This is a genomic window from Micromonospora costi, from assembly GCF_003626655.1.
In the GTDB taxonomy this organism is placed as follows: domain Bacteria; phylum Actinomycetota; class Actinomycetes; order Mycobacteriales; family Micromonosporaceae; genus Micromonospora; species Micromonospora costi.
The window spans coordinates 223,428-280,383 of sequence record NZ_RBAN01000006.1 but is presented as its reverse complement, the minus strand read 5'-3'; the positions used below and the strand labels follow the sequence as shown (position 1 = coordinate 280,383).

Sequence of the window (56,956 nt, the reverse complement as noted above, 5' to 3'; positions counted from 1 at the left end):
CCAGGAGGCGATGGAGTTCCTGCGGCGGGAGGGCCGGCACGCCCAGGCGATGCGGCCGGACGTCATCCTGCTCGACCTCAACATGCCCCGGATGGACGGACGGCAGGTGCTCGGCGAGGTCAAGCAGGACGAGGACCTGCGCACCATTCCGGTCGTCGTCCTCACCACCTCGAACGCGGACACCGACATCCTGGGCAGCTACACCCTCCAGGCGAACGCGTACGTGACCAAGCCGATCGACCTGGACGACTTCAACGACGTCGTGCACCGGATCGACGAGTTCTTCGGTCGGGTGGTCGTGCTGCCGAAGCGCTCCTGAGCGTTTGCTGGCCGGCCGCCCTGGCGGGACCGGCCCGGCGCCGGTCCCGCCCGGCCGCCCGGATGCTGAGCAATTTTTCCGAACGTCCACGGCGCCGCGCCGCACCGTCGAGGATCCAGGTGGGGAAGACTTTCCAGCTGCCTGGGGGGCGACAGTATGAGGTTCTCCGTCGTTGACATCGGCTACGACCAGCGGCAGGTGGACTCCTGCCTCGACGAGCTGGGTATCCGGTTGGTCCGACTCGCGGCGTGGGCGGAGAGCGCCGCGGGCACGGACCGGGAGTGGGACCGGATCCGGCAGGAGACGACGGGGCTCTGCGCGCTGTTCCGCCGGTTCGACCCGGACGACGCCGCGGTGGTGGGCCGCAGTGCCGGGGAGGTCGAGCGGGAGGCGGCCGAGATCCTGGCCCAGGCGAGGATCGCGCTGGACGCGGCCCGGGAGGAGGCCCGGCTGGTGCGCGAGCGGGCGTACGCCGAGGCCGTGCAGGCCCGCCGGGAGCTGGAGGCGGCGCTGGACGCGCGCCGGCGGCGGGAGGCGCGGGCCGACGAGATCCTCGACGGGGTACGCGTCGAGCCGGTGCCGGTGGACACGCCCACGGCGGCCGCCGGGGCGACCGGTGTGCCCGCGACCCGGGTGGCCGCGGCGACGCCGGGTGGCCCGGCCGCGGAGCCGCCGGGCGACCGTGACGGGGCCCGGTTGGCCTGATGCCCGTCGCCCGGTCTCAGGTGAGCGCGTCGACGACGGTGGTGGCCCGGTCCTCGTGCTGGGCGTACGCGTCCGGGAACGCGGACATCTGCACGGACTGGGCGGCCACCGTGAGGCTCATGTCCTGCCAGCCGGGCACCTTGAGCAGCGCGAGGTAGAACGCGCGGGCCGCGTACGCCGGTCGCATCAGGTCGGCGACCGTGCCCCAGCCGCTGCTGGGACGTTGCTGGAAGAGCCCGACGGAGTCGTGGTCCCAGCCGATGGCCTGGTGCGGGTACTCCTGCGACTCGGGCAGCACGCCGCTGGCGTAGTTGTAGAGGTTGCTCTCCTGCATGGCGGTGGCGACCGCGATCACCAGGCCCCGCTCCGGCACGCCCAGCTCACGCCCGACGTCGACGATGACCTTGGCGTTGTCCATCTGCGCCTGGGTGAGCCCGGCCACCGGGCGCGGCTTGCGCGGCTTCGGCGGCTTCTTGGGCGCGGGGGTCTTCTTCTTCGTGGCGCTCGGGCTGGGCGTCGGGGTGGGGCTGGGGCTCACGGGGGTGGGTGTGGCGACGGTGCGCTCCAGCGACCGGGAGGCCCGCTCGTCGGCCAGCGCGGCCCGGTCCGCGACCGCCTCGGCCAGCGGCTCGCTCCGGTCGGGACCGTCGTCACGGGTGCCGGCGTACGCGGCGAAGCCGAGGCAGCAGCTGACGCCGGTGGCGAGGGCGACGCGCACGGGTGTCGAGGCCAGGAGCTTGCGGGCGCCCCGCCGGGGCGGCTCCGGCTTGCGGTGCCGGCCGATCGTCCGTCCGGTGGATCCGAGGTCACCGGAACGGCTCGCGACCTCGGGCGGGGTCTGGTTCTGTTCGGAGGGGTCGTCGCGGTGCACCCGCCGAGGCTAGAAACTCGATCCGCTCCTGCCACCAGCCTGCTTGGTGGCATGCGTCACAATTTGCCACGATCCGGGGGGTCATTGCTCGCGCCGCACCACGAATGCCAAGGAGGACGTATACCGGGAATTACGGCTATGACCGTAATGCTGGCGTGAGCAGGGCAGATGGGTGATCTTGGTCGAGTGGTACGCCGCTTCGCCGTGCCTCGGTCGGACGGCCGACGGGGCGATCGGCCGTACGGTCCGTCCGCCGGTCGGCCGGACCGGCCGCCGCGCCGTCCGCGTGGCCGGGTGCTCACCGGGGCGGCCGTGCTGCTCACCGCCGTGCTCGCGGGCCACCGCGCGGTACCGAACGTGCGTGGGCTCGGCAGCCTCCTCGACAGCGCCACCCCGCTGCTGGGTCTCGGCGTCCCGCTGCTCGCGCTCGGCGCCCTGCTCCGCCGCTCACGGCTCGCGCTCGTCGCCGCGCTGCTGCCCGCCACCGTGTGGGCGGCGCTCTACGCGGGCGCCTGGGTGCGGCCCGCGCCGGCACAGGGCACCCCGACGCTCCGGGTGGCCAGTCAGAACCTGCGCGCCGGCAACCCCGATCCCGCGGCGACGGTCCGCGATCTCGCGGCGACCGGGCCCGACCTCATCGCCCTCCAGGAGGTCGCGGCGGTCGACCGGGTGGACGCGACGCTGGTCGGCGACCACCCGCACCGGGCGAGCGTCTCCACGGTCGCGCTCTACAGCCGCTACCCGATCCGGGATCCGGCGGGGGTGGACACCGGCCTCGGCTGGACCCGCGCGTTGCGGGCGGTGGTCGCCACACCGGCCGGCGACGTGACCGTGTACGTGGTGCACCTCGGCTCGGCGCGCGCTGGCGACACCGCCACCCGGGACGAGACCGTCGCGGCGCTGGCCGCCCGGATACGCGCGGACCCGTCCCCGCGCCTGGTCGTGCTCGGCGACCTGAACACGGCCAGCACCGACCGGGTGTTCACGCCGCTGACCCGGCTGCTCGGCGACGCCCAGGCCGACGCCGGCCGCGGATTCGGGTTCACCTGGCCGGCCGCGGCTCCGGTGACCCGCCCGGACCACGTGCTCTACCGCGGCGTCACGGCGACCGCTGCCGGGGTGCTGCGTACGCCGGACAGCGACCACCGGGCGGTGACGGCCACCTTCCGCTGGTAGCGCGCCGGTTCAGTGCCGGCCGTTCTCCGCGGGTGTGACGGTCAGCCGGTGCCGGCTGTTGTCACCGCTGGAGAAGGGCCAGAGCCGGTCGGCGTACTCGACGAGGTCGGCGAGCTGCTGCCGGCTGAGCCCCGCCGAGGCGATCGACGCGTGGACGTCGGCCCGGTACCGCCCGTCGTCGTCGCGTCCGAGCCGCGCCTCCGCCCGTACCTGCACGGTGTGCGCCTCGTCGGTGACGCGACCCGCCGCCTCCACCGCCGCGTGGTGCAGGCACGACGCGAACGCCGCGGCCAGCAGCTGCTCGGGTCGCAGCCCGGTGCAGTGCGCCGCCAGCGGGGACGCCAGCGCGGTGGACAGGCCGCCGTCGTCGGTGCGTACGTGGCCCCCCTCGGCGGTGGCGCTGGCCTCGTGGAGCCAGGAACTCGGATCCGCCATCACGTTCCTCCCGTCGCTCACCCGCCCGGCTACCCGGCCGTCGAACGGTGAAACCGGCCGTGAACAGGGCAGGGGTCGCGGGTCACCGCTCCCCGGCCGGCCCGGACCGGTCGAGCACAGCGGCCTCGGTGACCTCGGCGGCGGCCCGTTCGCTCCACACCGGCACGCTGGCGCGTCGCGGGCGGGGGGCGGTGGGCAGCCGCATCGGCACGTACACCCGGGCGTCGACCGCCTCGGCCAGCACCAGCGCCGCGACCAGGCTGCTCGGCCGGTCGGCCGGGTCGTCGCAGAGGCACCTACCGCACAGTTCGGCCACCTCCGCCGGCAGCCCGTCGATCTCCGGCAGCGGGCGCGGCGGCTGCCGGCGGCGGGCGCCGAGCAGCTGCGTGGCCGTACCGGCCTGGTACGGCAGCTGCCCGGTGAGGCAGTAGTACAACAGCACCCCGAGGGCGTACATGTCGGCCGCCGGTGTGGCCGGTTCCCGCTCCAACTGCTCGGGCGCCAGGTACGCGGGCGTGCCCACCAGCAGACCGTCGGGCGCCGGATCGGGAGCGCCGGATGCCGTCGCGATGCCGAAGTCGAGCACCTTCACCCCGGCCGGGGTGAGGATGACGTTCGCCGGCTTGATGTCGCGGTGCACGATGCCGTGGGCGTGAGCGGCGGCCAGGGCGGCGCACACCTCGGCGCACACCCGCACCGCGATCCGCCAGTCGAGCGGGCCCGCCCGCAGGTGGGCGGCGAGCGTCTCGCCCTCGGCCAGCTCCATGACGATGTACGGCGTCCGCTCGCCGGGCAGGGCCGCGCAGGTGCCGAAGTCGTGCACGCTGGCCACGTTCGGGTGCACCAGCCGGGCCGCCGAGCGCGCCTCGGTGCGGATCCGCTCCACCGAGGTGCCCTGGCCGTCCTGTCCCGGCGACATCAGCTTCACCGCGACCGGCCGGTCGAGCACCGTGTCGTGGGCCCGCCACACCTCGGACATCCCGCCGACGCCGATGCGCTGTTCGAGCTCGTACCGCCCGTCCAGCGTGCGCATCGGCCCGTGCTCCTCGTCCTCGGTCCTCCCGCCCGTGAGCGGCTGCGGTCGCGGTACCCGACCTCCCAGCAGGGCAAACCACCGTGATCATCTGACCGCCCGGCCCGTTTGCCGCGAGCCCGCGCGAGCCGCCTGCGACCGCGCGACGGGTGCGGTAGCTTCCGAGCCGGGGTCGGCGTCACCACGGGCGCCGACACGGACACGGGGGCGGCGATGAGCGAGGTGAGCGTACGGTTCGTCGGCGGACCCGCCCACGACCTGGTCCGGGCGCTGCCCGCCGACGTGGACGGCGCGCCGCCCGCCCGCTGGATCATGCGGCACCCCGGCGGCGAGGGAGCGACCGGGTCCGGCCCCGACCACCTGTACGAACGCGTCGGGCCCGACGGCACAGGCACCTGGACCATGCGCTACGTGCGCACCGATCCCCTCGGCGTCACCGAGTAGCGGCCGCCCCGCACAGCTGGCACACAGGTTCCGCAGGGGCACGGCACAGAAAAGCCGCCCACGATGGGGGCATGGTCATGGACGGGCAGGCCGCGCAGGGCCGCATCGAGCTGCGCCGACCGGACGGTGAGCCGGTCCGGGTGCTGGTGGTCGACGACGAGCCGACGCTGACCGACCTGCTCGCGATGGCGCTGCGCTACGAGGGCTGGCAGGTGCGCAGCGCGGGCAACGGGATGGCCGCGCTCAGCACGGCCCGGCAGTTCCAGCCCGACGCGGTGGTGCTGGACGTGATGCTGCCCGACCTCGACGGCTTCCAGGTGCTGCGCCGGCTGCGCGAGCACGCGCCCACCGTGCCGGTGCTGTTCCTCACCGCGAGGGACGCGGTGGAGGAGCGGATCGCCGGTCTCACGGTCGGCGGGGACGACTACGTGACGAAGCCGTTCAGCCTGGAGGAGGTGATCGCCCGCCTGCGGGCGCTGCTGCGCCGCTCCGGTCTCGCGGTCGCGGCCCGGGAGGAGGCGGTGCTCACCGTCGGCGACCTCACCCTCGACGAGGACAGCCACGAGGTGCGCCGGGGCGGGCAGGTGGTGACGCTGACCGCGACCGAGTTCGAGCTGCTGCGGTTCCTGATGCGCAACCCGCGCCGGGTGCTCAGCAAGGCGCAGATCCTCGACCGGGTCTGGAACTACGACTTCGGCGGGCAGGCGAACGTCGTCGAGCTGTACATCTCGTACCTGCGCAAGAAGATCGACGCCGGGCGCGAGCCCATGATCCACACGCTGCGCGGCGCGGGGTATGTCCTCAAGCCGGCCGAGTGATCCGGTCCGGCGGCTGCGCGCCCGGCTCGCCGGCTGGTCGCTGCGTCGCCGGCTCGTGGTCTCGGTGGTGGCGCTGCTCGCCCTGGTGAGCATCGGCATCGGCGCCCTCACCACGGTGGCGCTGCGGCACTTCCTCGTGGTGCAGGTGGACAACCAGCTCACCATGAACGACCGCCGCCCGGGCGAGGTGCCGCCGTGGTTCCGCGAGGGCAGCCAGCCGCCGTGGCCCGGCGGGCAGTCCGCCGCCGCGCCCCGCGTTCCGGAACCCCCGCGCGGGTTCCGGCCGGGCTCGATCGCCGTGCACGTGGCCGGCGGCGTCACCACGGCCGGCATCCGCACGGAGAGCGGCGCCGTGGACACGGTGCCCGCCGCGGACGTACGCCCGCTCGCGGAGCTGGCCACCGACGGACGCCCGCGCACCGTCGACGTCGACGACCGGGGCGCCTACCGGGCGGTGGCCCGGCGTTGGTCCGGCGGGGACGTGATGGTCGTCGCCATCCCGCTCGCGCAGGTGCAGGAGACGACGATGTGGATGATCGTCGCCCAGGCCGGCGTGGTCACCGCCGGGCTGCTCATCGCCGGCGGTCTCGGCACCCTCATCGTCCGCGCCGCCCTGCGCCCGCTGAACCGGGTCGCCGCCACCGCGACCCGCGTCACCGAGCTGCCGCTGGACCGCGGCGAGGTCGCCCTGTCCGTACGCGTGCCCGAGGCGGACACCGACCCGCGTACCGAGGTGGGGCGGGTGGGCGGCGCGCTCAACCGGATGCTGGGCCACGTCGCGGCGGCCCTCGCCGCGCGCCAGGCCAGCGAGACCCGGGTCCGCCAGTTCGTGGCCGACGCGAGCCACGAGCTGCGCACCCCGTTGGCCGCCATCCGGGGGTACGCCGAGGTGGCCCGCCGCGGCCACGACCGGGTGCCCCCCGACGTGGCCCACGCGCTGCGCCGGGTCGAGTCGGAGAGCACGCGGATGACCAGCCTCGTCGACGACCTGCTGCTGCTCGCCCGGCTCGACTCGGGTCGACCCCTCGTCGCCGAGCCGGTGGACCTCACCGCCCTCGTCGTGGACGCGGTGAGCGACGCGCACGTGGCCGGGCCGGAGCACCGGTGGCAGCTCGACCTTCCCGACGAGCCGCTCACCGTCACCGGCGACGCCGCCCGGCTGCACCAGGTCGTCGCGAACCTGCTGGCCAACGCCCGGGTGCACACACCCGCCGGCACCACGGTCACCACCACGCTGCGCGCCGAACCGGGCGCCGCGGTGCTCAGCGTCGCCGACGACGGCCCGGGCGTACCCCCCGAGCTGCAACCCGAGGTCTTCGAGCGCTTCGCCCGGGGCGACAGCTCACGGTCGCGGGCGCACGGCAGCACAGGCCTGGGCCTGTCCATCGTGGCGGCCGTCGTGGACGCCCACCACGGCACGGTGACCGTGGCGAGCCGCCCCGGTGCGACGGTGTTCACCGTCCGGCTGCCGCATCCCACAGCGCACGCATAGCCGGCGCACGGCGACCCGCCAGCCCGCTCACGAAGGCTGGCCGGCATGGACCGAACCGAGACCCTGCCGACCGCGCCCGCCACGGCGCCCCCGGCCCCGCAGACCGTCCGCCCCGACGGCGGGCCGCCGCGGCGGCCCGCCCGGGCCTGGCACCGACCCGCCCTGGCCGCGCTGCTGCTCGCCACCGGCCTGCTCTACCTGTGGAGCCTGGGCGCGTCGGGCTGGGCCAACTCGTTCTACGCCGCGGCGGCGCAGGCCGGCTCGGTGAGCGGGAAGGCGTTCTTCTACGGCTCGTCGGACGCGGCGAACTCGATCACCGTCGACAAGACCCCGGCCGCGCTGTGGCTCATGGCCCTGTCGGTGCGGCTCTTCGGCCTGAACAGCTGGGCGCTGCTCGTGCCGCAGGCGCTCTGCGGCGTCGCCTCGGTCGGGCTGCTGTACGCCGCCGTCCGGCGCTGGTACGGCCCGCTCGCCGGCCTGCTCGCCGGCGCGGTGCTCGCCGTCACCCCGGTGGCCACCCTCATGTTCCGCTTCAACAATCCCGACGCGCTGCTGGTGCTGCTCCTGGTCGCCGCCGCGTACGCCACGGTCCGGGCGGTGGAGACGGCCGCCACGCGCTGGCTCGTGCTCGCCGGCGCCCTGGTCGGGCTCGGCTTCCTCACGAAGATGCTCCAGGCGTTCCTCGTGGTGCCGGTCCTCGCAGGCGTCTACCTGCTGGCCGCTCCGGCCCGCCTCGGACGGCGGATCCGCGACCTGCTGCTGGCCGGGCTGGCTGTCGTGGTGGCCGCGGGCTGGTGGGTCGCGGTCGTCGAGCTGGTGCCGGCCAGTGCCCGCCCGTACGTCGGCGGCTCCCAGACCAACAGCATCCTGGAGCTGACCCTCGGCTACAACGGCCTCGGCCGCATCACGGGCGACGAGGTGGGCAGCGTCGGCTGGGGCGGCGGCCGCATGGGCGGCGGCGGGCCGTTCAGCGGGCAGACCGGCTGGCTGCGGATGTTCGGCGGGGAGGTCGGCGGTCAGGTCTCCTGGTTGCTGCCCGCCGCGCTGATCCTGCTGGTCGCGGGGCTCGTCCTGGCCGGTCGCGCGGCCCGCACCGACCGGACCCGCGCCGGCCTGGTGCTCTGGGGCGGCTGGCTGCTGGTGACCGGGCTGATCTTCAGCTTCATGTCCGGCATCTTCCACGCGTACTACACGGTGGCGCTCGCCCCGGCCGTCGGCGCGCTCGTCGGCATCGGGACCACGCTGCTTTGGCGGCACCGGGCCGCGGGCGCGCCCGCCCGGCCCGCGGCGCCGGCCGGCGGTCCGGTCCCGGGCGGGCCGCGCCGGTCGCCGTGGCGCTCGCTGGCCGCCACGGGGACGCTGGCCGCGGTCCTCGCGGTGACCGCCTGGTGGTCCTGGGTCCTGCTCGGCCGCAGCCCCGACTGGCACCCGTGGCTGCGGGCCACGGTGCTGGTGGCCGGGGTCGCCGCCGCGGCCCTGACCATCCTCGTCGACCGGCTGCCGGGCCGGGCGGCGCCGCTGGTGTTGACCGTGGGCGCGGCCGCGGCGCTCGCCGGGCCGGTGGCGTACTCCCTCCAGACCGCGGCCACGCCGCACACCGGCTCCATCCCGAGCGCCGGTCCGTTCGTGCAGGCCGGGTTCGGCGGGGGCGGAGGCTTCCCCGGCGGTCGGGCGCCGTCCGGCCTGGAGGGCCCCGGCGGCCGGGCGTTCCCGGGTGGGCAGGCGCTTCCCGGCGGGCAGGGCGGCGTCCCGGGCGGGCCCGGCCAGTTCCCCGGCGGTGGGCGCACCGGCGGCCAGAACCCCTTCGGTGACGGCCGGTCGATCCGCGGCGGGGGCATGGGCGGCCTGCTCGACTCCCGCGAGCCCAGCGCGGCGCTGCGGGCGCTGCTGGAGCGCGACAGCGACCGGTACACCTGGGTGGCCGCCACGGTCGGCTCCAACAACGCCTCCGGCTACCAGCTCGCAACCGGGGACCCGGTGATGCCCGTGGGCGGCTTCAACGGCAGCGACCCGTCCCCGACACTTGCGCAGTTCCAGCGGTACGTGGCCGAGGGGCGCATCCACTGGTTCATCGGCGGGGGCGGGTTCCGGGCCAACGGCGGCAGCTCCGCCTCGTCGGAGATCGCGTCGTGGGTGGCCGCCACGTTCGACGCGCAGACCGTCGACGGGGTGACCGTCTACGACCTGACGACCGGCGGGGAGGGGTGACCGTGACCGGCTCCGGCGAGACGCGGGCGGGCCTGCGGGCCCGACCCACCCTCCCCACCGCGGTGCTCGACGTCGTGGTGCCCGTCCACAACGAGGAGGTCGACCTCGGTCCGTGCGTACGACGGTTGCACGCCCACCTCAGCGAGCACTTCCCGTACCCGTTCCGGATCACGGTCGCGGACAACGCGAGCACGGACGCCACTCTCGCGGTGGCCGAGGCGCTCGCCGCCGACCTGCCCGGCGTCGGGGTGCTCCACCTGGACGCCAAGGGGCGCGGCCGGGCGCTGCGGGCCGCCTGGTCCGCCTCGGACGCGCCGGTGCTGGCCTACATGGACGTGGACCTGTCGACCGACCTGGCCGCGCTGCTGCCGCTGGTCGCACCGCTCATCTCCGGCCACTCCGACCTGGCCATCGGCACCCGGCTGGCGCGTACCTCGCGGGTGGTCCGGGGTGCGAAGCGGGAGGTGATCTCCCGGGCTTACAACCTGTTGCTGCGGGGCACGCTCGCCGTACGGTTCTCCGACGCCCAGTGCGGGTTCAAGGCGATCCGCGCCGACGTGGCACGCAGCCTGCTGCCCCTGGTCCAGGACACCGGCTGGTTCTTCGACACCGAGCTGCTGGTGCTCGCCCAGCGGTCCGGGCTGCGGATCCACGAGGTGCCGGTGGACTGGGTGGACGACCCGGACAGCCGCGTCGACATCGTCGCCACCGCGTACGCCGACCTGCGCGGCATCGGCCGGCTGGGCCGGGCGTTGCTGACCGGCGCGCTGCCGCTGGCGCAGCTGCGCGAGCAGCTCGGCCGAGCGCCGCTGACTCCGCCGCCGGCGCGGGTGCCGGTCGGGCTGCCCCGGCAGCTGGCCCGGTTCGCCGCCGTCGGCGTGGTCAGCACGCTGGCGTACCTGTTGCTCTTCGTGGCCACGCGGGGAGCGCTGGGCGCGCAGCCGGCGAACCTGCTGGCGCTGCTGGTGACGGCGGTGGCGAACACGGCGGTGAACCGGCGGGTGACGTTCGGCATCACGGGTCGCCGGCACGCCGGCCGGCACCACGCGCAGGGCCTGCTCGCCTTCGCGCTCGGGCTGGGGCTCACCAGCGGGTCGCTCGCCGTGCTGCACGCGGTCACCGGGTCGCCGGGCCGGCCGCTGGAGGTCGCGGTGCTGGTCGCCGCGAACCTCGCGGCCACGGTGCTGCGGTTCGTCCTGCTGCGCCTCGGCATGCACCACCGGGGCTGACCCGGTCACCGCGGCGGTGATCGACACAGGTTGCGTGGATGTCGCGGTGTCCGGGTCGGGTGGACACCGCGACACCAAGGATGTCGAGTCGATCATTCGACGGGGCGGGCGCCCGCCCGGTGTCGGACCACCGTGGCAGGCTGGGCCGCATGTACCGGGAACGGCCCGCGGGTGTCGCCGGCGCCACGTTGTGGACGAGCAGCGCGCCCGGTGCGGCGCGCACCACCCGGGTGCTGCCCGACGGGTGCATGGACCTGCTGTGGTCCAGCCGGGCGGGGCTGCTCGTGGCGGGCCCGGACCGCACGGCCCAGGTGAGCGTCAGCAGGCCGGGGGAGCGGTGGGTGGGGCTGCGCCTGCCTCCGGGAGTCGGCCCCGCGGTGTTCGGCGTGCCGGCCGACGAGCTGCGCGACAGCCGGGTGCCGCTGACCGCGCTCTGGGGTGACCGTGCCGTCGCCGACCTGGCCGAGCGGGCGGCGGCCGACCCGGCGTCCGTGCTGCCGGCGCTCGCGGCGGGCCGCCTGCGCGCGGCCGGAGGCCCGGACCGGGTCGCCGCGCGGGTCGCCGCCACGGCGGCCGCCGGCGTCGGCGTGGCCGCGATCGCCGCCGACGTCGGTCTCGACCCGCGCGCCCTGCACCGCCGGTGCCGGCGCCTGTTCGGGTACGGGCCGAAGACCCTCGCCCGGATCCTGCGGATGCGCCGTGCCCTGGCCCTCGCCCGGGCCGGCACGCCGCTGGCCGAGGTGGCCGCCACCTGCGGCTACGCCGACCAGGCGCACCTGACCCGCGACGTGCGGGCCCTGGCGGGCGCCCCGCCGACGGCCGTGCTGTCGGCCTGAGCGGCGCTCACGCTTCGGCGAGCGGGGCGTACAGGTCCACGCCGTTGCCCTCGGGGTCGTGCAGCACCGCGTACCGCTGCCCCCAGAAGGCGTCCCAGGGCTTCAGCTCGCCATGGAAACCGGCCTCGGTCATCTCGGCGTACCGGCGGTCGACCTCGGCCGGGTCGGCGCAGCGGAAGGCGAGGTTGATGCGGGAGCTGCCGGTGGGCGGCGTCCAGTCCGGACTGAAGGACCGGACGAGGTCGACGTGGTCCCAGGCGATCCGCACGCCCTCGGTCAGCGCCGCCTCGACGTGCTGCTCGGACTCCGCGCCGGGCGGGATGGCCAGACCGAGCCGGCGGTAGAAGTCGAGGGTCCGGGCCATGTCGGTGACGAGCACGCTGATGAAGTCGAATCGAAGAGTCATGGCGCCCACCGTAGGAGCGGCGGCGGTCGGGTGTCTTGAACGAAACGGACGGGGGTCGAGTGCCCGGTGTGCCCTTCACTGGCGCGGTGATCGGCGTACGGTGGCAGACAAGTCCGGCCTTCCGGGTCAAAAGCCTCAGCGCTGTGCCGTCCGGGACGCCGGTGTCGTGACGGCGAGGGGAAGGAGCGGTCGGTGATCCATCTGGCCTACCTGGACGCGGGTTCCGGCAGTCTCATCGTGCAGGCGGTGGTCGGCGGCGTGGCGGGTGTCGCGGTGGCCGCCAAGCTCTACTGGAGACGGCTGGTCTCCCGCTTCCGCCGGCAGCCCACCGACCAGCGGTGACCCGGCCCGCGATGGCGATCTCCCCCACGGACCTTCGACCCGAGCCCGGCTCCTTCCGGGATCCGGCCAACCGGGTCTTCCACCTCGGCCACGACGTGCTGCGCGGCCTCGACGCCGGCGCGGCCGCGCACTGGCGCGCGCTGGCCGGCACCGAGTTCTTCACGACCCTGCTCGCCGACGGCAAGGTCTGCGGCACCGAGGCGGTGGACCCCGTCGAGGTGCCCGACGGCGTGCCCTGGGCCGCCGTGCTGCGACACGAACGCATCCCCTTCGTCTCCCACCCGTACGAGTGGTCGTTCACCATGCTGCGCGACGCCGCGCTGCTGCACCTGGAGATCCTCCGGGCGGCGCTGCCCGCCGGGTTCACCATCAAGGACGGCTCCGCGTACAACCTCCAGTGGCGCGGCACCGAGCCGGTCTTCATCGACGTCGGCTCGTTCGAACCGGTCCGCGACGGCGAGCCGTGGGCCGGCTACCGGCAGTTCTGCCAGACCCTGCTCTACCCGCTGCTGCTCACCGCCCACCTCGGGGTCGACTTCCAGCCCTGGTTGCGCGCCCGCGTGGACGGCATCGAGGCCGACCAGCTCCGGCCCCTCTTCCGGGGGGTGCGGCGGCTCCTCCCGGGCGTGCCGACCCACCTGCACCTGCACGGGGCCATGCAGAGCCGGCACGCCGAGGCGACCACCACCGACGTCCGCGCCCAGCTGCGCGCCGCCGGCTACTCGCGCGAACTGGCGCTGGCCACCGTACGCGGCATCGAGAAGCTCGTCCGCCGCCTCGACCGGACCCCGGCCGCCAGCCACTGGGCCGACTACCAGCGCACCTGCGGCTACTCCGCCCAGGACCGGGCCGGCAAGGAACAGTTCGTCACCGCGGCCCTCACCGACGGGTCCCGCCCGGCGCTCGTGCTCGACCTCGGCGCCAACGATGGCCGGTACGCCCGCCTGGCCGCCCGGCACGCCGACCGGGTGGTGGCCGTCGAGCAGGACCCCGCCGTGGTCGACACGCTCTACCGGGCACTGCGCGCCGAGGGCGAACGGCGGATTCTGCCGCTCGTGATGGACCTGGCCGACCCGTCGCCCGGCGGCGGCTGGCGGGGCGTCGAGCGGGCCTCCTTCGCCGACCGGGCCGCCGCCGACGTGGTGCTCGCCCTGGCGCTGGTGCACCACCTCGCGATCGGGCGCAACGTGCCCCTGGCCGAGGTGGTGACGTGGCTCGCCGACCTGTGCGCCCCCGGGGCGCGGATCGTCGTCGAGTTCGTCCACCCGGAGGATCCGATGGCCCGGCGGCTGCTGGCGAACAAGCCCGAGGGGCTCTTCCCCGACTACCGGCGGGAGGAGTTCGAGCGGGTGCTGGCGGCGCGCTGCCGGATCGCGCGGCGCGAGGACCTTCCCTCCGGCACCCGCACGCTCTACACGGCGGTCGTGGGTGGCTGAGCCCACGACCGTCCCGCAGGCCGCCCCGGAGCCAACGCCGGCGCCCGACCCCGCGCCGGCGGCGTCCCGGCGGGCCCGGTGGACGGCCGCGATCCGGACCGAGCTGGGACGGCTGCTGGAGATCGTGGCGCTCGTCGGGCTGGTGGTCACGCAACCGCTGCTCGACGTGCTGGGCCGCAGTCCCGACTTCTTCCTCTTCCACCGGGCCACGCGGGACCAGATCCTGCTGCTCGTCGCGCTCATCGCGCTGGTGCCGACCGTGCCGCCGGCGCTGCTGGGCGCGCTCAGCCGCCTCGCCGGCCGGGCCGCCCGGTCGGTGACGCACACCCTGCTCGTCGGGCTCCTGATCGCCGCGCTCGCCGTCCAGGTGGGCCGGCACGTCAGCCCGCTCCGGGGCGTACCGCTGCTGGTGGTCGCGGCGGTGGCCGGCGTCGCGGTCGCGGCCGCCCACCGGCGGTGGCGGGCGCCCGGCCGCGTGCTGCGGGTCGCCGCGGCCGGCCCGCTCGTCTTCGTGGGGCTGTTCCTCGTGGTCTCGCCCACCTCGGTGCTGGTCCTGCCCCGTGCGGCCGGCGGCGCCGCCGGCACCGCGGCGACCGCGGTCCACCCGCCGGTGGTGATGCTGATCCTCGACGAACTGCCGCTGGTCTCCCTGCTGGGCCCGGACGGACGCATCGACGCGAACCGGTTTCCCAACTTCGCCGAGCTGGCGAACGGGTCGACGTGGTACCGCGACGCCACGGGCGTCAGCGGGTGGACGCCCTACGCGCTGCCCGCCATGCTCACCGGCCGGTACCCGGCGCGCGGCGTCGCCCCGCACTACGCGGAGTACCCGGACAACCTGTTCACCGCGTTCGGCGGCCTCTACGACATCCGGGCGGAGGAGAGCATCACCCGCCTCTGCCCGCCCAGCCGCTGCGAGCAGCCGGTCGCCCCCGAGCAGGGACTCGGCGTGCTGGTACGGGAGACCCGCAAGCTGCTCGGCCAGGTCACGGGGCCGCGGGAGAGCCACGTCGACCCCGAGGACTCCTACCGCGAGCAGACCCGGGAGGAGGCGGGGCTGGATTCCGCCGAGCCCGTCCCGGACGACCCGACGTTCCGGTGGGACAGCCTCGACGACAACCAGCCCGCCCGGTTCACCACGTTCCTCGCCGGGCTCAAGCCGGCGCCCCGGCCCACGCTGCACTTCCTGCACCTGCTGATGCCGCACTCGCCGTGGGCGTTCCTGCCCTCCGGCGCCCGTTACGACGCGCCGGAGGATCTGCCGAACGACGGCGCCGGCTGGGTGGAGCTGGCCCGGCAGCGGCACCTCGCGCAGCTCGGCTACACCGACCGGCTCATCGGGGAGACGCTGCGGACGCTGCGCGCCACCGGCCTCTACGACCAGGCGACCGTGGTGGTCACCGCCGACCACGGGGTGAGCTTCAGCAAGGGCTTCCAGGGGCGCGGCATGGACGCCATCAAGGCCGCGCCGGGCGAGGTCGCCTGGGTGCCGATGTTCATCAAGGAGGCCGGCCAGCGTACCGGCCGCATCGACGACCGCAACTGGGAGCACGTCGACCTGCTGCCCACCGTGGCGGACGAGGCCGGCGTCCGGCTGCCCTGGCGGGTGGACGGGCGGTCCGCCCGGCAGGCGCCGCGGCCGGCCGGGCAGAAACACTTCTACGACCGCCCTGGCGAGCCCGTCGTCATCCCGGACGGCGTGCCGACGCCGCCACCCCTGCCGGCCGTGCATCCGCTGGTCGGCACCGAGGTCGGGCAGCGGCCGGCGGGTGGGTCCGCCCGCGTGGCCGATCTGGCCGCGTTCCGCGCCACCGACCCCGACACCGGCACCCTGCCGGCCATGGTGTGGGGGGACGTGCCGGACGCCGTGCCCGACGGCACGCTGCTCGCGGTCGCCGTCAACGGTCGGGTCGGCGCCGTGGTGCCCGTCACGCCGCGTGATGCGGGCGGCCGTCGGTTCGCCGCGCTCATCGCCGACGACCGTCTCTTCCACGCCGGCCCGAACCAACTCGACGTTTACCAGGTCGCCGCCGACGGCGGGTTGCGGCACCTCGTCCTGTCCTGATCCGCCCGGGTGTCCCGCCGGTTTCCCAGCCGGCCAGTGGGGAATCGGGTGACGCATACCTCACCGGGAAACCATGCCGAGCGGTGTCCCAGGAACCGCGATTACGGTAAAAGCGAAGGCAATTCAACGAAGATCTGCCGGCGAAGCGAGGAACCACATGACGGAAGTCAAGCTCGATCACCCCGGTGGGCAGCTGTCGATGCCGGTGCACTCCGCGGTCGAAGGCCCCGCCGGAATCGGGGTGAGCAAGCTGCTGAAGGAAACCGGGATGACGACGTACGACCCCGGTTTCGTCAACACCGCGGCCTGCTCGTCCGCGATCACCTACATCGACGGTGACGCGGGGATCCTGCGTTACCGCGGCTACCCGATCGAGCAGCTGGCCGAGAAGTCCTCCTTCCTGGAGGTCTCCTACCTGCTCATCTACGGGGAGCTGCCGACCGAGCAGCAGCTCGCCGAATTCACCGAGTGGATCCGCCGGCACTCCCTCCTGCACGAGGAGATGCGGCGGTTCTTCGACGGCTTCCCCCGGGACGCCCACCCGATGGCCGTGCTCTCCTCCGCGGTGAGCGCCATCTCCACCTTCTACCAGGACAGCCTGGACCCGTTCGACTCCGAGCACGTGGAGATCTCGACGGTCCGGCTCATGGCGAAGGTCCCCACCATCGCCTCGTACGCCTACAAGAAGTCGATCGGGCAGCCGCTGCTGTACCCGGACAACTCGCTGGGCTACGTGGAGAACTTCCTGCGGCTGACGTTCGGGGTGCCGGCCGAGCCGTACGAGGTCGACCCGGTGGTCGCCAAGGTGCTGGACATGCTGTTCATCCTGCACGCCGACCACGAGCAGAACTGCTCGACCTCGACCGTCCGGCTCGTGGGTTCGAGCAACGCCAACCTCTTCGCGTCGGTGTCCGCCGGCGTGAACGCGCTCTTCGGTCCGCTGCACGGCGGCGCCAACCAGGCCGTGCTGGAGATGCTGCAGCACATCCACGCCGACGGCGGCGACGTCCGCACCTTCGTCCAGAAGGTGAAGAACCGCGAGGACGGCGTGAAGCTGATGGGCTTCGGCCACCGGGTCTACAAGAACTACGACCCGCGCGCCGCCATCGTGAAGAAGGCCGCCCAGGACGTGCTCGGCCGGATGGCCAAGCCGGACCCGCTGCTGGACATCGCGATGGAGCTGGAGGAGATCGCCCTCGCCGACGACTTCTTCGTCTCCCGCCGGCTCTACCCGAACGTGGACTTCTACACCGGCCTGATCTACAAGGCCATGGGCTTCCCGACCAAGATGTTCACGGTGCTCTTCGCCCTGGGCCGCCTTCCCGGCTGGATCGCCCAGTGGCGCGAGATGATCAACGACCCGGAAACCAAGATCGGCCGTCCGCGGCAGGTCTACACCGGCTCGCCGGAGCGCTCGTACGTGCCGCTCACCGACCGCTGAACCCCGCACGACCGAAAAGGCCGCCGCCCCCGCAGGGGCCGGCGGCCTTTCCGCATCTCCCGCCCCGCCCCCGCCCCCGGTCTGAGCCGGTGATCAAGAGGTCTGCGTCAGGAGCCGCGCTGTTCCTGACGCGAACCTCTTGATCAACAAGCCGGAGGGGGCCGGGGTCAGCGGAGGCCGGCTGTCGCCAGCAGGTTGCCCTCCGGGATCGGGGGGAGGGAGCGGCCCTGGGTCATCCGCTGGGTCGCGCGTTCGGCGGTGAACGCCCCGGCGGTGGCGACGGCGGACGCGTACGTGTCGGCCGTGCGCCGGGCGATCGCCGCCCAGCCGTACTGCTCGTGCACCATGACGCGCGCCCGTCGGGCCAGCGCGCGGGCCCGGTCCCGGTCGACGAGCAACGCGTGCACCGCCTCGGTCAGCCCGTCCGGGTCCTGCGGCCGGAAGGTCATCCCGGTGACGCCGGGCTCGACGATCTCGGCGAGGCCGCCGGTGGCCGCCACCGCGAGCGGGGCGCCGGCCGCCGCGCCCTCCAGGGCCACCATGCCGAACGGCTCGTAGATGCTCGGCACCGCGAAGCAGTCCGATGCGGCCATCACCGCGGGCAGGTCGGTACCGCCGAGGAAGCCCGGCATGCTGACCGTGCCGGCCAGGCCGAGCCGGCGCACGTCCGCCTCCAGCTCCTCCCGGTACGGGCCGTCTCCCGCGACCACCACCCGCAGCCCCGGGTGCCGCTCCCGCAGCCGGGGCGCCGCGGCGAGGAGGTGCTGGACGCCCTTCTCGTACACCAGCCGCCCGGCGAACGTGACCAGCGGCCCGTCGCCGGCGAAGCGGGCCCGGGCGGCCGACACCGCGTCGCGCGGCGCCCGCCAGCGGTGCGGCTCGACCCCGTTGGGCACCACGTCGACCCGGCCGGACGGCACGCCGAACAGGCCGGTCACCTCGTCGCGCATGTAGCCGGAGCAGACGATGACCCGGCCCGACTCGCTGCTGAGCCAGTGTTCGACGCCGTGGATGGTGCGGTTCATCTCCTCGGGTAGCCAGCCCTGGTGTCGGCCGGCCTCGGTGGCGTGGATGGTGGTGACCAGGGGGATGTCCAGGTGCTCGCGCAGGGTGATGGCGGTGTGGGCGACGAGCCAGTCGTGGGCGTGGATGACGTCGTAGTCGGCGGCTTCGGTGGCGCGGAGGGCGGCGCGGGTGAGGGTGTGGTTGAAGGCCATGGTCCAGGCGAGCAGGCTGGTGGTGGCCAGGGGGAAGGTGACGGGGTCTTCGGCGGCGCGGATGACGCGGACGCCGTCGGCGTACTCCTCCAGCGGGGCGCTGTCGGCGTGGCGGGTGACGACGGTGACGTGGTGGCCGGCGGCGGCCAGGGCGACGGAGAGGGCGTGTACGTGCCGGCCCAGGCCGCCGACGAGCACCGGCGGATACTCCCACGACAGCATCAGGATGCGGCGCGGCGGCGGGGCCACGCCGGTGCCGGCGGGCTGCGGGATCTGGGACCGGGTGAGGGTGGGCCGGCAGGTGCGGTCCGGGGCGGTGGCGAGCGGCTCGCCGACCCGCATGGTGCTCACATCTTTCTCCGTCCAGGCAGGGGCGTACGCGCCGGCGGCGGTGACGGCGCGATCGAGGTGAAGGGTGGGCCGAGGGCCGGGTGATGACGCGCGGGCGTACGCGTCCCCGAACCAGGAAAGGGCATCCGGCGCCGATCCGCATCTCGAAAAGGGCCACGGTGACCGAAGACACCCTTTGGGCCCGCGCGTCCCGGTCGGACGGATTTCCGCCCGTCGGCTGACAGGATGGATTGGCCGAACCGGGCGCGGGGCATTACCGCCGTGCGCATCGCGCGGCCCGCCGTGCGGTGCGCTCATGACGCGGTGCGCTCATGATCAGAACCGAAGGAGCGACATGCAGGTCTGGCCGGGCGAGCGCTACCCCCTCGGGGCCACGTACGACGGTATGGGCACCAACTTCGCCATCTTCTCCGAGGTCGCCGAGAAGGTCGAGCTGTGCCTCTTCGACGAGTGGGACACCGGCGCCGAACTCCGGGTCGAGCTGCGCGAGGTGGACGCCTACGTCTGGCACGCCTACCTGCCGGGCGTCGAGCCGGGGCAGCGGTACGGGTACCGGATCCACGGGCCGTACGACCCGGCGAACGGGGTGCGCTGCAACCCGCACAAGCTGCTGATCGACCCGTACGCCAAGGCGATCGACGGCGACGTGGTGTGGGACCCGGCGGTCTACGACTACGACCTGGGTGACCCGGAGCGGATGTCCGAGACCGACTCGGCGTCGTTCATGCCGAAGTCCGTGGTGGTCAACCCCTACTTCGACTGGGGCAACGACAAGCCGCCGCGCACCCCGTACCACCACTCGGTGATCTACGAGGCGCACGTGCGGGGGCTCACCATGCGCCACCCGGACATCCCGCCGGAACTGCGCGGCACGTACGCGGGGATCGCCTCCCCGCCGATGATCGAGCATCTGACCCGGCTCGGCGTGACGGCCGTGGAGCTGATGCCGGTGCACCAGTTCGTGCACGACCACCGCCTGATCGACCTGGGCCTGCGCAACTACTGGGGCTACAACACGATCGGCTTCTTCGCCCCGCACCACGGCTACTCGGCCATGGGCCGGCTCGGCCAGCAGGTGCAGGAGTTCCGCGGCATGGTGCGGGCGCTGCACTCGGCGGGCATCGAGGTGATCCTCGACGTGGTCTACAACCACACGGCCGAGGGCAACCACCTCGGGCCGACGCTGAGCTTCAAGGGCGTGGACAACGCGAGCTACTACCGGCTCTCCGAGGAGGACCGCCGCTACCACGTCGACTACACGGGCACCGGCAACAGCCTCAACGTGCGCAGCCCGCACTCCCTGCAACTGATCATGGATTCGCTGCGCTACTGGGTGCAGGAGATGCACGTCGACGGATTCCGCTTCGACCTCGCGGCGACCCTGGCACGGGAGTTCTACGAGGTCGACCGCCTGTCCACGTTCTTCGAGGTGGTGCAGCAGGACCCGGTGGTCAGCCAGGTCAAGCTCATCGCCGAGCCGTGGGACGTGGGCCCCGGCGGCTACCAGGTGGGCAACTTCCCGCCGGTGTGGACCGAGTGGAACGGCAAGTACCGCGACACCGTGCGGGACTTCTGGCGGGGCGAGCCGGCAACGCTCGCCGAGTTCGCCTCCCGGATCTCCGGCTCGGCGGACCTGTACCAGGACGACGGGCGCCGCCCGTTCCACAGCATCAACTTCGTCACCTGCCACGACGGGTTCACCCTCGCCGACCTGGTGTCGTACAACGACAAGCACAACGAGGCCAACGGCGAGGACAACCGGGACGGAGAGAGCCACAACCGGTCCTGGAACTGCGGCGTCGAGGGCCCCACGGACGACGCGGCGGTGCTCGCGCTGCGCGACCGGCAGCGGCGCAACTTCCTGGCCACGCTGATGCTGTCGCAGGGCGTGCCGATGATCGGCCACGGCGACGAGCTGGGCCGCACCCAGCGGGGCAACAACAACGCGTACTGCCAGGACAGCGAGCTGTCCTGGATCGACTGGGAGAACGCCGACGAACGCCTCCTGGAGTTCGTCCGGACGCTGGTGGCCTTCCGCCGCCGCCACCAGGTGTTCCGCCGTCGGCGGTTCTTCACCGGCCTGCCCGTCGGCGGCCGGGACGTCGGGGCGCCGCTGCCCGACCTGGCCTGGTACACGCCGGACGGCCGGGAGATGACCGGGGAGGACTGGGGCAACGACTTCGGCCGCTCCGTGGCGCTGTTCGTCAACGGGGAGGGCATCCGCGAGCGCGGCCAGTACGGCCAGCGCCACCACGACGACTCGTTCCTGCTCTGCTTCAACGCCCACGACGCGCCCCTGGACTTCACCCTCCCGCCGCCGGAGTTCGGGCAGCGCTGGGAACTGGTGATCAGCACCGCGGAACCGGACGCGGAGAAGACCACGGTGGTCGAGGCGGCCGGCGCGCTCTGCGTACCGGACCGGTCCCTGGTGGTGCTGGAGAGGACCGCCTGACATGGCCACGACCCCTCGACCGTCCCGCGTCGGCGCCACGTACCGGGTCCAGGTACGCCCCGGGTTCGACCTGGACGCCACCGCCGGCCTCGCCGGCTACCTCGCCGACCTCGGCGTGACGCACCTGTACAGCGCGCCGCTGCTCGCCGCGTCGCCCGGCTCGGCGCACGGGTACGACGTGGTCGACCACCGCGCGGTCAACCCGGAGCTGGGCGGCGAGGCGGGCCGGGCGCGGCTCCTGCGGGCGCTGCGCGCGGTCGGGCTCGGCCTGGTGGTGGACATCGTCCCCAACCACGCGGGGGTCGCCGTGCCGGCGGCCAACCCGGCCTGGTGGGACGTGCTGCGTCGCGGCCGCGCCTCGGCGTACGCCCGCTGGTTCGACATCGACTGGGACCGGGGCCGGCTGCTGCTGCCGGTCCTCGCCGACACCCCCGACGCCCTCGACGACCTCAAGATCGTCGACGGTGAGCTGCGCTACCACGAGCACCGCTTCCCCGTGGCGGACGGCACCGCCGAGGGCACCGCCCGCGAGGTGCACGACCGGCAGCACTACGAACTGGTCTCCTGGCGCCGTGGCGACGCCGAGCTGACGTACCGCCGGTTCTTCGCCGTCTCCGACCTCGCCGGCCTGCGGGTGGAGGACCCGGAAGTCTTCGCCGCCACCCACGAGCTGATCCTGCGGTGGGCGGCGGCCGGCGAGGTCGACGGCATCCGGGTCGACCACCCCGACGGGCTGCGGGACCCCGCCGGCTACCTGGCGCGGCTGCGGGCCGCCGCCCCGCAGGCCTGGCTCGTGGTCGAGAAGATCCTGGAGTACGGCGAGGAGCTGCCGGACTGGCCGGTCGACGGCACCACCGGGTACGAGGCTCTCGCGGCGGTGAGCGGGCTCTTCGTCGACCCCGACGCGGAGGGCGACTTCACCGCGCTGGACACCCGCCTCGTCGGCCGGCCCACCTCGTGGGCGAACCTGACCCACGACACCAAGCTCGCGGCCGCCACCCGTCTGCTCGCCGCCGAGCTGACCCGGCTCGCCGCGCTCGCGCCCGACGTGGAGCCGGCTGCCGCCCGCGCGGCGCTGGCCGAGCTGGCCGCCGCCTTCCCGGTCTACCGCGGCTACCCGCCGCACGGCGCCCGGCACCTCGCGGTGGCCCGCGCCGAGGCCGGTCGCCGCCGGCCGGACCTGACCGGCGCCCTGGACGCGGTCACCCGGCGGCTACGCGACCCGGCCGACGAGCTGGCCCGGCGGTTCCCGCAGTACACCGGCGCGGTGATGGCCAAGGGCGTCGAGGACACCGCCTTCTACCGGTGGAGCCGCTTCGTGGCGCTCAACGAGGTCGGCGGGAGCCCGGCCCACTTCGGCGTGCCGCCGGCCGAGTTCCACCGGTTCGCGACCGCCCGACACGTCCGCTGGCCCGCCGGCATGACCACCGTCTCCACCCACGACACCAAACGCGGGGAGGACGTGCGGGCGCGCCTCGCCGTGCTCAGCGAGCTGCCCGACCGCTGGGCCGGCCTGGTCACCGGGTGGCTGCACCGGGCGCCGCTGCCGGACCCGGCGTTCGCGCACCTGCTCTGGCAGACCGCCGTGGGCGCCTGGCCGATCGAGCGGGAGCGGCTGCACGCGTACGTGGAGAAGGCCGCCCGGGAGGCGTCGGTATCGACGAGCTGGGCCGACCCCGACCCGGCCTTCGAGGGGACGCTGCACGCGGTGGTGGACCGGATGTACGACGACCCGGAGCTGCGCGCCGAGCTGACCGCGTTCGCCGCGGAGATCACCCCGGCCGGCTGGTCCAACGCGCTCGGGCAGAAGCTCGTGCAGCTCGCCATGCCCGGCGTCCCCGACACGTACCAGGGCACCGAGTTGTGGGACAACTCGCTGGTCGACCCGGACAACCGGCGCCCGGTCGACTTCGCCGTACGCCGGGAGCTGCTGGCCCGTCTGGACGCCGGCTGGCGGCCGCCGGTCGACGCCGACGGGGCGGTGAAGGTGCTGGTGGTCTCCCGCACGTTGCGGCTGCGGCGCTCCCGGCCCGACCTGTTCACCGGCTACCGCCCGGTCCCGGCGCACGGGCCGGCCGGCCCGCACGCGGTCGCCTTCGACCGGGGCGGCGCGATCGCCGTCGCCACCCGTCTCCCGTTGCGGCTGGCACGGGCCGGCGGCTGGCGCGACACGGTCCTGTCACTGCCCGTTCACACGATGACGGACCTGTTCACCGGCCGGGTCTACAGTGGCGGGGAGACCCGCCTCGCCGATCTGCTGGCAACCTATCCCGTCGCGCTGCTGGCTCCCACCACCGAGTCCGTGGAGGCTGCGTCATGACCGAGTTCACGGTGTGGGCGCCGGACGCCGCCCGGGTCCGGCTGCGCCTGACCGGCGCCGCCGACCACGAGATGACGGCCGGCCCGGACGGCTGGTGGCGGGTCGAGGTGCCCGACGCCGGCCCGGGCACCGACTACGCGTTCCTGCTCGACGACGACGACCAGCCGCTGCCCGATCCCCGCTCGGCCTGGCAACCGCACGGCGTGCACGGGCCGAGCCGCCGCTACGACCACTCGGCCCTCGGCTGGACGGACGCGACGTGGACGGGTCGGCAGCTGCCCGGCAGCGTCCTCTACGAGCTGCACATCGGCACGTTCACCCCGGAGGGCACGTTCGACGCGGCCATCGAGCGCCTCGACCATCTGGTCTCGCTCGGCGTGGACCTGGTCGAGCTGCTGCCGGTGAACGCGTTCAACGGCGAGCACAACTGGGGGTACGACGGCGTGTGCTGGTACGCGCCGCACGAGCCCTACGGCGGCCCGGACGGGCTGAAGCGGCTCGTGGACGCGGCGCACGCCAAGGGCCTGGGGGTGATCCTCGACGTCGTCTACAACCATTTCGGGCCCTCCGGGGCCTACGCGCCGCGGTTCGGCCCCTACCTGGCCGAGCAGAGCAACACCTGGGGCCGCTCGGTCAACCTCGACGGGCCGCACTCCGACGAGGTGCGGCGCTACATCATCGACAGCGTCCTCATGTGGCTGCGCGACTACCACGTCGACGGCCTCCGGCTGGACGCGGTGCACGCGCTGCCGGACACCCGGGCCGTGCCGCTGCTCGAGGAGCTGGCCGTCGAGGTGGAGGCGCTCTCCACGCACCTCGGCCGGCCGCTGTCCCTCATCGCCGAGTCCGACCTGAACGACCCGCGCCTCATCACGCCCCGCGAGGCCGGCGGGTACGGCCTGCACGCCCAGTGGAACGACGACGCCCACCACGCGCTGCACACGCTGCTGACGGGGGAGCGGCAGGGCTACTACGGCGACTTCGGGTCGCTGGAGGCGCTCACCGACGTCCTGACGGGCGGGTTCTTCCACGCCGGCACCTGGTCGAGCTTCCGGCAGCGTCATCACGGGCGGCCGGTCGACCGCCAGCGGCTGCCCGGGCACCGGTTCGTGGCGTACCTGCAGAACCACGACCAGATCGGGAACCGGGCGGTTGGTGATCGTCTCTCGGTTTCGTTGTCGCCTGCGCTGTTGCGGGTGGGGGCGACGCTGCTGATGACGGCGCCCTTTACGCCGATGCTGTTCATGGGGGAGGAGTGGGCCGCTTCCACACCGTGGCAGTTCTTCACGTCGCATCCGGAGCCTGAGCTTGCCGCTGCGGTTGCCGCTGGGCGGAAGCGGGAGTTCGCCTCGCACGGGTGGACCCCGGCTGACGTGCCGGATCCGCAGGATCCGGAGACGTTCCTGCGGTCGCGGTTGGACTGGGCGGAGCTGGACAAGCCGGAGCACCGGGAGATGCTGGAGTTCTACCGGCGGCTGATCGCGCTCCGGAAGTCGCGGGTTGAGCTGTCGGATCCGCGGCTGCATGCGGTGGACGTGCGGCACGGGGACCAGTTCCTGGTGATGCGGCGGGGGGAGTGCCTGGTGGCGGCGAACCTCGCGGGGAAGGCGCAGCGGATCACGCTGCCGGGGGTCGTGCGGAGGGTGCTGCTGGCGACCGGGGACGGGGTGACGGTGATGCGCGACCGGATCGAGCTACCAGCCGAGACGGCGGCCATCGTGGCTCTCTGATACCTGGCGACTTCGAGGAGCGTAAACAAAGCAGGGCGACCGGTTCAGATCGGCTCGTGGCGCCGAGGTGCCTGACCCACCGCACGACGCTACCGGCGGCCCCGGCTGATCAACGACCGGTTGATTCGGGCATGGTGACGACGATCTTGCCGGCCGGGTGGCCGTCCCGGAGGTGCCGGATCGCGTCCGCCGCCTCGGCCAGGGGATAGGTGCTGTCGACCGCCGGGGTGAGCGCGCCGGACTCGATGAGCCTCCCCAACTCCGCCAGGTCCTCGGCCCGCTCCACGGCGCTGACGCTGCGCAGCCGTTGGCCGACGAACAGCGACAGCAGCGGCGCGCGGACCATCTGCCGGTCATAGCCACTGAGCACCGGGCCCTTGGTGTACGCGCCGCCGACGAGCGCCAGCGTCCCACGCGGGGTGAGGGCGCGGCGCAGCAGCGAGAACGGCCGGTCGCCGCCGGTGTCGATGACCACGTCGTAGACCGGGCCGTCGCGGTCGACCTCCTCGCTGGTGTAGTCGAGGACGTCGTCGGCGCCGAGGGAGCGCACGAAATCCGCCCGGGCCGGGGCGCAGACGGCGGTGACCGTCGCCCCGTACGCCTTGGCGATCTGCACGGCGTGGGAGCCGACGCCGCCGGACGCGCCGATGACCAGCACCCGCTGCCCGGCGCGGACCTGGCCGCTGTCGCGCACGGCGCGCAGGGCGGTCATCCCGGAGACCGGCACCGCGGCGGCCTGCGCGAAGGACAGGTTGGCCGGCTTGCGGGCCAGTCGCCGCTGCGGCGCGCTGGCGAACTCGGCGTACGAGCCGCGCAGGCAGGTGCCGAACACCTCGTCGCCCGGCCGGAACCGGGTCACCCGGGCGCCGACCGCGGTCACGACGCCGGTCAGGTCCCGGCCGAGCACCGGCACCCGGGGCCGGCGCAACCCACTGGCCAGTCGCGCCAGGTAGGGGCGGCCGGTCATGAAGATCCACACTCCGGGGTCGACTGCGGCGGCGCGGACCTGAACCAGGACGTCGTCGTCGCCGATGGTCGGCCGGTCGGTGTCGCGGAGTTGGAGTACGTCCGCCGGGCCGTAGGTGTCGTGGACGATGGCCTTCACGGTGCCGCCTCCTCGGGGTACTGGAACACGTCGTCGAGCCGCGCGCCGAACACGTGGGCGATCCGGAACGCCATCTCCAGCGAGGGCGAGTAGCGGCCCTGCTCGATGGCGATGACGGTCTGCCGGGTCACGCCGATCCGCTCGGCCAACTCGGCCTGGGTCATCTCGTCGTGCGCGAAGCGCAGCGCGCGGATGCTGTTGGTGACGCGGGTCGGCTTCACCACTGCGGGACACCCCTGCGGTAGACGATCACCTTCGCCAGGGAGCCGACCACCGCCGACAGGACGAAGCACAGGTAGATGACGTTGGCGATCCAGAACCAGTCCCACTCGGCCAGCGCCATGAGCAGCGCCGACACCGCGCCGATGATGACGAACGCCTGGCCGACGTGGTCGCCCAGCCGCCCGATCTCCCGGTCGCGCACGTCCTTGACCCGGGACGCCCGGGGGTTCACCACGCCCATCGCGATCTCGGCAACGACGCTCGCGACGATGGCGCCGCCGATCGTCCACAGCAGAACACCGGCGTAGGGGGTGGCGGCGAGTGGCCGGCCGTCGACCCGGCTCAGCACGACGGCCGCGTAGACGGCGTAGCCGACCGCGCTGACCACCAGCATGATCCAGGCGCGTTTCTCCTCGTGCGTCATGACCGCCTCCCGAGGTAAAGAATCCTTGACATGGTCAGAGTAAGGCGTTCTTGACACCATGTCTAGAAACTTTTACATCGGCAGGCGGGCGGGATGGGCGTCAGCGGCGGGTGGCGAGGACCACGCCGGCCAGGCAGAGCGCGCCACCGAGCAGGGCGAGCGGCGCCGGTACCTCGCCCAGCAGCGCCCACGACAGCAGCACGGTCACCGGCGGCGCCAGGTAGGTCGCGGCGGTGGTGCGGCCGGCGGTCCAGCGGGACAGCACGTAGCCCCAGGCGAGGAAGCCGACAGCGGTCGGGAACACGCCCAGGTAGAGCATGCCCAGAGTGGCGGACGGCGGGGCCGCGGCGAGCTCCGCGAGCAGTGCGGGCGCGAACGGCAGCAGGGCCGCCGTGCCGGCCAGCGCGCCGAGCCAGGTCATCGTCACGGCGTCCACCCGCGCCAGCAGGCGCTTCTGGAGCAGTACGCCGAAGGCGTACAGCACGGCGGAGAGCGCCGCCAGCGCGACGCCGACCTTGTCGGCGTGCCCGGTGAAGCCGCCGGCGGCGATCAGGGCGACCCCCGCGAAGGCGACCGCCACCCCGACGCCGAGCCGGCCGGTGAGCCGCTCGCCCAGGACGGCGACCGCGGCCACCGCGACGAGGACGGGCGCGATCGCCACCAGCAGCGCCGCCGTGCCGGCGTCGACCAGCCGCTCGGCGGCGTTGAGCGCCACGTTGTAGCCGCCGAACCAGGCCACGCCCCACAGCGCGATCAGCCCCAGCGTGCCGCCCCGGGGCAGCGCGGCCCGGCGGGCGGGCGCGGCGTGCGGCGCCCGCCCGCGCCGGACGACGGCGGTGAGGGCTACGAACGTGCCCAGCGCGGCGGACGCCGCAGCCATCCGGCCCAGCGCCATCGCGCCGGGGGAGTAGTCGTGTCCGGCGAAGCGGATGCCGACGAACGCCGACGCCCACAGGAACACCGTGGTCCCGGCGGCGGCCACGGTCGGCCAGGACCGGGGCCGCGGGTCCGCCGGCGCGCGGGTGGGTGCGTCCCCGGCCGCCGGGGGCTGGGCGTCGGAGCGGCTCGGGGCGGCGGGGCTGGCGGTTCGCGCACGGGTCATGGGCCGATTCTGCGTTCCGCAGACTGTGCAGCACCAGTGAATATATCTTCACGACGATTCAGCCAAGCTTTATAGTCGTCGGATGCTCGACGTCCACCGTCTCCGTGTCTTCCGCTCCGTCGTGGCGTCCGGGTCCGTCCAGGCGGCCGCGGCCAACCTCGGCTACACCCCCTCCGCCATCAGCCAGCACCTCACCGCGCTCCAGCGCGAGACGGGCCTCGCGCTGCTCGCCCGGGCCGGGCGGGGCCTGCGACCCACGGCGGCCGGGCACGCCCTGGCCGCCGAGGCCGAGCGGGTGCTCGCCCGGCTCGGCGCGGCCGAGTCGCTCATCGCCGACCTGCGGGCCGGCCGCACCGGAGCACTGTCCATCGCGTACTTCGCGTCGGTCGGGGCGGCGTGGATGCCGCTCGTGGTGCGGCACATCCTCAGCGAACACCCCGGCGTCCGGCTCGACCTGCAACTGCGCGAACAGATCCCGGACAGCCGCGAGGAGCGCGCCGACATCCAGGTGGTCGTGGCCCGGTCCGGCTTCGACCCCGGTTCCGGCTTCACCGCCGAGCACCTCCTCGACGACCCCTACGTGGCCGTGCTGCCCGCCGGGCACCGCCTCGCCGGGCGGACGGAGGTGGACCTGGCCGACCTGGCCGACGAGGGCTGGGTCGACAACGACTTCGCCCGCGGCTGGTGCCGCGACAACCTCATCGAGGCGTGCACCGCCGCCGGGTTCAGCCCGGCCTTTCGGGTCGAGGCGCACGACTACCCGACGGCACTCGCCTTCGTCGCGGCCGGCATCGGTCCGACGGTGCTCCCCGCGCTCGGCGCGGCCCACCTGCCCTCCGGCGTGACCTGTGTCCGGCTCGTCCGCCCGACACCGATGCGGTCGATCCACACGGTGGTGCACGACGCGGTCGAGCACGCGCCGGCGGTGCGGACGGCGGTCGCCGCGCTGCGGGCGGCCGCGACGGCGGTGGGCCCGACCCGGTGATCCGCGCCGCTCGCCGGCGGCGGCGAACGAGGGTCCCCGCCGATCATGCAGTCGTGGTGGATGTTATGGGAGTACCCGTACCTTTTGTGGGGCACCGCAACTGCATGATTGACCGGGGAGGGGCGGGACATTCTCGCTTGAACCGGGCACACCGGCCGGTCCTACGGCATAGCGTCACGGTGGCGGCGCCACCACCGGGCCCGCCGAGCGGAGGGACCCCACGTGAACCGTATCGACGGAGTGCTCCTGCCTGAGCTGGACGACCCGGCCCCCGACCCGTGGCTGCCCCGGGCACTCGGTTGGTTGAGCCTCGTGCTCGGCGCGGGCGCGCTCGCCGCGCCGGGACACCTGGCCCGGCTGACCGGAGTGGACGACGCGCCGGCCGCACCAGCGATCGTCCCGGCGATCGGCGCCCGCGAGGTGGGTCACGGGCTCGGGCTGGTCCTGGGGCGCCGACCCGCGGGATGGGCCTGGACGCGGGTGGCCGGCGACGCCATGGACTTGGCCCTGCTCGGTCGGGCCATGGCCGACCGCTGCGGCGAGCGGCGCCGCCGGGTGGCGTTCACCACCGCCGCCGTGGCCGGGATAACCGCACTGGACCTGATCGCCGCGACCCGCGCCTCCCGCGCCCGCCGGGCCCGGGGCCGGCTCATCCGCATCGACCTGGGCGTCACGGTGAACCGGTCACCGGCCGAGGCGTACCGGTTCTGGCGGGACATCGAGAACCTGCCGCGTTTCATGTCGCACGTGGAGTCGATCCGGGCCGAGGACCTGCGGCGTTCACACTGGATGGCGCGCGGTCCCGCGGGCCGGCACATCGAGTGGGACGCCGAGATCGTCGACGACCAGCCCAACCGCTCGATCGCGTGGCGGTCGATGCCCGGTACCCGGGTGCCCAACGCGGGCCGGGTGCGCTTCGTACCCGCACCCGGTGACCGGGGCACCGAGGTGCGCGTGCAGCTCGGCTACGCCCCGCCGGCCGGTTCGCTGGGCCGCGCGGTGGCGAAGTTGTTCGGCGAGGAGCCCGAGCAGCAGGTACGCGACGACCTGCGCCGGTTCAAGCAGGTGCTGGAGACCGGCGACGTGGTCCGCTCCGAGGGCAGCCCGGACGGGATCTCGGTGCGCCAGCAGGTCATGCAGCGCCCCGCCCAGCCGCTGCCCGGCCGGCGCTGACCCGCCCACCACCGGAGGAAGGACGAGGATGAGGGCCACCGCCTGGATGGGCAAGGACAGCGTCAAGGTCATCGACGTGCCCGAGCCCACGATCATGAACGCCCGGGACGCCATCGTACGGATCACCACGACCGCCATCTGCGGCTCCGACCTGCACCTCTACCACGGCTACATCCCGGCGATGCGCAAGGGCGACATCCTCGGGCACGAGTTCATGGGCGAGGTGGTCGAGGTCGGCCCGCAGGTGCGCAACCTGCGCCCCGGCGACCGGGTGGTGGTGCCCTTCCCGATCGCCTGCGGGCACTGCACCTCCTGCCAGCGGGGCCTCTACTCCGTCTGCGAGAACTCCAACCCGAACGCCGGCATCGCCGAGAAGATCATGGGCCACTCGCCGGCCGGCATCTTCGGCTACTCCCACCTCCTGGGCGGCTACGCCGGCGGCCAGGCCGAGTACGCCCGGGTGCCGTTCGCCGACGTCGGGCCGGTGAAGGTGCCCGACGAGGTGCCCGACGACCAGGCCGTGATGCTCGCCGACGTCCTCCCGACCGGCTACATGGGCGCCGAGATGTGCGACATCAAGCCCGGCGACGTGATCGCCGTCTGGGGCGCCGGCCCCGTCGGGTTGCTCGCCGCGGCCAGCGCGCGCCTGCTCGGGGCGGAGCGGGTGTTCGTCATCGACCGGTACCCGTACCGGCTGCGGCTGGCCCGCGAGTACGCCGGCGCCGAGACCATCAACTACGAGGACACCGACGTCCTGGACGCGCTCAACGAGCTCACCGCCGGGCGGGGACCGGACGCCTGTATCGACGCGGTCGGTCTCGAGGGCCACCACGGCAACGCGGCCATCTACGCGTACGACCGCGCGAAGCAGGCGGTGCGGCTGGAGACCGAACGCCCCTTCGCGCTGCGCCAGGCGATCCTGGCCTGCCGCAGCGGCGGGACGGTCTCGGTGATCGGCGCGTACGGGGGGCTCATCGACAAGTTCCCGATGGGCGCGTTCATGAACCGGGCGCTCACCATGCGGACCGGGCAGTGCCACGTGCAGCGCTACACCCGCCCGCTGCTGGAGCGCATCCAGCGCGGCGAGATCGACCCGAGCTTCATCGTGAGCCACCGGATGCCGCTCAAGGACGCCCCGAAGGGCTACAAGATCTTCCAGAAGAAGCAGGACGAGTGCACCAAGGTGCTGCTCACCGTCTGAGCGTCGCGGGCGCCTCGCTAGGCTGTGGGCCATGCGCGCGGCCCGTGGACCCCGACCGCGGTGAGGCGTACGCCCGCACCCCGCCAGCGCGGGGGGTCCACCACGCCCGCGTCCCGGTGGTCACGCCTGTCCGAGCGGTGCGCCCGCACCGTCCGGTCGCGACCGTTCGAGATCGCCATCGTCGTCCTCATCGTGGCCAACGGGGTGGTGCTGGGTCTCGAGACGTTCCCGCACCTCGGCACCGCCGCCGGTGCCCTGCGCTGGCTGGAGCTGTCGTTCCGGGTCGCGTTCGTGGCGGAGATCGTCGTCCGGGTGCTGGCACACGGTCGCCGGCCGCAGGACTTCTTCCGGCACGGCTGGAACATCTTCGACTTCGTGGTCACCCTCGCGATCTTCCTGCCCGGCCTGCACGGCGACCCCGCGCTGCTGCGCGTGGTGCGGGTCGCCCGCGTCCTGCGGCTGGTCCGGTTCTCTCCGGGCCTGCGCACGATCGTGGCGGCGCTGTGGCGCAGCCTCCCGGGCGTCGCGGGGTTCCTCGCGCTGGCCGTGGTGACCCTCTACGTGTACGGCATGGCCGGCTGGCTGATCTTCGCCGACGCGTACCCGGAGCAGTACGGCGACATCGGACGGTCGCTGCTGACCCTGTTCGTGCTGCTGTCCCTGGAGACCCTGCCCGACCTCATGGAGCAGGGCATGGCGCTGTCGCCCTGGACGCTGCTCTACTACGTCAGCTACGTGGTCATCACCGTCAACCTGCTGCTCAACATCCTCATCGCGGTCATCGTCAACTCGATGGAGGAGGCGCGCCGGTTGGAGATGACCGAGCGGCTGGCGCCCGGGTACGACGAGGACGGCGACGGAGTCCCCGACGAGGTGGACCGCATCGCCCTCACCCAGCGGCTCGACGACCTCCGGGCCGTGATCGCCGAGCTGGAACGGGAACTGCGCATCGACCGTGAGGACGGGCATGCCCGGCACGGGGCGGCGGGGCGGCCCTCCGGCCGCTAGCGTGTCCGCCGTGGAGGGTGGTTACCCGCCGGTGCCCGTGCCTGGCATCGTGTCCGAGACCGACGGCACGAGCGTCCGGCTGCGTCCGGTGGCCGAGCCCGACCTCGCGATGTTCCGGCGGTTCTGCACCGAGCCCGGGCTGGTCGGCCTCGACTGGGGTGGCTTCCGTGACCCGGGCGCGCCGGTCCGTCGCTTCGCGGCCGACGGCTGGCTCGGCGAGGACGACGGCCGGCTCGTGGTCGAGGCCGGCACGGATGCGACGGCTGCCGGCTTCGTGAGCTACCGCGCCGGCCGGTACGCCCCGAGTGCCACCTACTGGGAGATCGGCATCGCGCTGCTGCCGCAGTGGCGCGGGCGGGGCGTCGGCTGGCGGGCGCAGGCGCTGCTCTGCGACTACCTGTTCGCCCACACACCGGTGCAGCGGATCCAGGCCGGCACCCACCCGGAGAACATCCCCGAGCAGCGGGCCCTGGAGAAGGCCGGCTTCCGCCTGGAGGGCGTGATCCGTGCCTGCGAGTTCCGGGCCGGCCGCTGGCGTGACGGCCACCTCTACAGCAGGCTCCGCGACGACCCGTCGCCGTGGGAGTGAGGGGCCCGCTCAGGGCAGGGGCCACTCGTGCACCGGACGGTTGGTGTGCATGAGGTCGACGTAGTGCCGCACCACCTCGCGCAGCGCCTCGGGCCGGTCCAGGTGGTCGGCCGACTCCAGCCGGTGCAGTGTCTCCACCTGCCAGCTCGCCCCGTTGCGCCCGGTGAGGCAGCGCTGCTCGATGACGGCGAGCAGCCGGTCGCGCTCGTCGGGCTCCAGCCCCCACCGGTCCAGGCCGTGGTGGGCCAGCGGCAGCAGCCGCCGCAGCACCAGCTCGGTCACCGGCAGGTAGCCCAGGCCCGGCCAGAAGACCTGCGCGTCGATGCCGTAGCGGGCGCAGGTCGTGAAGTTCTCCTCGGCGGCGCTGAACGACATCTGCGACCACAGCGGCCGGTCGGACTCGGCGAGCGCCCGCACCAGCCCGAAGTAGAAGGCGCCGTTGGCGATGGTGTCGAGCACGGTGGGTCCCGCGGGCAGCACGCGGTTCTCGACCCGCAGGTGCGGCCGCCCGCGCAGCACGTCGTACACGGGCCGGTTCCACCGGTAGACGGTGCCGTTGTGCAGCCGCAGCTCGGCGAGTTTCGGCACGTCACCGGTCGCGAGCGCCTCCGCCGGGTCCTCCGGGTCGCACACGGGCAGCAGCGCCGGGAAGTAGCGCACGTTCTCCTCGAACAGGTCGAACACACTGGTGATCCACCGTTCGCCGAACCACACCCGCGGCCGTACGCCCTGCGCCTTGATCTCCTCCGAGCGGGTGTCGGTGGCCTGCTGGAACAGCGGGATCCGGGTCTCCCGCCACAGCTCCCGGCCGAAGAAGAGCGGCGAGTTGGCGCCCAGCGCCACCTGGACGCCGGCGACGGCCTGCGCCGCGTTCCAGTAGTCGGCGAACTGCCCCGGGCTGACCTGGAGGTGGAACTGGGTGCTGGTGCAGGCCGCCTCCGGGGTGATGGTGTCGGCGGTGACCGCCAGCCGTTCCACGCCGTTGATGGCGATGCGCAGGTCCTCGCCGCGGGCCGCGAAGATCTGCTCGTTGAGCAGTTCGTAACGCGGGTTCGCCGAGAGCGTGCGCGCGGTCAGGTGCTCGGGCCGCAGGGTCGGCAGGATGCCGATCATGACGAGGTGCGCGCCGATGGCCCGGGCCTTGGCGTCGGCGGCGTTCAGGCTGGCCCGGACGTCCTCCTCGAACTGCGCGGTGCCGGTGCCCGCGAGCCGCCGTGGCGCGACGTTGATCTCCACGTTGAACTGGCCGAGTTCGGTCTGGAAGCTCGGGTCGGCGACGGCGGCCAGTACGTCGGTGTTGCGCATCGTGGGCTGCGACTCGTCGTCGACCAGGTTGAGTTCGATCTCCAGCCCGGTCATCGGGCGCTCTACGTCGAAGCGGGCCTCGCGCAGCATCTCGGCGAAGACGTCCAGACAACGGCGTACCTTGTCCCGGTAACGCGCCCGATCCTCTCGGCTGAAGGTGCGCGCGCCGACGTCTTCGCCCATCGTCACCACCCGAGTCACCGCTGGTCCTCCTAAGCTCGCACGCCGTCGGCGCGCGGGGAAGACCAGTCGATGCTTCTCTACCCATCCTGGCGCCCGGTGATCCCTGTCCCGTCCGGCCGGTTCTTCCCGGTCCCCGGCGCGGGCCCGGCTAGCATGGCCCGCCGAGAGGTGGTGGCGATGGTGAGGCGCGACAGGGTGACCGGGCTGTTCGTCGGGGCGGCGGTCGCCGAGGCTTGTTCCTGGCTCGGTCTGCTGGTCGGCATGGCCGTGAAGTACGGCCCGACCGACAACGAGGTGGGCGTGAAGATCTTCGGGCCGATCCACGGCGGGCTCTTCGTCGTGTACCTGCTGCTGGTCCTCCTCGTGGCCCGCCGGCAGCGGTGGAGCCTGCTCGCGACCGGGGTGGCGCTGGCCTGCGCGGTGCCGCCGTTCGCCACGCTCGTGTACGAGCGGTGGGCCCGCCGCCGGGGAATGCTCGGCGCGGCGGACGCGCCGGCCCGCCCGGAGCCCGTGCCCGCGCGCTGACCGGCGGGGCGGCCCGCCGGCTTGGCGGCCCACTGACCGGCGGGGCGGCGCGCCGGCGGGGCGGCCCGCCGGCGTCAACCGGCGAGGAAGTCCCGCAGCAGCGCGGCCAACGCCTCCGGCGCCTCCTCGGCCATGTGGTGGCCCGAGTCCACCGAGGCGACCCGCAGGTCGTCGGCCCAGTCCCGCCAGATCGCCGCCGGGTCGCCGTACAGCTCGACCATGTCGTCGCGCTCGGACCAGGCGAAGAGCACCGGGCAGGTGATCCGCCGCCCGGCGGCGCGGTCGGCCTCGTCGGCGGCCCGGTCCGGTCCCAGGCCCGCCCGGTAGTCCTCGCACATGGCGTGCACCGTGGCCGGGTCGTGGATGGCCCGGTGGTAGTCCGCGTACGCCTCCGCGCCCATCCGGTCCGGCGACCCGCCGTACCAGGCGTCCGGGTCGGCGTTGATCACCCGCTCGGCGGGCTTGTCGACCTGCCCCAGGAAGAACCAGTGCCACCACCGGGCGGCGAACCGCGCGTCCGCGCGGGCCAGCGCCTCGCCGATGGGCACGCCGTCGAGCACCCCGAGCCGGCTGACGCGGTCGGGGTGGTCCAGCGCCGTGCGCATGGCCACGTAGCAGCCGCGGTCGTGGCCCACCACGGCGGCACGTCGGTGGCCGAGCGCGTCGAGCAGGGCGACCACGTCGGCGGCCATCGCCCGCTTTGCGTACGAGGAGTGGTCGGGGGTGTCGGGCGGGGCGGTGGAACCGCCGTAGCCGCGCAGGTCCGGGCAGATCACGGTGTGCCGCCCGGCGAGCAGGGGCGCGACCCGGTGCCAGGTGGCGTGGGTGCGGGGATGTCCGTGCAGCAGGACGACCGGCGGGCCGGAGCCGCCGTGGCGCACGCGCAGGCGTACCGGGCCGACGTCGATCTCGTCGAGGGTGAAGCCGTCGAACACGGCCGTGCCTGTGCCCGCACCGGCGTCGCGGCAAACGCCCACGCCGGCGTCGCGCTCCCGTGATCGCGCCGGGGCGTCGCGGGCGTGGGGCGGTGGTGCGGCCGTCAGCGCAGGGCGGACCAGGCGGCGATGGCCGCCAGCAGCAGGGCCCCGAGCAGGGCCTGCAGCAGCAGCGGCGGGCCGAGATGAGTCCACACCGTCGCGGTCCGGGGCGTCAGCAGCTGCCCGGTGGTGAGGTTGACGATGCGCTCGATGCGGGGCGGCAGCTCCGGGTCGTTCTGCGGCCGGAGGGTCAGTTGCACGTGGTCGGCGGGGTGCAGGGCGCTCTGCGGCAGGTGGCCGTGGAGCTCGACCTCGCAGAGCCGGCCGGTGGCGTCGCGCAGCCGCAGCGGCGTCACCAGGTATTCCGGACCCTTCTTCAGGTCCTTCCAGCGCCGCCGGGCGCGGGCCGCGCCGCCGGGCAGCACCGCGCGTACCAGCAGCATCAGCAGGCTCGCCACGCCGGCCGCGGCCAGCACCGCCACGAGGACCGGCTGCCCGACGGCCACCTCCCGGGAGTACCCGTCGAGCAGCCGGACGACGCGGCCGGTGAAGATCCGCTCCGTCGGGTGGGCGATCCGCCGGGTATCGAGTCCGCTGTCCATGCTCACCACCGAGAGTCCTGATCCGTTCACTGATGGTATCCACGTCGGGGGTCGAACGGCGTGAATGAAACCTGGTCACGCGCTCACGAGCGTCAGGTGACATCCGGGGCCGCACGGGTAAGCGCAGGGCCGAGCTGGAAAGGGGTCGAGCATGCAGCTGTCCTTCCTGCGCCCGCTCTACGACCGTCCCGGGCCGTGGTGCTCCGTGTACGTGGACGCGTCGGCCGACACGCACGACGCCCACCCGGCGCTCGACCTGCGCTGGCGGGCACTGCAGGGTCAACTCACCGACCAGGGCGCGGACGAGCCGACCGTCGCCGCGCTGGACCGGGTGGTGCGCGGCCACGACCCGATCGCCGGGGACTACGGGCTGGCCGTCTTCGCCACCCGGGGCCGGGTGGTGCTCACCGAGTACCTGTCCGCTCCGCCGCTGCGTGACCTCGCCTCGTACGCGCCGCTGCCGCACGTCATGCCGCTGCTCGCCCAGCGCGGTGAACAGGTGGCCTGGGTGCGGGTGCTGGCCGACCGGACGGGCGCGGACGCCATGGCGGTCAGCGCCGGGGGTGTGCCGCGCCGGGCGCACGTGGTGGGCCGGGAGGACTTCCAGCTGCGCCGCGTGCGGCCGGGCGGCTGGTCGCAGTCGCGCTACCAGCGCGCGGCCATGGAGGCGTGGCACCACAATGCGGGCGACGTCACGGCCGCGACCGTGGACCTGGCCGAACGGGTCGGCGCGGACGTCGTGGTGGTGGCCGGCGACGTGCGGGCCACCGGGGTGATCGCCGCGCAGATGCCACCGCGCTGGCAGGACGTCGTGGTGCGCACGGACGCCGGGTCCCGGGCCGGCGGCGCCGACCAGACCCTGCTGGACGACCTGACCGTGCAGACCATCGCCGAGGTGGCCGACCAGCGCATCGCCGCCGCCCTGGACCGGTTCGGCATGCAGGAGGACGTCGGCGCCGGCCTCGACGCGGTGGTCGGCGCGCTCCAGCGCAACCAGGTCGAGACCATGCTCATCGTGGACGACCCGTCGGCCGACGGTCAGCTCTGGATCGGTCCGGAGCCCACCGAGATCGCCGTGGACCCGGGGCAGCTCTCCGCGATGTCGGTGGCCGACCCGCAGCGGGTACGCGCCGACGCGGCGCTGGTGCGCGCGCTGGTGGGCACCGACGCGGAACTGACCGTGCTGGGCCCGGAGGAGGCGCCGGAGCTGACCGACGGCGTCGGCGCGGTGCTGCGCTACGTCGACGCGAGCACGCCGGGGCGCGGCAATGGCTGAGCGGATCGCCGCCGACCTGGTGGTCGACCGGCTGCGGGCCTGGCGGGTGCCGCGGGCGTTCGGCTATCCGGGCGAGGCGATCGCCCCGCTGGTCGCGGCGCTGGACCGCGCGGGCGGTGACCCGGAGTTCGTGCCGGCGCGGCACGAGGAGACCGCCTCGTTCATGGCGACCGGGCACGCGAAGTTCACCGGTGGGATCGGCGTCTGCCTCGCCACCCAGGGGCCGAGCGCGGTGCAGCTGCTCAACGGCCTGTACGACGCCAAACTGGACAGCAAGCCGGTGGTGGCGATCGTCGGCGAGGACGTCTCCGGCCCGCTGGGCGGCGCGCACCAGGAGATCGGGTTGAGCCGCCTCTTCGCCGACGTGTGCAACCAGTTCGTCCACTACGCGCGCGGCCCCGGCCAGGTGCCGACCCTGCTCGACCAGGCGTTCCGCACGGCCGCGGCGACCCGCAGCCCGGTGTGCGTGGTGCTGCCCCGGCAGGTGCAGGAGGCCACCGTGCCCGACCTCCAGGCGTACGCCGCGGGCGTGATCACCGCGACGCCGGGCGAGCCGTTGGCACGGGTGCTGCCGCACGACGTCGACCTGGCCGCCGCCGCGCAGGTGCTCGCCAGCGGCCAGCGCACCGCGATCCTCGTGGGCCAGGGGGCCCGGGGCGCCGAGGACGAGGTGCTCGAACTGGCCGACCGGCTCGGCGCGGGGGTGGCCAGTTCGCTGCTGGGCAAGACGGTGCTCGACGAGCGGCTGCCCTTCCACGCCGGTGTGCTCGGCGAGGCGGGCACCCGGGCGGCCGCGGAACTCATGGGCGGGTGCGACACCCTGGTGATGGTCGGCACGAACGACCCGTGGACCGGCTACCTGCCGATGCCGGGGCAGGTCCGGACCGTGCAGATCGACATCGACGGCCGCCGCATCGGCAGCCGGTACCCGGTGGACGTCCCGCTGGTCGGCGACGCCGCCGAGACGCTGCGCGCGCTGCTGGACCGGCTGCCGGACCGTCCCAGCCCGCGGTGGCGGGCCACCGTCGAGAACTCGGTGGACCGCTGGCGGCAGGAGCTGACCGAGCGCGCGGCCGCGCCCGCGGAGCCGGTTAACCCGCAGCAGGTGCTCCAGGAGTTGTCCCCCCGGGTGCCGCGGTCGGCCGCGCTCGCCGTGGACGTCGGGTCGGTCATCTACTGGTACGCGCGGCACCTGGAGCTGCCGGTCGGCGTGAACGCCCAGCTGTGCGGCACGCTCGGTTCGATGGGCTGCGCCCTGCCGTACGCGGTGGCCGCCAAGCTCGCGGCGCCCGACCAGCCGGTGATCGCGCTGATGGGCGACGGCGCGATGCAGCTGAACGGCCTGGCCGAGCTGATCACTGTGGCGCACCACTGGCCGCGCTGGCGGGATCCGCGGCTGGTCGTGCTGGTGCTCAACAACCGTGACCAGTCGGGGATGGGCGGCGGGCGGCAGCCCGTAACCGACCCGGGGCGCCGCCGGCCGGACGTGCCGTACGCCGGCTGGGCGCGCCTGCTGGGGCTGCACGGCGTCCGGGTGGACCGGCCCGAGCTGGTCGGCGCGGCCTGGGACGAGGCGCTGGCCGCGGACCGCCCGTGTGTCGTGGAGGCCGTGGTCGACGCCCGCGTGCCGCTCGCCCCACCCGAACCGGCCTTCGCCGACCTGCGCGGCGTGTTCGCCGACGGCGACGCCGCGCGCCGGGTCCGGGAGCAGGTGGACCGGCAGCTCTCCGTCGCCGCGGAGGACCTGGTCTAGCGACCGGGAGTCGACCGTAGGACCGCCGGTGCGGCGGCATCCCGACCACGGGGTGCCGCCGCACCGGTGAAACGGCGTCGGCGGGGTCGGCGCCCGGCCTTTCGGGCCGGTGCGGGACGCCCGGGGCGAGGCGGCGCGGACGACACCTACCGCCCGGTATTGGCGAAGCGCCCCCGATCAGCGGATTGGTCCCGACGGGTGGGGGACGGCCCGTTTGAACCGCATCCGGACGGGAAGCCGGGCCGCGTGGTGAGCGAACGAGGCAAGGTGGGGCCGGTGCACAAGGTGCACGAGGGGCTGGTGGCTGCGGACGCCGGCATGGCCGGCGACCGTGTCGTGGCGGCCGGCAGCAGCGCCCGGATCCTGGTCGCCGCCACGGCCCGCGCGCTGCGCGGCACGGACTGCGCCGACCTGGGACACCCGGGACCGGTGTCCCGCTTTCCCGGCGCCCCGGACCCGGTGCGCCGCGCGGCGGTCACCCGCGCCGCCGGCCGGGTGGCGCTGACGCCCGCACAGACCGCCGACGTCGACGCCGGCCGGGTGGCGGGCTGGTTCGTCGACCAGTACCCGCGGCGCCGCTACCCGGGCGCGGTGCTCGGCTCGCCGCACGGCGCCGCGGCGCACCTCGCGGTCGCCCTCGGCGTGCCCTGGCTGCCCGCCGGCTTCGAGATGACCGTCCACTGGGCGCAGGGCGCCGTGGACCGGCCGGGCGCCGCCCTGGACCACGGGGCCGCACTCGCGGGGCGGCTGCTCGCGGGCAACGACGACCTGCACGTACGCCAGGTGCACTGCCCGGCGAGCCGCGGCGCGCTGGCCGGGGCGACGGTCGCCCTGGCGGCCCGGTGGCGGACCCTGCCGGCCGCGTACCGGCGGTTCCTCACCGACCGGCTGGCCCCCGGCGCCCCGGTGCTGCTGCTGCGCGACGCGCGTACGTGGCCGGTGCTCGACCCGGGTAACGGGCACAGCTTCCAGGTCGGCTGCCCGGGCAGCGGGCTGGATCCGGTGGACTTCCACCCGGACAGCCACGCGCTGCGCCAGGTGCTCCGGTCGGCGGGCGGTGACGCGGCACGCTGGGAACCGCCGCAGGTCTCGTCCTCGTCCGGGTACGCCGAGCACGGCGTGGAGTCCGGTTTCGAACTCAGCGCCCGGGACTGGGCCGGGCGTGGCGGCCACCCGCTGCACCGGGTGCTCTTCCCGCGGCCCGAGGCGCTCAGCGCGGCGATCGCCGACCTGTACCGCCGCTGGCTGCGCGCGGCGGGCAAGACCGGCGACCGGCTCGTGGTGGAGTGCGGTCGGCTGCTCGACCCGTGGCAGGTGGTGCGGGCGGGGATGGTGCCGTACTGGTGCGAGAACGCCACCCGGCGCAGCGTCGAGGGCGTCGAGTGGTGGCTCGCCGGCAGCGAGCCGTTCACCTCCGTGGACGTGCTGCCCGAGCCGCCCGGGGTCCGCTCGCCGGCGCTCGCGGGGCTGCCGCAGTGGCTCGCGGTGGCTGGCTTCGGGCGCCGGCGCCGGGCCCTGGACCGGACCTCGGCGCGGGGCTACCCGGTCGCCTCGGTGCCCACGCGCCGGGCCACCGAGGTGCTTCGGGCCCAGCCGTACGACCTGCCGCAGCCGCCTCCGCTGGCCGTGGCCGAGGCGCTGGCCGTGCTCCGCGACAGCGGCACCGACCAGGGGCTGCTCGTCTCTTGAGGTGAGCCCAGCGAAACATCCTCGCGAACCTGGGATCCCGTGATTGAGTACCTACGGAGCGGGAACATCGCTGGCTGCGATGGACTGATCACGTAGCGCAGCGTGTCTCGTCGCCCGCTGGCGTCCCAGTCACGTAACCCACTTTCCGGCCCGGTGCGTGGCCCGACCACGCGCACGACCGGTTTCCCAATCCGGGCGGGGGACCTTCCTGAGGGAGGCGCGGATGTTCGGACAGACCACCACAAGCACACCACCACCCACCGAGCGGGGCCTGGAGGACCTCGACGCGGCCGCGCTCGCGTACGCGGCGCGGATTGAGGGCCTGCCGCCCGAGCGGCGGCAGGAGGCCCGCGACGACCTGGTCCGGTTCGCCCTGCCGTTCGCCGGCCGGCTCGCCCGCCGGTACCGGGGGCGGGGGGAGCCGCTGGAGGATCTGGAGCAGGTGGCGCGCCTGGGGCTGGTGAACGCCGTCGACCGGTACGACCCGGAACGGGGCTCGTTCACGGCGTACGCGGCGATCACCATCGTCGGTGAGATCAAGCGGCACTTCCGGGACCGGACCTGGGGCGTGCACGTGCCCCGGCGGCTGCGCGACCTGATCCTCGAGGTGGGACAGGCCACTGCGGCGCTGACCAGCGAGCTGTCCCGGGCGCCGTCGGTGGCCGAACTGGCCGAACGGCTGGAGACGCCGGAGGAGGAGATCCTCGCCGCGCTGGAGTCGGCCGCCGGCTACAGCCCGGCGTCGCTGAACGCGCCGGTCGGCGGGGAGAGCTCGGCCGAGTTCGGCGACCTGGTGGGTGAGTCGGACAACGCGCTGGAGTCCGTCGACGACCGGGTCACCGTGAGCGGGCTACTGCACCGCCTGCCGTGGCGCGAGCGCCGGATCCTCGCGATGCGCTTCTACGGCAACCAGACCCAGGCCGAGATCGCGGCCCGCTTCGGCATCTCGCAGATGCACGTCTCCCGGCTGTTGTCGCGGGCGTTGACCTGGCTGCGCCAGGCGATGCTCGCCGACGCCCCGCCGCCCTGGCAGAACGGCGCCGCGGAGTCCGAGGCGGCGAAGCCGCGGATCTCGGTCCGGCAGAACGGCGACCGGGTGGTGGTCGAGGTCGGCGGCGACGTGGACCGTGACGGCGCGGACCAGCTGCGCCGGGCGATGCTGGAGGCGGTCACCGGCCAGCCGAGCGAGGTGGTGGTCGACCTCGTCGGTGCGGGCGGGGTCGACGCCGGGGGGATCGCGGCGCTGGTGGCCGGACGGGACGCGGCGGCCCGTACCGGCGTGCCGCTGCGGCTGACCCGCGTGCAGCCCGCGGTACGCCGCTCGCTGACCGCCGCCGGCCTGGCGCCCACACGCGACTGATCCGTACGCGACGGACGGGCCGGCACCGAGGGTGCCGGCCCGTCCTCACGTGCCGTCCTCCCGTTCCGGCGGCGGCCCGTCCGGCCCGTGGGGACGCTCCGGTGGGTCGCCGTGGCTGTGCGGGTGCCGCCACTCCTCCTTCTCCTGCGGCGCCCGCTGGGCGCCGAGGCGTGTCTCCTCGGGCTCGTCGGTCTCCTCGAAGCTCGGACGGCGGACGTGCTCGGGGCGGGGCACGTTCACGGGGCGGGCGCCGGACTGCGGCGCCGGCGTGTACTCGACGACCTCGCGCGGCCCGTGCGCGCCCTCGGCGGCCGGCGACTCGGGCGCCTGTACGACGTGTCGCAGCTCCTCGCGCATCTCCTGGGGCGGCCGCGTCGTCCGTTGGGGCAGGTCGCGGCCGAGGTCGGCGACGAGCGTGCCGTACTTGGCGTCGAAGGCGGGGCGTTCGGAGCGGATGCGGGGCATCCGGTCGAAGTTGCGCAGCGGCGGCGGGCAGGTGGTGGCCCACTCCAGGGAGTTGCCGAATCCCCAGGGGTCGTCGACGGTGACCATGGTCCCGTACCGCCACGACTTCCACGTGTTGTAGATGAAGAACAGGGTGGAGAAGCCGAGCACGAACGCGGAGATGGAGGAGATGGTGTTGAGGGTCGTGAATCCGTCGCTGGGCAGGTAGTCGGCGTACCGCCGGGGCATGCCCTCACTGCCGAGCCAGTGGTGCACGAGGAACGTGCCGTGGAACCCGAGGAACATCGTCCAGAAGTGCGCCTTGCCGAGCCGCTCGTCGAGCATTCGTCCGGTGAACTTGGGCCACCAGAAGTAGTAGCCGCCGAAGAGCGCGAACACCACGGTGCCGAAGACGACGTAGTGGAAGTGGGCGACCACGAAGTACGTGTCGTGGGTCTGGTAGTCGGCCGGCGGGCTGGCCAGCAGCACACCGGTGAGCCCGCCGAGCAGGAAGGTGACCAGGAAGCCGATGGCGAACAGCATCGGCGTCTCGAAGGTGATCTGGCCCTTCCACATGGTGCCGATCCAGTTGAAGAACTTCACGCCGGTGGGCACCGCGATGAGGTAGCTCAGGATGCTGAAGAACGGCAGGAGCACCTGCCCGGTGGCGAACATGTGGTGCGCCCACACGGTCATCGAGAGGATGGTGATGGCGATGGTGGCGAGCACCAGACCGGTGTAGCCGAAGATCGGCTTGCGGGAGAACACCGGGATGATCTCGGTGATGATGCCGAAGAACGGCAGCGCGATGATGTAGACCTCGGGATGGCCGAAGAACCAGAACAGGTGCTGCCAGAGGAGCGGCCCGCCGGTGGCGGCGTCGTACACGTGCGCGTTGAGCAGGCGGTCGGCCGCCAGTGCCAGGAGCGCCGCGGCGAGCAGGGGGAAGACGAGGATCACCAGGACGCTGGTGAAGAGCATGTTCCAGGTGAAGATCGGCATCCGGAACATGGTCATGCCGGGGGCGCGCAGGGTCAGGATCGTGGTGATCAGGTTGACCGCGCCGAGGATCGTGCCGAGACCCGAGATCACCAGGCCGATGACCCACATGTTCGCGCCCACGCCCGGGGAGTGCTCGACGTCGCTCAGCGGCGTGTACGCCGTCCACCCGAAGTCGGCCGACCCGCCGGGGGCGGCGAACCCGCCGATCACCATGAGCCCGCCGAACAGGTACAGCCAGTAGGCCAGCGCGTTCAGGCGTGGGAACGACACGTCCGGCGCGCCGATCTGGATCGGCACGATGAAGTTCGCGAACCCGAACGCCGCCGGCGTGGCGAACAGCAGCAGCATCACCGCGCCGTGCGAGGTGAACAACTGGTTGTACTGCTCCGAGGACAGGAACTGCAGGCCGGGGCGGGCCAGCTCGGCCCGCATCAGCATCGCCTCCAACCCCGCCACCAGGAAGAACCCGAACGAGGTGAGCAGGTAGAGGATGCCGATCTGCTTGTGGTCCGTCGTGGCCAGGAACCGGATCAGCGAGTTGCCAGGGATCGGCTGGCGCAGGGGCCCGGGGTAACCGCCGAAGCGGGCGGGCGAGAGGACCGCGGGCCCGCGGTCCCGGCCCGGCTCCGCGGCGGCGCGTCTCGGCATGTTCCCTCACCCCCGCAGGAACGGACGGGCGTGGCTGCCCGTGCCCGTCTCCCATGAAACCAGGCTGAAGGGGTGAATCAGGCCGATTCGTTAGTTCGTGGGCAGCATCGCCCACACCGCCTTGCCCTCGCCGGCCGGGACGCTGCCCCAGCGCTGCGCCAGCTCCCGGACCAGCAGGAGCCCCCGGCCGCCTTCGGCGCACAGCTCGGGCGTGCGGGCGCGAGCCTCGGCCCGGCTGCCGTCCACGACGGCCACGTGCAGGTACGGCCGGCGCAGCGTCAGCGTGACCTGCATGGGTGTCCCGGCGTGCCGGACCACGTTGCCGACCAGCTCGCTGAGCACGACCGAGGCGGGGCCGGCCACCTCCGGCAGGTTCCACCGGGTGCACGCGTCGCCGACCAGGTCGCGGGCCCGCCGGCAGGCCTCGGCCACCGGCTCCAGCCGGGCCCGCAGGCGCGGCGCGGCCGCGTCGCCCGCTGCCCGCGTCGCCTCGGCGCAGTCCCGGCGTACCGGAACCACCCGGCACGCCGTCGACTCGGCGAGCCAGCGGGCGGCCGTGGGCGGCGGCGCGCAGAGCACCACGGGCACGGCGGGCCACTCCTCGGCGCGGCGGGCCGTGGCGGCGAAGACCGACAACGCCAGGCGGTCGTGGACGCTGACCCCGCCGAGGTCCACGACCAGGGCGTCCGGCTGCGCCGCGAGACAGGATTCCAACGTCCGGTGGACCGACCGCATCGTGCACAGGTCCAGCGTTCCGGCGAGGCGGACGACGGTGACCGGGGAACCGTCGTGCACCTCGCAGGTGATCCGGCTCGCCATCACGGCCCTCTCGCGTCTCGTCGATGGGACTCCAGAACTACCCGCGGTGCGGCCGCACCAAACCGTCCGGGTCGGGAAAGAAGGGCGTCACGCCGGCGCGCGGCGGGCGGTCAGCACACCGAGGGCGATCATCCCCACGCCGAGGCCCAGGTGCAGCCAGTTGTCGGCCGCGTTGAGCGGCAGGAAGTTCGCTCCGCTGTCGGGGTCGACGGCGAGCCCGTACAGCCAGAGCACCAGGTAGACCGCGCCGCCGCCGACCAGGTAGGCGCGGGCCAGGGTGACCGTCCGCGACATCGCGAGCCCGGCGATCCCGAACAGCAGGTGGACGAGATTGTGCAGTCCCGAGACCTGGAACGCGTCGAACAACAGGGCGCCGGAGTGGTGCCCGGCGAAGCGCAGGTCGGAGAACGGGTGCGTGACGCCGGGTACGAACCCGAACGCCCCGATGAGCAGGAACAGCACCGCCACCACGGCGGCGACGCGGCGCACCGGGGCCTTGCCGTCGGCCGGGTTGGGCCGGGCGCGGGAGTGTGCCATCGGTCCGGCCACCACCGTCTCCCTCCCTCGCGGCCCCTGCCGGCCGTGCGCGGCTACCCGGGCACGGCCCGCGCAAACCGGCCCCCGGCACGGCCGGGCCGTGCCGGGTCAGGCGGGCTGCAACCGGGCCGGGGCCGGTCGCCGGACCCGCTCGTAGAGGGCGAGGTACTTCTCCGCCATCACGGTGGGGGTGAACCGGAGGGCCGCCTCGCGGCGGCACTCGTCCGGGTCGAGCAGGCTCGCCGCCATCACGAGGTCGCCCAGTTCCTCCTCGTCGGTGGTGAGCAGCCCGGTACGGCCGTGCTCGATCAGCTCGGGCAGGCAGCCCCGGGCGGTGGCGACCACGGGGGTGCCGAGCGCCAGCGACTCCACCACGGCGGTGCCGCCCGGCTCCTCCCAACGCAGCGGGAACAGCGTCGCGCGCGCGCCCGCGACGAGATCGTCGCGCTCCTGCCCGGCCACGGTGCCGACCCAGCGCACCAGGTCGCCGTCCACGTGCGGCGCCACCTCGTCGAGGAAGAACCGCGCGTCGGGGTTCTGGCGGGCGTCGTCACCGGCGGCCGCGAGGGCCTCCGGTCGGTGGTACGGCCCGACCGGGCCGGCCAGCACCAGCGGAAACCCGACCTGCCGGGCGAGCCGGGCGCCGAGGTCCTGCCCCTTGCCCGGGTTGATCCGCCCCAGGACGACGACGTAGTCGCCCTTCTCCGGCCTCGACCGGCGGTCCGCCCCGACGGCCAGGGGAGTGGCGAGGTGCACGTGCCCCACCGAGTGGTCACGCAGCGCCTGCGGTGCGCGGGCCAGCTGCGAGGCGGAGACCCCGTTGACCCGGACGCGGTCGCCCCCGTCGAGGGTGCCGTAGAGCGCCGGATGCTTCGCCAGGTCCCAGTGCAACGTGTGCAGGGCCGGCGGGGCGTCCGGGCCCATGGCCGCGAGGGTGGCCAGACCGACCGCCTCGACGTGGTCGTGCACCAGGTCGACGTCGTCGCGGGCGTGCAACCGGCGGACCACCCCCGCCAGATGCGCCTGCGCGATCCCGCAGACCTGGTTGTACGGCCGTTGCAGGGCGGCGAACTGGCCCTCGGGGAAGACCGACACCAGCTCGTCGACCGCGAGGGTGCTCGTGCCCACCGAGGCGAGCACCACCCGTACCCCGAGGCGGCGCAGCTCCGGCACCAGCGTCGCCACGACGTTCTCGATGCCGCCGTACCCGGGCGGCGGCACCGACAGCCACGGCCCCGAGTTCATGAGGACGGTGAGGCTCATGACGCGCTCCCGTCGCCGACGCGCCGGGTGCTCACGCCGCCGCCATCCGCCGGCGCGGCACGCGGTGCCGCAGCTCCGCGAGGGGCGGACGCTCCTCGATCGAGACGTCGCTCACCACGATCTCCCGTTCGAGGTTGGGCAGGCCCTCCGAACCACCCCGGCGGAACTGGGTCATGAGCGGGGTCGGGTCGGCGCCCGGGGCCGCCCACCCGCGCCGCTGCAACCGCGACCAGACGGTCAGCAGGATCTGCGCGGACATCCGGCCCAGCGCCGCGGTGTCCTGGTGCCGGTGCTTGCGCTCACCGAGGTCGACCTGGGCCAGCGCGTCCAGCCCCACCAGTTCCAGCAGGTCGATGAGCATCGCCGTCTCGACCCCGTAGCCGGAGACGAAGGGCACCTGGGCGAGCACGTCCCGGCGGCCGGCGTACTCGCCGGCGAGGGGCTGCACGAACCCGGCCAGCTCCGGCCAGAACAGGTTGAGCAGCGGGCGGGCCATCAGCTCCGTCACCCGGCCGCCGCCGTCGGGCTCCACGCTCGCCGTGCCGACCAGCGGCCGGTGGTAGAAGCCCTTGACGAACTCGATCGACGGGTCGGTCAGCAGGGGGCCGACGAGCCCGGTCACGAAGTGCGGGCGGAACTCGCGCAGGTCGGCGTCGACGAACGCCACCACGTCCCCCTCCGCCGCGGCGAGCCCGGCCCAGAGGGCGTCCCCCTTGCCGGTGAGCCGGGGCAGCCCGCGGGTCATCGCGTCCTGGCTGACCACCTCCGCGCCCGCGGCCCGCGCCACCTGCGCGGTCCGGTCGGTGGACCGGGAGTCCACCACGATCAGTTCGTCGACCAGGGCGACCCGGTCCATCAGGTGCTCGCGGATCGTCGACACGATGGCGCCGACGGTCGCCTCCTCGTTCCGCGCCGGCAGCACCACGCTGACCCGGCTCTCCCCCTTGGCCCGGAGCAGGCGCCGGGCGTCCCAGTCACCGGCGGAGGTGGTGCGGTACGTGGCCCACGCCTCCACCACGGGTGAAACGGACGAATCGTTGTCCCGCACGGGCACACCCCCAGATAGTGGCGGAAGACCCTGTCGGTTTTCCCACTGCCGACCTCACGCTAACCGGCACGTACCCAACAGCTTGATCACGACGAGAACATCGCCGCGTTCCCGCGCGGTGAACGTTTGATTGCGGACACGCGGGGGGAGTGCTTGCCTCGAAACGTGAACCCGCGCGGAGAGGGTTGGTCGGATGCGCACATGCCGGGTGGGGCTGGTCGGCGCCGGAGGGGTGGCCCAGCGCCACGCACGGGTGCTGGCCGGCTTCGAGGACACCGAACTGCTCGGGGTGGCCGATGTGGTGCCCGAGGCCGCCGCGGCGCTGGCCGGCGCCCACGGCGCCCGGACGTTCACCGACGTCGAGGCCCTGCTCGCCGCCGGACCCGACGCCGTCTACGTCTGCGTGCCGCCGTTCGCGCACGGGGCCGTGGAGGAGGCCGTGGTCGCCGCCGGGGTCCCGATGTTCGTGGAGAAACCGGTCGCCGTCGACCTGGTCACGGCCGAGCGGATCGCCGACCTGGTGGCCCGGCGCGGGCTGCTCACCGCCGTCGGCCACCACTGGCGGTACCTGCCGGCCGTCCAGGACGCGCGCGAGCTGCTCGCCGGCCATCGGATCCGGATGGTGAGCGGTTCCTGGTGGGACAAGGTGCCGCCGGTCGACTGGTGGTGCCGGCGGGACCGGTCCGGCGGGCCGGTCGTCGAGCAGGCCGCCCACGTGCTCGACCTGGTCCGGCTGCTGGCCGGCGAGGCCACCGAGGTCACCGCGTACGGGGACGGCACACCACCCGCGGTCGACGGGGCGGACATCGACTCGGTGACCGCCGCTACGCTGCGCTTCGCCGGTGGCGCGGTCGGCACGCTCAGCGCGGCGTGCGTCCTGGGCTGGAAGCACCGGGCCGGGTTGGAGATCCTGGCCGACGGGCTGGCGCTCACGCTGTCCGAGGACGGCCTCGTGGTGTGCGACGGCGACGGGGAACGGCGGCTGCCGGCCGACCCGGAGGGCGCCCGCGTCGCGGTGGACCGCGCCTTCGTCGACGCGGTCCGCGGCCTCGGCGACGACGTGCGCGTGCCGTACGCCGAGGCGCTGGCCACGCACCGGCTCGCCCTGGCGGTGGCCGACTCGGCGCGGACCGGACGGACCGTACGCCTGCCGGCGCCGGCGCTGCCTGAGGCCACGGGGGTGACCGTCGATGCGTGACCGGGTGGTGGTGGTCGAGGCGCCGGGCCGGGTCACGCTGGTCGAGCAGGACGCCGCCCCGTTGCGCGCGGGCGCCTTCCGCGTGGCGACGCTGTTCAGCGGGGTCTCCGCCGGCACCGAGCTGAGCTACGTGAAGGGCACCAATCCGTGGCTCAACGCCACCTGGGACGCCGACCTCGGGCTGTTCCGCGCCGGCGAGCCGAGCACCCCGTACCCGGTCACCCGGCTGGGGTACATGCAGGTGGGCCGGGTGGTGGAGAGCGCCACCCCGGCGGTCGCCGAGGGCACGGTCGGCGCCCTGACCTGCGGCCATCGCACCGGCTGGGTGGCCGACCCGGTCGCCGAGCGGTTCGTCCCGCTCCCCGAGGACGTGGACCCGCTGCTCGGCGTCTACGTCGCGCACATGGGCCCGATCTGCGCCAACGGGCTGTTGCACGCCGCCGCCGACGTGTATGGCGTCGGTGTCCGGTCACTCGGCGACGGGGTGCGCGGGCGGCGCGTCGCCGTGGTGGGCGGCGGGGTGGTGGCGCTGCTCACCGCCCTGTTCGCCCGCCGTCACGGCGCGGCCTCCGTGGTGGTGCTCGACCCCACACCCCAGCGCCGCCAGGTCGCCGAGGCGCTCGGCCTGGAGGCCCTCGACCCGGACGCGGACGACCCGGCCGTGGTGCTCAAGACCCGCTGGGCGCACGCGCCCGGGGACCGGGGCGCGGACGTGGTGTTCCAGTGCCGCGGGCAGGCCTGGGCCCTGCACCTGGCGCTGCGCCTGCTCCGGCCGCAGGGCACGGTCGTCGACCTCGCGTTCTACCAGGCCGGGGCGGACGAGGTCCATCTCGGGGAGGAATTCCACCACAACGGCCTCTCCGTCCGGTGCGCCCAGATCGGCCGGGTCCCGCGTGGGCTCGCGCCCACCTGGGACCGGGAACGGCTCTCGGCCGAGACGATCGACCTCCTGCGGGCGTACGGCGACGTGGTGCGCAAGCACCTGATCTCCGCCGTGGTGCCGTTCGACGAGGCCCCCACGCTGCTGACCGACCTCGCCGAGCGGCGTCGCCACGAGGTGCAGGCCGTCCTCGCCGTCTGACCCAGTCGATCATGGCGGACGGGCGGTCGCGGCGGGTGGATCACGCCCCGGGCCCGCCCGCCGCGACATGCCGCGCGGTCGGGACGCGGAAGGCGGCCGAGTTCGCGTACCGTTGCCGCTCATGGGTGTGTCGCAACGGTTCAAGAGCAGGTTCCGGCGGTTCCTCCAGCGGCCGGGGACGACGGTTGACCTGGCTCCGCTGGAGAAGCTGCTGCCGGCGATCGAGGCGCGCGAGGAGGACCTCGCGGCGCTCGACGACGCCGAGCTCACCGAGGCCGCCGGGCAGGCCGCGGGCTACGAGGAGATCTGCGCGATCGGCCGCGAGGCCGCCCGGCGCGGGCTGGACCAGCGGCCGTACGACGTCCAGCTGCTCGGCGCCATGGCGCTGCTCTCCGGCAAGGTCGCCGAGATGGCCACCGGCGAGGGCAAGACGCTCACCGCGGCCGTCGCCGCGTACGGGCACGTCCGGATGGGCAACGGGCCGGTGCACGTGCTCACCGTCAACGACTACCTGGCCCGCCGCGACGCCCAGTGGATGCAGCCGGTCTACACGCTGCTCGGCCTGACCGTGGGCTGGGTCAACGAGGCGTCCACCCCCCAGGAGCGGCGCGACGCGTACGCCTGCGACGTCACCTACGTCTCGGTCAGCGAGGCGGGGTTCGACTACCTGCGCGACCAGCTCGTCACCGACATCGACGACCGGGTCCAGCCGCCGCTGCGCACCGCCATCGTCGACGAGGCCGACTCGATCCTCATCGACGAGGCCCGGGTGCCGATGGTGCTGGCCGGCGCGGTCCCGGGCGAGCAGGATCCGGTGCACGCCGCCGCCGCGCTGGTGCGGGGGCTGCGCAAGGGCCGGCACTACACGGTCGCCGAGGACGGCCGCAGCGTGGCGTTCACCTCCGCCGGCCTGGCGGCCGTGGAGGCCAAGCTGGGCATCGACCTGTACGACGAGGAGCACGTCGAGCAGCTCTCCGCGGTCAACGTGGCGCTGCACGCGCACGCGCTGCTGCACCGCGACGTGGACTACATCGTCCGGGACGGCTCGGTCGAGCTGATCGACGAGATGCGGGGCCGCGTGGCCCAGCGCCGCCGCTGGCCGGACGGGCTCCAGGCGGCCGTCGAGGCCAAGGAGGGCCTGGACGCCACGAGCGAGGGCGAGGTGCTGGGCACGATCGCCGTGCAGGCGTTCATCGGCCTCTACCCGAAGGTCTGCGGGATGACCGCGACCGCGGTCCTGGTCGGCGACCAGCTGCGCGAGTTCTTCGGCCTCGAGGTGGCGGTGATCCCGCCGAACACCCCCTGCGTCCGCGAGGACGAGCCGGACCGGATCTACGCCACCCGGGCCGAGAAGGAGGAGGCGCTGATCGACGAGATCAAGCGCTGCCACGAGGCGGGCCGGCCGGTGCTCGTCGGCACCCTAGACGTCAAGGAGTCCGAGGGGCTCGCCGCCGGCCTGCACGCGGCCGGCGTGCCGTGCGTCGTCCTCAACGCCAAGAACGACGACGAGGAGGCGGCGATCATCGCGGAGGCCGGGGCGTTCGGCGCGGTGACCGTTTCCACCCAGATGGCCGGCCGGGGCGTCGACATCCGCCTCGGCGGCAGCGACCAGGCCGACCAGGAGCGGGTCGCCGAACTGGGCGGCCTCTACGTGATCGGCAGTGGCCGGCACGACAGCCGGCGGGTCGACGACCAGTTGCGCGGCCGGGCCGGGCGGCAGGGCGACCCGGGCGGGTCGGTGTTCTTCGTGAGCCTGGAGGACGACCTGGTCGTCCGGCACGCCGCCGACGCGGTACCGGCGTCGCCGCGGATGAACGCCGACGGCCTGGTCACCGACGAGCAGGTCGACTACGCGGTGGAGCACGCCCAGCGGGTCGCCGAGGGCGTCAACCACGAGATCCACCGCAACACCTGGCGCTACAGCGTGGTGATCGAGCAGCAGCGCAAGGCACTCGCCGAGCGGCGGGAGCGCCTGCTCACCACCGACGTGGCCGCGCTCATGCTGCTCGACAAGGTGCCGGACAAGGCCGGCGAGATGGACGAGGATCTGCTCGCCCGGGTCGCCCGCGCGATCGCGCTTTACCACCTCGACCGGCTCTGGGCCGAGCACCTGGCCGAGCTGTCCGAGGTCCGCGAGGGTGTGCACCTGCGGGCGCTGGGCCGGCTCGACCCGCTGGACGAGTTCCACCGGGCCGCGGTGCCGGCGTTCAACGCGCTGGTCCCGGAGATCGAGGCGCGCACCATCGCCACGTTCACCGAGACCGATTTCGATGAGGAGTGGGAGCCCGACGAGTCCACGCTCGTCCGGCCGAGCGCCACGTGGACCTACCTGGTGCACGACAACCCGTTCGGCTCCGAGCTCGACCGCCTGATCGCCTCGGTCGGGCGTCGGCTCACCGGGGCGTCCCGCTGACCTCACGGGTCCCGGCCGGCGCCGGCTCCGCCGGCCGGGTCCCTGTTTGGCCCGTTTCGACCCCTGGTCCGGGGGGTAGTAGGGCGCGTCCGAAGACTCGGGAGAGCAGAGAATGACACAGGGGATGGCACGGGCCGGGTGTGCCGTAACGGGTCGCGGGGCGGGGGCTGTGCGCCCGTGAACCTCGACACCGACGAACCGGTGGTGGCGACCGTCGGCGTGCTGGAAACCGCCGCGCTGCTACGGGAGCTGACCGCCGGTCTGATCACCGTGACCGATTTCGATGAGGCGTTGGCCGCGCTCGTCCGGATCACCCGCGACGCGGTGGCCGGCGTGAGCTGGTGCGGCTTCACGGTGCTACGCGCCGGGCAGCCGGCCGGCGGGGCGGCGTCCGATCCCCGGCTGGCCGGCCTCGACGACCTGCGGCACGGCCCCGACTCCCCGGCCATGGACGCGATCCGGCGGCGGGAGATGGTGCTGTCGGAGGACCTCGGGCGGGAACGGCGCTGGCCCGACTGGACCCCCCGCGCCGTCGACCTGGGCGTCCACGGTGTGATCTCCGCGCCGCTCGACGTCGACGACCACGTGATCGGGGCCATCAACCTGTACGCGGACGCCCGCGACGCGCTCACCACCCAGCACCAGCTCACCGCCATGCTGCTCGCCGAGCACGCCGGCCTGCTGCTGGCGGCCGTGCGAAATCGCGCCCGGCAGCTGGAGGTGGCCGGCGAGCGGGACGCCTCGCTGCTGCACGACGGGGTGGTGGGGCAGGCCATCGGCGTGATCATGACCCAGCGCGGCTGCCCCGCCGCGGAGGCGCTGGAGGTGCTGCGCAGCGCCGCGTCCTCGCTCGACATCCCGCTGCGGGAGGTGGCCGAGCGGCTGGTGAGGACCGTCTCGCGCGACCGCGACAACTGACGGCCGCCACCGCCCGTCCCGTCCTGCGTCGTTTCGCCCCGGGTGCGCCCGGGTAGCACCCTGTACTCGTGGGCTGATCCGAACAGGGGAGGGAACGATGCAGAGCCGGCTGCGGGTCCAGGGGCAACCCATCCAACCGATGCTCGTGACGTTCCCGTACGGGCTGTTCGTCTGCGCGGTCGTCTTCGACCTGACCGACGTGCTCGGCGGTCCCGCCTTCCTCGGCGAGGTCGGCTATTGGACCGCGGTGGCCGCCCTCGTCGCCGCCGCGCTGGCCGCGGTGGCGGGGATGGTGGACCTGTGGGACGTGCCGGGCGGGCGCACCCGGCGCACCGCGATCACGTTCAACCTGCTGAACCTGGCGATGGCCGGGCTGTTCCTGCTCGGGTGCCTGATCCGCGCGGAGGCACCGCAACGCGGCGCCTCGGTGGTGCTGCTCGTGACCGAGGTCGTCGCCCTCGCCGTGGGCGGGGTGGGTGTACGGCTCGGCGCGCGCCTCGTGCGCCGGTTCGACGAGGGTCGCCGCGTCGAGGCGACGACGTTCGACGCCCTGCCAGGCGTCGCCGGCTCGACCGTCGAGATCGTGCGGCCCCGGCCGTGACCGGTCCCCTCCGGCCTCCGCCGTCGCCACCGGCCAACGCCACCACCACCGGCTCCCGATGATCAAGAGGTTTGCGTCACGAAGGGGCGCGTCCGTGACGCAAACCTCTTGATCACCGAGCGGAAGGCCGGCGAACCGCGCGCACAATCCGGCGAGCCGCGGGCACCACACGGGCCGGGCGGGGGTCAGCGGTGGGCTTCGCGGTGGTGCGCGGCGAGGACGTCGTCACCGAAGTCGCTGGCTGGCCGGCGCAGGACGGTGTGCACGTGGTTGCCGTCGTCGGCGGTGTTGTCGTACTCGATGAGCAGGTCGTCGCCCTGCACCCGGTAGTAGTGCCGCTGGCCGCGGCGGGTCGGGCCGGCCCAGGCGAAGTGCGACCCACCGTCGATCCGGGCCGCCTCGCGGATCGCCAGCTCGGGCGGCAGCCGGTCCAGGTAGAGCGCCACGAGCTGGTCCAGCAGCGCCCGGCCGGTCGGACCGAGCCGGTCCGCCGGCACGCCGAGCGGCTCGAGCGGCCCGTCCACCCGCGGCCGGGTGGCGCTGACGATGTCACCCGGCGCCTCGTCGGCGATGATCGCGGCCGAGCGCGCCGCCGGGCCCATCGCGTCCAGCAGCGCGTGGGCCAGGTCCTCCTCGACGCCGAGCGGCCGGGAGACCGGACGGCCGGCGTGCCGCACGGTGGCCGGATTGGCGCCGAAGAAGACCGGGGCGGGGGAGACCTGGTCGTCGACCACCGTCATGCTGACCGACAGATGGTGTCCCTCCAGCCGCCAGGCCCAGCGGTCGTCACGCTCCGGGTCGCCGAAGACGGCCACCCAGTAGTCGCCACTGTGCCGGCCCCGGCGCCAGCCCTCCGCCCGGTCCAGCACCTCCTCCAGCGCGACGATCGCCATGGCCTGCGCGTACGCCGCTGGGCTCAGCGCCGTGGCCAGCAGCCGGTGCGCGGCCTTACGCCCGGCCCGGTCCAGGTCGTCGAGGCACACGCCGGGTCGCGGCAGGGGTCGGTACTCCAGCCACCGGCGCGCCGCGGTGTCGTCGAAGCGGTACGCGGCGCGGGCCCGGGCCGGTTCGTCCAACGCTGCCAGCAACGCGCCGGCGGCCCGGCGCATCTGCTCGGGTAGGGGATCCTCCACCGCCCCTGTATACCGGGACGGCCGTCGGCCCGTGCGGGATCACCCGGCCCCGAGCGCGTCGAGCATCTCCCGCAGTTCGAAGAAGCGGGCGGTCTCCACGGCGGAGGGACTGCCGTGCTCCGGGTCGGCGCCGGCGGCGAGCAGGGCGCGTACGGCCTCGGTGTCGCGGCGGAAGACCGCGGCGGCCAGCGCGGTCTGCCCCCGGTCGTTGGCGCGCCTGTGGTCCGCGCCCCGCGCGAGCAGCGCGGTCACCGTCTCCGGGCGGGCGTGGTACGCCGCCAGGATCAGCAGCGTGTCGCCCTTGTCGTTGGTCAGGTTGACCGGCAGGCCGGCGTCCACGTATCCGGCCAGTTCCTCCGTGGCGCCGGCGCGGGCCAGGTCGAACATCCGGTGCGCGAACGCCAGCGTCTCGGCGTCGAGTTCCTCGCTCACCCGGTCCAGCGTAGGCGGTGCGACGCGCTTGGTACGGTCTGCGGCGCGTGGGGGAGGGCGATGGACGGGTCTGTGTACGTGGGCAATGCCGGGGTCGACGGGGCGACCAACGCCGGTTGGCTGCTCGGGCACTTCATGCCGGAGGGCGAGGTGCGACACAGCACCGACGTCGAGGTCAAGTGGGGCGTGCATCCGGCGGGGGAGACGCGGTCGCGCTGGGCGACGGGCGAGCGGCGCACCGCCCTGCTGGTGCTGGTCGACGGCCGCTTCCGCGTGGAACTGCGCGATCGCACGGTGGTGCTCGGCGAGCCGGGCGACTACGTGGTGTGGGGCCCCGGCGTGGACCACTCGTGGTACGCCGAGCGGGAGTCGGTGGTGCTCACCGTCCGCTGGCCGTCGGTGCCCGGCTACCGGGTGGCTCCGCCGGTCATCCGCTGACCGCCCGTCCGGATCGGGACGACCTGTCCCAGCTTCTGGAATACCTACTAAACCAATAGGATTTACAGACTAGAGTGGTGTCGTCGCCGACCCCGTGAGGACGCCATGAACCACCGCTCCGACCTGCTCGCCGTCGCCGCGCGCTGGGCCGCCGACCCGGCCGCCTGGCCCGTCCC

52 protein-coding genes (2 of these 52 only partly in view) are annotated in these 56,956 nt (G+C 74.0%); 33 read left to right on the top strand and 19 right to left on the bottom strand.

Annotated elements, in window-relative coordinates:
• Positions 1 to 319, top strand: partial view of a response regulator gene (locus D7193_RS28665; protein ID WP_120782740.1) — the 3' portion only. 128 nt of this gene lie to the left of the window's left edge; only the last 319 of its 447 coding nucleotides appear in the window; its start codon lies off the left edge, out of view; the stop codon is at positions 317 to 319.
• Between the two features lie 156 nt (positions 320 to 475).
• Positions 476 to 1,024: an ATPase gene (locus D7193_RS28660; RefSeq protein WP_120782739.1), complete on the top strand. Its 549-nt coding sequence runs from the start codon at positions 476 to 478 to the stop codon at positions 1,022 to 1,024.
• A 16-nt stretch (positions 1,025 to 1,040) separates the two neighbouring features.
• Here D7193_RS28660 and D7193_RS28655 read toward each other — a convergent pair whose 3' ends face one another.
• A complete protein-coding gene (locus D7193_RS28655) occupies positions 1,041 to 1,895 on the bottom strand; it encodes a hypothetical protein (RefSeq protein WP_120782738.1) in 855 nt (284 codons plus the stop codon).
• A 294-nt stretch (positions 1,896 to 2,189) separates the two neighbouring features.
• On the opposite strand from D7193_RS28655, the gene D7193_RS28650 reads away from it, so the two are divergent.
• Positions 2,190 to 3,071 (top strand): endonuclease/exonuclease/phosphatase family protein, encoded by an 882-nt coding sequence (locus tag D7193_RS28650; RefSeq protein WP_241563566.1) that lies wholly within the window; start codon positions 2,190 to 2,192, stop codon positions 3,069 to 3,071.
• 9 nt (positions 3,072 to 3,080) lie between these two features.
• On the opposite strand, the gene D7193_RS28645 is transcribed toward D7193_RS28650, so the two are convergent.
• Both D7193_RS28645 and D7193_RS28640 read right to left on the bottom strand, forming a co-directional pair.
• A complete protein-coding gene (locus D7193_RS28645) occupies positions 3,081 to 3,506 on the bottom strand; it encodes an OsmC family protein (RefSeq protein ID WP_120782736.1) in 426 nt (141 codons plus the stop codon).
• An 82-nt stretch (positions 3,507 to 3,588) separates the two neighbouring features.
• A complete protein-coding gene (locus tag D7193_RS28640; RefSeq protein WP_120782735.1) occupies positions 3,589 to 4,539 on the bottom strand; it encodes a serine/threonine-protein kinase in 951 nt (316 codons plus the stop codon).
• A gap of 213 nt (positions 4,540 to 4,752) precedes the next feature.
• Here D7193_RS28640 and D7193_RS28635 point away from each other — a divergent pair, with 213 nt between their 5' ends.
• The 6 genes from D7193_RS28635 (at position 4,753) to D7193_RS28610 (ending at position 11,566) form a co-directional block, all read left to right on the top strand.
• On the top strand, positions 4,753 to 4,983 hold the full coding sequence (locus tag D7193_RS28635; protein ID WP_120782734.1) for a hypothetical protein: 231 nt from the start codon (positions 4,753 to 4,755) through the stop codon (positions 4,981 to 4,983).
• Between the two features lie 77 nt (positions 4,984 to 5,060).
• The gene (locus D7193_RS28630) at positions 5,061 to 5,801 is read left to right on the top strand and encodes a response regulator transcription factor (RefSeq protein ID WP_120782797.1); all 741 of its coding nucleotides are present in this window, start codon (positions 5,061 to 5,063) and stop codon (positions 5,799 to 5,801) included.
• Complete coding sequence (locus D7193_RS28625; RefSeq protein WP_120782733.1) at positions 5,779 to 7,293, top strand: sensor histidine kinase; 1,515 nt, start codon at positions 5,779 to 5,781, stop codon at positions 7,291 to 7,293. Before D7193_RS28630 ends, D7193_RS28625 begins: the two co-directional genes overlap by 23 nt.
• 45 nt (positions 7,294 to 7,338) lie before the next feature.
• On the top strand, positions 7,339 to 9,501 hold the full coding sequence (locus D7193_RS28620) for an ArnT family glycosyltransferase (RefSeq protein ID WP_120782732.1): 2,163 nt from the start codon (positions 7,339 to 7,341) through the stop codon (positions 9,499 to 9,501).
• A 2-nt stretch (positions 9,502 to 9,503) separates the two neighbouring features.
• Positions 9,504 to 10,730 carry a bifunctional glycosyltransferase family 2/GtrA family protein gene (locus D7193_RS28615; protein ID WP_120782796.1) on the top strand — a complete coding sequence of 409 codons (1,227 nt, stop codon included), beginning with the start codon at positions 9,504 to 9,506 and terminating at the stop codon, positions 10,728 to 10,730.
• Between the two features lie 149 nt (positions 10,731 to 10,879).
• Positions 10,880 to 11,566 (top strand): helix-turn-helix domain-containing protein, encoded by a 687-nt coding sequence (locus D7193_RS28610; protein ID WP_120782795.1) that lies wholly within the window; start codon positions 10,880 to 10,882, stop codon positions 11,564 to 11,566.
• A gap of 7 nt (positions 11,567 to 11,573) precedes the next feature.
• Here the strand turns inward: D7193_RS28610 and D7193_RS28605 are convergent, their stop codons facing one another.
• The gene (locus tag D7193_RS28605; RefSeq protein WP_120782731.1) at positions 11,574 to 11,972 is read right to left on the bottom strand and encodes a VOC family protein; all 399 of its coding nucleotides are present in this window, start codon (positions 11,970 to 11,972) and stop codon (positions 11,574 to 11,576) included.
• Positions 11,973 to 12,164: 192 nt separating this feature from the next.
• Here D7193_RS28605 and D7193_RS33785 point away from each other — a divergent pair, with 192 nt between their 5' ends.
• From D7193_RS33785 to D7193_RS28590, 4 genes are all read left to right on the top strand, one after another.
• The gene (locus D7193_RS33785) at positions 12,165 to 12,314 is read left to right on the top strand and encodes a hypothetical protein (protein WP_174242757.1); all 150 of its coding nucleotides are present in this window, start codon (positions 12,165 to 12,167) and stop codon (positions 12,312 to 12,314) included.
• 11 nt (positions 12,315 to 12,325) lie between these two features.
• Positions 12,326 to 13,750: a class I SAM-dependent methyltransferase gene (locus D7193_RS28600; protein WP_120782794.1), complete on the top strand. Its 1,425-nt coding sequence runs from the start codon at positions 12,326 to 12,328 to the stop codon at positions 13,748 to 13,750.
• Between the two features lie 91 nt (positions 13,751 to 13,841).
• The gene (locus D7193_RS28595) at positions 13,842 to 15,815 is read left to right on the top strand and encodes a sulfatase-like hydrolase/transferase (RefSeq protein ID WP_338324142.1); all 1,974 of its coding nucleotides are present in this window, start codon (positions 13,842 to 13,844) and stop codon (positions 15,813 to 15,815) included.
• 157 nt (positions 15,816 to 15,972) lie between these two features.
• Positions 15,973 to 17,256: a citrate synthase gene (locus tag D7193_RS28590; protein WP_120782729.1), complete on the top strand. Its 1,284-nt coding sequence runs from the start codon at positions 15,973 to 15,975 to the stop codon at positions 17,254 to 17,256.
• A 167-nt stretch (positions 17,257 to 17,423) separates the two neighbouring features.
• Here D7193_RS28590 and D7193_RS28585 read toward each other — a convergent pair whose 3' ends face one another.
• Entirely contained in the window at positions 17,424 to 18,824 is a 1,401-nt protein-coding gene (locus D7193_RS28585; RefSeq protein WP_120782728.1) for a glycosyltransferase family 4 protein, read from the bottom strand.
• 334 nt (positions 18,825 to 19,158) lie between these two features.
• On the opposite strand from D7193_RS28585, the gene glgX reads away from it, so the two are divergent.
• The 3 genes from glgX to treZ are packed head-to-tail and all read left to right on the top strand — an operon-like array spanning position 19,159 to position 25,326.
• Entirely contained in the window at positions 19,159 to 21,276 is a 2,118-nt protein-coding gene (glgX, locus tag D7193_RS28580; RefSeq protein WP_120782727.1) for a glycogen debranching protein GlgX, read from the top strand.
• 1 nt (position 21,277) lies between these two features.
• The gene (gene treY, locus D7193_RS28575; RefSeq protein WP_120782726.1) at positions 21,278 to 23,596 is read left to right on the top strand and encodes a malto-oligosyltrehalose synthase; all 2,319 of its coding nucleotides are present in this window, start codon (positions 21,278 to 21,280) and stop codon (positions 23,594 to 23,596) included.
• Complete coding sequence (gene treZ / locus D7193_RS28570) at positions 23,593 to 25,326, top strand: malto-oligosyltrehalose trehalohydrolase (protein WP_120782725.1); 1,734 nt, start codon at positions 23,593 to 23,595, stop codon at positions 25,324 to 25,326. The genes treY and treZ overlap by 4 nt, the downstream gene beginning before the upstream one ends.
• A gap of 109 nt (positions 25,327 to 25,435) precedes the next feature.
• Here treZ and D7193_RS28565 read toward each other — a convergent pair whose 3' ends face one another.
• From D7193_RS28565 to D7193_RS28550, 4 genes are all read right to left on the bottom strand, one after another.
• Entirely contained in the window at positions 25,436 to 26,431 is a 996-nt protein-coding gene (locus D7193_RS28565) for an NAD(P)-dependent alcohol dehydrogenase (protein WP_120782724.1), read from the bottom strand.
• Positions 26,428 to 26,655, bottom strand: a complete 228-nt coding sequence (locus tag D7193_RS28560; protein ID WP_120782723.1) for a helix-turn-helix transcriptional regulator — start codon at positions 26,653 to 26,655, stop codon at positions 26,428 to 26,430. Before D7193_RS28560 ends, D7193_RS28565 begins: the two co-directional genes overlap by 4 nt.
• Entirely contained in the window at positions 26,649 to 27,077 is a 429-nt protein-coding gene (locus D7193_RS28555) for a hypothetical protein (protein WP_120782722.1), read from the bottom strand. The genes D7193_RS28560 and D7193_RS28555 overlap by 7 nt, the downstream gene beginning before the upstream one ends.
• 100 nt (positions 27,078 to 27,177) lie before the next feature.
• A complete protein-coding gene (locus D7193_RS28550) occupies positions 27,178 to 28,179 on the bottom strand; it encodes a DMT family transporter (RefSeq protein ID WP_120782721.1) in 1,002 nt (333 codons plus the stop codon).
• Between the two features lie 82 nt (positions 28,180 to 28,261).
• Between D7193_RS28550 and D7193_RS28545 the strand changes: the two genes are divergently transcribed.
• From D7193_RS28545 to D7193_RS28525, 5 genes are all read left to right on the top strand, one after another.
• The gene (locus D7193_RS28545) at positions 28,262 to 29,164 is read left to right on the top strand and encodes a LysR family transcriptional regulator (RefSeq protein ID WP_120782720.1); all 903 of its coding nucleotides are present in this window, start codon (positions 28,262 to 28,264) and stop codon (positions 29,162 to 29,164) included.
• Between the two features lie 222 nt (positions 29,165 to 29,386).
• Positions 29,387 to 30,337, top strand: coding sequence for an SRPBCC family protein (locus D7193_RS28540; protein ID WP_120782719.1), 951 nt, complete (start codon positions 29,387 to 29,389; stop codon positions 30,335 to 30,337).
• Between the two features lie 28 nt (positions 30,338 to 30,365).
• Entirely contained in the window at positions 30,366 to 31,538 is a 1,173-nt protein-coding gene (locus D7193_RS28535; protein WP_120782718.1) for a zinc-dependent alcohol dehydrogenase, read from the top strand.
• Positions 31,539 to 31,598: 60 nt separating this feature from the next.
• Positions 31,599 to 32,546, top strand: a complete 948-nt coding sequence (locus tag D7193_RS28530; RefSeq protein ID WP_120782717.1) for an ion transporter — start codon at positions 31,599 to 31,601, stop codon at positions 32,544 to 32,546.
• Between the two features lie 10 nt (positions 32,547 to 32,556).
• Positions 32,557 to 33,135: a GNAT family N-acetyltransferase gene (locus tag D7193_RS28525; RefSeq protein ID WP_241563564.1), complete on the top strand. Its 579-nt coding sequence runs from the start codon at positions 32,557 to 32,559 to the stop codon at positions 33,133 to 33,135.
• Positions 33,136 to 33,144: 9 nt separating this feature from the next.
• Here the strand turns inward: D7193_RS28525 and D7193_RS28520 are convergent, their stop codons facing one another.
• Positions 33,145 to 34,623: a glutamate-cysteine ligase family protein gene (locus tag D7193_RS28520; protein ID WP_120782793.1), complete on the bottom strand. Its 1,479-nt coding sequence runs from the start codon at positions 34,621 to 34,623 to the stop codon at positions 33,145 to 33,147.
• Between the two features lie 177 nt (positions 34,624 to 34,800).
• On the opposite strand from D7193_RS28520, the gene D7193_RS28515 reads away from it, so the two are divergent.
• Positions 34,801 to 35,148, top strand: coding sequence for a DUF3817 domain-containing protein (locus tag D7193_RS28515; protein ID WP_120782792.1), 348 nt, complete (start codon positions 34,801 to 34,803; stop codon positions 35,146 to 35,148).
• A 74-nt stretch (positions 35,149 to 35,222) separates the two neighbouring features.
• On the opposite strand, the gene D7193_RS28510 is transcribed toward D7193_RS28515, so the two are convergent.
• On the bottom strand, positions 35,223 to 36,083 hold the full coding sequence (locus tag D7193_RS28510) for an alpha/beta fold hydrolase (protein WP_120782715.1): 861 nt from the start codon (positions 36,081 to 36,083) through the stop codon (positions 35,223 to 35,225).
• Positions 36,084 to 36,187: 104 nt separating this feature from the next.
• Positions 36,188 to 36,736, bottom strand: coding sequence for a hypothetical protein (locus tag D7193_RS28505; protein WP_120782714.1), 549 nt, complete (start codon positions 36,734 to 36,736; stop codon positions 36,188 to 36,190).
• A 142-nt stretch (positions 36,737 to 36,878) separates the two neighbouring features.
• On the opposite strand from D7193_RS28505, the gene D7193_RS28500 reads away from it, so the two are divergent.
• The 4 genes from D7193_RS28500 (at position 36,879) to D7193_RS28485 (ending at position 42,805) form a co-directional block, all read left to right on the top strand.
• Entirely contained in the window at positions 36,879 to 38,003 is a 1,125-nt protein-coding gene (locus D7193_RS28500; RefSeq protein WP_120782713.1) for a baeRF2 domain-containing protein, read from the top strand.
• Positions 37,996 to 39,756, top strand: a complete 1,761-nt coding sequence (locus D7193_RS28495) for a thiamine pyrophosphate-binding protein (protein ID WP_120782712.1) — start codon at positions 37,996 to 37,998, stop codon at positions 39,754 to 39,756. The genes D7193_RS28500 and D7193_RS28495 overlap by 8 nt, the downstream gene beginning before the upstream one ends.
• Positions 39,757 to 40,074: 318 nt before the next feature.
• Entirely contained in the window at positions 40,075 to 41,445 is a 1,371-nt protein-coding gene (locus D7193_RS28490; protein ID WP_120782791.1) for a hypothetical protein, read from the top strand.
• A gap of 223 nt (positions 41,446 to 41,668) precedes the next feature.
• The gene (locus tag D7193_RS28485; RefSeq protein WP_120782711.1) at positions 41,669 to 42,805 is read left to right on the top strand and encodes a SigB/SigF/SigG family RNA polymerase sigma factor; all 1,137 of its coding nucleotides are present in this window, start codon (positions 41,669 to 41,671) and stop codon (positions 42,803 to 42,805) included.
• Positions 42,806 to 42,850: 45 nt separating this feature from the next.
• On the opposite strand, the gene ctaD is transcribed toward D7193_RS28485, so the two are convergent.
• The 5 genes from ctaD to D7193_RS28460 form a co-directional block, all read right to left on the bottom strand.
• Positions 42,851 to 44,899: an aa3-type cytochrome oxidase subunit I gene (gene ctaD, locus D7193_RS28480; RefSeq protein WP_120782710.1), complete on the bottom strand. Its 2,049-nt coding sequence runs from the start codon at positions 44,897 to 44,899 to the stop codon at positions 42,851 to 42,853.
• Positions 44,900 to 44,989: 90 nt separating this feature from the next.
• Positions 44,990 to 45,718 carry an ATP-binding protein gene (locus tag D7193_RS28475; protein WP_120782709.1) on the bottom strand — a complete coding sequence of 243 codons (729 nt, stop codon included), beginning with the start codon at positions 45,716 to 45,718 and terminating at the stop codon, positions 44,990 to 44,992.
• A gap of 87 nt (positions 45,719 to 45,805) precedes the next feature.
• Positions 45,806 to 46,267 (bottom strand): DUF4383 domain-containing protein, encoded by a 462-nt coding sequence (locus D7193_RS28470; protein ID WP_377456349.1) that lies wholly within the window; start codon positions 46,265 to 46,267, stop codon positions 45,806 to 45,808.
• Positions 46,268 to 46,363: 96 nt separating this feature from the next.
• Positions 46,364 to 47,518 (bottom strand): glycosyltransferase, encoded by a 1,155-nt coding sequence (locus tag D7193_RS28465; RefSeq protein WP_120782708.1) that lies wholly within the window; start codon positions 47,516 to 47,518, stop codon positions 46,364 to 46,366.
• 31 nt (positions 47,519 to 47,549) lie between these two features.
• Positions 47,550 to 48,533 carry a glucosyl-3-phosphoglycerate synthase gene (locus D7193_RS28460; protein ID WP_241563587.1) on the bottom strand — a complete coding sequence of 328 codons (984 nt, stop codon included), beginning with the start codon at positions 48,531 to 48,533 and terminating at the stop codon, positions 47,550 to 47,552.
• Positions 48,534 to 48,759: 226 nt separating this feature from the next.
• Between D7193_RS28460 and D7193_RS28455 the strand changes: the two genes are divergently transcribed.
• The 5 genes from D7193_RS28455 to D7193_RS28435 all read left to right on the top strand — a co-directional run bounded on the left by D7193_RS28455 (position 48,760) and on the right by D7193_RS28435 (position 54,777).
• Positions 48,760 to 49,764 (top strand): Gfo/Idh/MocA family protein, encoded by a 1,005-nt coding sequence (locus D7193_RS28455; RefSeq protein WP_120782707.1) that lies wholly within the window; start codon positions 48,760 to 48,762, stop codon positions 49,762 to 49,764.
• The gene (locus tag D7193_RS28450; protein WP_120782706.1) at positions 49,757 to 50,845 is read left to right on the top strand and encodes a zinc-dependent alcohol dehydrogenase; all 1,089 of its coding nucleotides are present in this window, start codon (positions 49,757 to 49,759) and stop codon (positions 50,843 to 50,845) included. The genes D7193_RS28455 and D7193_RS28450 overlap by 8 nt, the downstream gene beginning before the upstream one ends.
• A 121-nt stretch (positions 50,846 to 50,966) precedes the next feature.
• Complete coding sequence (gene secA2, locus D7193_RS28445) at positions 50,967 to 53,258, top strand: accessory Sec system translocase SecA2 (RefSeq protein ID WP_120782705.1); 2,292 nt, start codon at positions 50,967 to 50,969, stop codon at positions 53,256 to 53,258.
• Positions 53,259 to 53,435: 177 nt separating this feature from the next.
• Positions 53,436 to 54,176: a GAF and ANTAR domain-containing protein gene (locus D7193_RS28440; protein ID WP_120782704.1), complete on the top strand. Its 741-nt coding sequence runs from the start codon at positions 53,436 to 53,438 to the stop codon at positions 54,174 to 54,176.
• 97 nt (positions 54,177 to 54,273) lie between these two features.
• Complete coding sequence (locus tag D7193_RS28435) at positions 54,274 to 54,777, top strand: DUF2231 domain-containing protein (protein ID WP_120782703.1); 504 nt, start codon at positions 54,274 to 54,276, stop codon at positions 54,775 to 54,777.
• A gap of 185 nt (positions 54,778 to 54,962) precedes the next feature.
• Here the strand turns inward: D7193_RS28435 and D7193_RS28430 are convergent, their stop codons facing one another.
• Both D7193_RS28430 and D7193_RS28425 read right to left on the bottom strand, forming a co-directional pair.
• Positions 54,963 to 55,910, bottom strand: a complete 948-nt coding sequence (locus tag D7193_RS28430; RefSeq protein WP_174242756.1) for a DUF3500 domain-containing protein — start codon at positions 55,908 to 55,910, stop codon at positions 54,963 to 54,965.
• A 39-nt stretch (positions 55,911 to 55,949) separates the two neighbouring features.
• A complete protein-coding gene (locus tag D7193_RS28425; protein ID WP_120782701.1) occupies positions 55,950 to 56,342 on the bottom strand; it encodes an ankyrin repeat domain-containing protein in 393 nt (130 codons plus the stop codon).
• Between the two features lie 60 nt (positions 56,343 to 56,402).
• On the opposite strand from D7193_RS28425, the gene D7193_RS28420 reads away from it, so the two are divergent.
• Together D7193_RS28420 and D7193_RS28415 are read left to right on the top strand one after the other, a co-directional pair.
• A complete protein-coding gene (locus D7193_RS28420; protein WP_120782700.1) occupies positions 56,403 to 56,780 on the top strand; it encodes a cupin domain-containing protein in 378 nt (125 codons plus the stop codon).
• 105 nt (positions 56,781 to 56,885) lie between these two features.
• On the top strand, positions 56,886 to 56,956 hold the start of the coding sequence (locus D7193_RS28415) for a cysteine dioxygenase (protein WP_120782699.1). 379 nt of this gene lie beyond the right edge of the window; 71 of the gene's 450 nt are visible here — the first part of the coding sequence; it begins with the start codon at positions 56,886 to 56,888; its stop codon lies beyond the right edge, outside the window.

Bases quoted from the DNA above. Each gene is read 5' to 3' on its own strand.
- D7193_RS28455 (WP_120782707.1), top strand. From the start codon at position 48,760: ATGCGCACATGCCGGGTGGGGCTGGTCGGCGCCGGAGGGGTGGCCCAG.
- D7193_RS28610 (WP_120782795.1), top strand. From the start codon at position 10,880: ATGTACCGGGAACGGCCCGCGGGTGTCGCCGGCGCCACGTTGTGGACG.
- treY (WP_120782726.1), top strand. From the start codon at position 21,278: ATGGCCACGACCCCTCGACCGTCCCGCGTCGGCGCCACGTACCGGGTC.
- D7193_RS28450 (WP_120782706.1), top strand. From the start codon at position 49,757: ATGCGTGACCGGGTGGTGGTGGTCGAGGCGCCGGGCCGGGTCACGCTG.
- D7193_RS28535 (WP_120782718.1), top strand. From the start codon at position 30,366: ATGAGGGCCACCGCCTGGATGGGCAAGGACAGCGTCAAGGTCATCGAC.
- D7193_RS28555 (WP_120782722.1), bottom strand. From the start codon at position 27,077: ATGACGCACGAGGAGAAACGCGCCTGGATCATGCTGGTGGTCAGCGCG.
- D7193_RS28475 (WP_120782709.1), bottom strand. From the start codon at position 45,718: ATGGCGAGCCGGATCACCTGCGAGGTGCACGACGGTTCCCCGGTCACC.
- treZ (WP_120782725.1), top strand. From the start codon at position 23,593: ATGACCGAGTTCACGGTGTGGGCGCCGGACGCCGCCCGGGTCCGGCTG.
- secA2 (WP_120782705.1), top strand. From the start codon at position 50,967: ATGGGTGTGTCGCAACGGTTCAAGAGCAGGTTCCGGCGGTTCCTCCAG.
- D7193_RS28465 (WP_120782708.1), bottom strand. From the start codon at position 47,518: ATGAGCCTCACCGTCCTCATGAACTCGGGGCCGTGGCTGTCGGTGCCG.
- D7193_RS28630 (WP_120782797.1), top strand. From the start codon at position 5,061: ATGGACGGGCAGGCCGCGCAGGGCCGCATCGAGCTGCGCCGACCGGAC.
- D7193_RS28660 (WP_120782739.1), top strand. From the start codon at position 476: ATGAGGTTCTCCGTCGTTGACATCGGCTACGACCAGCGGCAGGTGGAC.
- ctaD (WP_120782710.1), bottom strand. From the start codon at position 44,899: ATGCCGAGACGCGCCGCCGCGGAGCCGGGCCGGGACCGCGGGCCCGCG.
- D7193_RS28495 (WP_120782712.1), top strand. From the start codon at position 37,996: ATGGCTGAGCGGATCGCCGCCGACCTGGTGGTCGACCGGCTGCGGGCC.
- D7193_RS28515 (WP_120782792.1), top strand. From the start codon at position 34,801: ATGGTGAGGCGCGACAGGGTGACCGGGCTGTTCGTCGGGGCGGCGGTC.
- D7193_RS28420 (WP_120782700.1), top strand. From the start codon at position 56,403: ATGGACGGGTCTGTGTACGTGGGCAATGCCGGGGTCGACGGGGCGACC.
- D7193_RS28500 (WP_120782713.1), top strand. From the start codon at position 36,879: ATGCAGCTGTCCTTCCTGCGCCCGCTCTACGACCGTCCCGGGCCGTGG.
- D7193_RS28550 (WP_120782721.1), bottom strand. From the start codon at position 28,179: ATGACCCGTGCGCGAACCGCCAGCCCCGCCGCCCCGAGCCGCTCCGAC.
- D7193_RS28635 (WP_120782734.1), top strand. From the start codon at position 4,753: ATGAGCGAGGTGAGCGTACGGTTCGTCGGCGGACCCGCCCACGACCTG.
- D7193_RS28620 (WP_120782732.1), top strand. From the start codon at position 7,339: ATGGACCGAACCGAGACCCTGCCGACCGCGCCCGCCACGGCGCCCCCG.
- D7193_RS28645 (WP_120782736.1), bottom strand. From the start codon at position 3,506: ATGGCGGATCCGAGTTCCTGGCTCCACGAGGCCAGCGCCACCGCCGAG.
- D7193_RS28605 (WP_120782731.1), bottom strand. From the start codon at position 11,972: ATGACTCTTCGATTCGACTTCATCAGCGTGCTCGTCACCGACATGGCC.
- D7193_RS28435 (WP_120782703.1), top strand. From the start codon at position 54,274: ATGCAGAGCCGGCTGCGGGTCCAGGGGCAACCCATCCAACCGATGCTC.
- D7193_RS28600 (WP_120782794.1), top strand. From the start codon at position 12,326: ATGGCGATCTCCCCCACGGACCTTCGACCCGAGCCCGGCTCCTTCCGG.
- D7193_RS28520 (WP_120782793.1), bottom strand. From the start codon at position 34,623: ATGGGCGAAGACGTCGGCGCGCGCACCTTCAGCCGAGAGGATCGGGCG.
- glgX (WP_120782727.1), top strand. From the start codon at position 19,159: ATGCAGGTCTGGCCGGGCGAGCGCTACCCCCTCGGGGCCACGTACGAC.
- D7193_RS28545 (WP_120782720.1), top strand. From the start codon at position 28,262: ATGCTCGACGTCCACCGTCTCCGTGTCTTCCGCTCCGTCGTGGCGTCC.
- D7193_RS28640 (WP_120782735.1), bottom strand. From the start codon at position 4,539: ATGCGCACGCTGGACGGGCGGTACGAGCTCGAACAGCGCATCGGCGTC.
- D7193_RS28485 (WP_120782711.1), top strand. From the start codon at position 41,669: ATGTTCGGACAGACCACCACAAGCACACCACCACCCACCGAGCGGGGC.
- D7193_RS28625 (WP_120782733.1), top strand. From the start codon at position 5,779: ATGTCCTCAAGCCGGCCGAGTGATCCGGTCCGGCGGCTGCGCGCCCGG.
- D7193_RS28490 (WP_120782791.1), top strand. From the start codon at position 40,075: ATGGCCGGCGACCGTGTCGTGGCGGCCGGCAGCAGCGCCCGGATCCTG.
- D7193_RS28590 (WP_120782729.1), top strand. From the start codon at position 15,973: ATGACGGAAGTCAAGCTCGATCACCCCGGTGGGCAGCTGTCGATGCCG.